The sequence below is a fragment of the Halosimplex rarum genome, from assembly GCF_047715405.1.
In the GTDB taxonomy this organism is placed as follows: domain Archaea; phylum Halobacteriota; class Halobacteria; order Halobacteriales; family Haloarculaceae; genus Halosimplex; species Halosimplex rarum.
Window position 1 is genome coordinate 1,890,843 of the sequence record NZ_CP180412.1, and the last position, 54,873, is coordinate 1,945,715.

The window sequence follows — 54,873 nt, forward strand, 5'->3', positions numbered from 1 at the left end:
CTCGACCGCCTCGACGCCGTTTTCCACCTCCCCGACGATGTTGTGGTCCTCTTCCAGTATCTCCCGCAGCAGGTTCCGCATGAACTCCGAGTCGTCGGCTATCAATACGTCTGACATGGGCCTATCACCTCTGTGGTACTGTGAAAACCAAGATAAAGCCTTCCCGTAAATTATCGTGATTGATAGCAACTCGCGTCGACGAACGGGGGCGGATCCGGCATCGCCTCCCGGGCCCGAGTCGATCCTGGTGGATCCCGACGACGGCGTCAGATCCGGAAACCGTCCTCGTCGCCGACCGCCGCGATGAGGTCGGCGATGGAGTCGTCGGGAGACAGCTCCGTCGATTCGAGAAGTCGGCGGAGACTCGCGGGCGGGTAGCGAACCGGGACGTTCGCCTCCATCAGGAGGATCCCCAGCACTTCCTCCACGGGCGTCTTGCCGTCGATCTGCTGGGCGTACCAGAGCACGAGACTCTCGAAGATGGTCACCACGTCGTTCGAGACCATCTGTCGCTGCTGGATCGACCCGTCGAACGTCGCCGTGATGTCGAAGCCGTACCGAGACCCAGAGTCCTCGAACTGCGTCTCGAGAAACGCGTGGACGTCGCTCTCGGTGAGTTCGGGCGTATCGGTGGCGCCGTCGGTCGGCTGTTCGACCGGCGCGCTGGACGGTTCGTCTGTCCCGTCGTCGACCGTCGGGACGTCGTCGATGGGATCCCCCGGCGAGACGACGTAGCGGCCGTCGTCTATCTCAGCGACGTGCTCGTCCTGCGTGATGTCGAGCTCGTCGGGCGAGAGGATGGGGCCGTCTTCTGCGTCCGGTGGATCGTCGTCGCCCTTGGCCATACGGTGTTGTCTGCGATAAAAAGGTATAGTTCCGTCGAATGAAAGGACTTCGACAGGTTTAGAGCTGAACTGCGTTGGCACCCGAGAGCGTCTCGGGGACGGTCAGCTGTTCGCTCGTGGTCGCACCGGACTTGGTCGTGATCTTCACGTTGACGGACGCGCCTTCGGGGACCTGGTCACCGAAGAACGTGTATCCGTCACCGGTATCGGTCGTGGAGTAGGTCGGGTCGTCAGTATTCACGTCGTCATGTCCGAGGTCGAAGACCATCACCATGCGGTCGTCCGGGTCGTTGAGCACGGGATGTGAATCATCGGCGTCCTTGAACGGCACGATACCGAAGTGGCCGTCAGCACCGGAGGCGGCCACGCTGGCGTTGACCAGGTTGTACGTACCCGACGGACCGACCCACTGGACTGTCGCGTTCTCGAGGTCGATGTTACTCGCCCCCGGCGACTTCTTCAGCGTCATGTTGACGACGCCGACTTCGGACTCGCTCAGGTTCGTCCCGGTCGCCGCTGCGACCTGCAGCCGGTTCGTGACCTGCTGTCCCGACTGCTGCCCGGTCTCTTCTGACTTCGTCTGCAGGAAGCCAGCCGTGTTGATCAGTACGCCCGCCGCGATCGCCGCCACCAGGACCATCGCGATGAACACGATGAGCGTCCCGATACCGACCTGCCCGCGATCGATTTGTTTGCGTTCGTTGTTTAGCATGGGTTCTCCGCCCGGGGCGTTACGGTGCGCCCGGACTCTACTCCGAAAATCCTACTCTCCCGTATTAAGGGTGTCTCCCCAATTATCGAGAATAAAATCGGGCCCTACCGAGAACAGTGACGTTCTCAAACGATAAAACAGCGAGTAGACTGTTTAAAACAAGTATATTCAGAATTGCGTCGTTCGGGAGCAGTCGCTCAGTTATCCGAGAATTAATCTAGAATATGATAATGCTACCGCAGTCGGTTCAGTCGTACGTGACGAGACTGTACATCACGAAGAGGTAGCCGAACGTCGTGAGGCCGCTGTTGACCAGTAGCAGCGACCGCGGTCCCGCGAAGTCGGTGACGAACGCGCTGATCATCGTCGCCGCGGCACCTGCCACTGCCAGCGAGAATCCCAGCGAGAGGTGGAGCATCGCCCGTCGAGAGGTCTGTACGTACGCGCGCATAGCCATACCGACCATCGTCAGCCCGGCGACGACGAAGACGACTGTCGATACCGCGTAGAGGAGTTCGATCACTGTGACCACGTTAATTCGGGGGTTCTCGACACCCCGTATTAAATCCACCCTCGAAAATATCTATCGTGATAACCGACAGCGACCAGAAACGAACGCCACCGAACAACCGAAGCGACTCTGGAGGGCTGTGAGCCGAGCGACGACGGCCCGTCGCGTCGCCGCGCTGGGGGACTTCTTCTTCGCGCGTGCGGGCTTAGCTCTCGGAGAGAGTGCGCCAGGCCTCGTCGAGCTTGTTCGTGACCTCCGAGCGCTCCTCGATATCGACGGTCAGCGACTCCTCGAAGTCGATGTGTACCGTGTCGACGTTCCGACGGTACACCTTGATCCGACGCCTGTCGTCCGAGAGGATGTTGTCGTGGAGCTCGAGCAGGTCGTGTTCGGTGAGCTCGTCGATCCGTCGATAACAGGTGGCGATCGGGATCCCGAGTTCGTCACTCAGTTCCTGGGCCGATTGGGGCTCGTCCGTCGCATCCAGGATCTCTGCACTGTATTTGTTCCCCAGCGTCTGAAGGATCTCGGCTGAAGCCATCCGTTATCAAAACGTATATTCACCACAGTATAAATCTATCGCTGCCGGTACGCACAGATTACGGGACGTTCCCGATCTGCAGACGATGTCTGGAAATCGGGACCGAAGGGGCCAGAAACGGCCATTTCACCGAGTAATAACGGGTTACAAACGTGAAAATCGGGCAGGGCCCTCCCCGATCACAGCGGCGTGTCGTCCTCGCTCATCATCGAGAACGCGCTCGCGTTCTGGTGGACGCGGATCCCGCCCTGGGAGATCTCCATCGGGAAGATATCGGTCTCGATGTCCTGCTTGCGCATCTTGGCGACCCAGACGTATCGGTTGACGCCCGACTCGGTCGGCGTCTGGATCAGGTAGATGTTCCCGTCGGTCAGGTAGTTCTCCAGACCGATCTCCGTCTCCGGGAACACCGCCCCCTGCTCGTTGGTCATCAGGGTCGTCAGCTCGTTCTGGCTCAGGATGTCGGTGAACTTAAGGAGGTAGGTCCGCTTTTCCTTCTCCGTCTCGAAGAACAGCTCGAACATCGCCAGCGAGTCGAGGACGACCCGGTCGTAGTCGTTGTCCTCGAAGTCGTCGAGCAGGAGTTCCAGCGACGACGAGAAGTCGTTCTCCCGGAGGAGCACCTTCTTGTCGTACACCTTGATGTCCCCGTTCTCGACGTGCTCCGCCCAGTTGTCGAACCCCAGCGACTCGGCGGCCTCCTGGAGGTCCTTCGCGTCTTCCTCGAACGTGAGGTAGATGCCCTTCTCGTCGAACTGCTCGACGCCGTTGTAGATGAACTGCAGACAGAGGATGCTCTTGCCCGCCCCTGGATTCCCGCTCACCAGTGTAGTCGAGTTCTTGACAATACCACCGTTCAGGATTTCGTCCAACCCGTCGATGCCGGTTTTCGTTAGTTCGATCATGTCTTCCGTGGATCCCCGCGGCGTTCGGCTTGTGGAGCATCGGTCGTCTTCGGTAAAAAGTCTTGTTCATGCGAGTAGTTGCAAACCGGACAACGACGCGCGAGACGTGCTCCGAGAGCGGGGATCAGGCCGAAGTGTCAGAGAACGTCTCTGGGCCGGCCGATTCAGGCGAGCGAGCGACGCGGTGGCTGCTGGTCGGCGGGTCGGTTCAGCGCGGAGACGAGAGACAGGTTTCCGTCGGGAAGACGCTCAAGCGGAGTGGACGGCTTTCGGGTCGACCCAGATGACGAAGTCCTCGTCGCGTTTGACGACGCCGCGGACGGCGACCTTGTCCTGCGAGGGGGAGTCGTCCACGTCGTCGCGGTCGACCTGTACCACCTGGAACACCTCGTCGACGATCCAGCCGGCGGCTCCCTGGTCGTCGACGATGGCCGGGTCGAAGACGATGATGCGCCGCTCGGCGCCGTCGCCGTCGATGCCGAAGACGACCTTCGGGTCGACGATCGACGTCGTGCGCCCGCGGAGGTCCATCACGCCCCGGATGTGCGGCGGGGAATTGGGCACCGTCGTCACGTCGCCGACGTCGACGATCTCGGTGACGTAGTCGATGCTGACGCAGTAGGTCTCCTCGCCGAGGGCGAACTCGAGGACCTGTCCGTCCGTCGCGCTCGTCGACGAGTGCTGGGTGTTGGATGCCATAACTGGCCGTTGGGGAAAGTGCCCACGACGGCGACTTAAGCGTGTCTCCCGGGTTATCAGCATTGATTTCGCGGGCGGAGTCTTTATGCCCGACCTACCGCAGTGTCCTAACACGTATGGTGCCGGCTCCGGCGGGGTTCCGGGGACGGGTTTCGGGCCTCGCCCGAGCCGTCACCGGGGGCTTCACATGGCAGTAGACTCGTCGCCACGAGCGGTCGTCGCCGACGACTCGCACTTCATGCGAAGCGTCATCTCCGACATCCTCGACGAGGGTGGGATCGACGTGGTCAGCATGGCGAGGAACGGCCGCGAGGCCGTCGAAGCCGTCGAGGCGACCGAACCGGACGTGGTGACCATGGACGTCGAGATGCCGGAGATGAACGGCATCGAGGCGACCGACCGGATCATGTCGACCTGCCCGACCCCCATTCTGATGTTGAGCGCGCACACCGACGAGAACGCCGACGTGACGTTCCAGGCCCTCGAGAAGGGCGCCGTCGATTTCTTCCGCAAACCGGGCGGAGAGGTCTCGATGGAGATGTCCCGGCTCCAGGACCAGCTCGTCGAGATCGTGACGTCGGTCGCCGCCGTCGACCCGACCGACTCCTCGGACGTGGCCTCGGCCCGGACCGCCGGGTCGGACGTCGCGGTCGACGCGAGCGCGGGGCCGAGTTCGAACGAATCGACCGGAGCCGACTCGGGGACCGAGCCGGCGGTCACCTACGTGGACAACCCGACGGTCGTCGTCGGCTCGTCCACCGGGGGGCCGACCGTCGTCGAGCAGGTCCTCTCGGACCTGCCGCTGACCGCGGACCTGCGCGTGCTCGTGGTCCAGCACATGCCGAGCGGCTTCACCGGCCGCTTCGCCGAACGGCTCGACGCGCGGAGCGAGTACGATGTCCGCGAGGCGTCGGACGGCGCGAGAATCGGCGGCGGCGAGGCGCTCATCGCCGCCGGCGACTACCACATGGAAGTGACGAGCTACCGGCGCGGTCGGCTCCGCGTCGGGCTCACGCAGGACCCGCCCGTCAACAACGTTCGACCGGCCGTCGACGTGACGATGGAGACAGCGGCCGAGACGATCACGGACCCGCTCGCTGGCGTGATCCTGACCGGGATGGGCGAGGACGGCGCTGCGGGCGTCCGCGCTATCCACGCCGCCGGCGGGTACACGGTCGCACAGGACGAGGCCACGTCGGCTGTCTTCGGGATGCCCAAGCGGGCGATCGAGACCGGCTGCGTGGACGGCGTGGCGCCGGTCAACGACGTGGCCGCAGCGATACTCGATGCATTCGAGGTGACATAAATGGACGAACAGTATCTCGACGCGTTTATACGCGAAAGTGAGGAGGCGATAACGAACCTGAACAACTCGCTGCTCGATCTGGAGAGCGATCCGGACGACCAGGCGGCGATGGACTCGATCTTCCGGACGGCCCACACGCTGAAAGGCAACTTCGGCGCGATGGGGTTCGAGGACGCGAGCAACCTGGCACACGCCGTCGAGGACCTCCTCGACGCGATGCGCCAGGACGAGATGGAGGTCACCGCCGAGCGGATGGACCTCATCTTCGCCGGCGTGGACATGATCGAAGTCATCGTCCGCGAGATCGAGTCCGAGGGCGAGTCCACGACCGACACCGAGGAGATGGTCGCGCAGCTGCGCGCCGTCCTCGAAGAGAGCGACTTCAACGCCGAGACCGGGGCCGTCGAGCCCTCGATGGCACCCGCAGGCGGCCCCGCGGGAGACGCGGAGAGCGCCGGCGCGCCGGTCGACAGCGACGACGGCGGGCCCGACGGTCTGGACCTCGACGCAATGGGCGTCGCGCCCGGCGACGCCGACGAGCAGATCGTCCGCGCGCGGGTCTCCGTCGGCGAGGGAGACATGCTCGGCGTCGACGCCATGCTCGCGCTCGACCGGATCACCGACGCCTTCGACCTGCTCGGCGCAGCGCCCGACCGGGACGCGATCGAGAGCGGCGACTTCGAGGAGGACTTCGTCCTCGCGCTCGACGCGCCCGACGCCGACGCGGTCGCGGCCGAACTGGACGCGATCAGCGCCATCGAGTCGGCCGAGACGACCGAGATGGCGACCCCCTCGGACGCGGCCGGTCCCGGCGGTGGAGCCGCTCCGAGCGACGGGGCGGCCGACGCGGACGGTAAAGAGGGCGCCTCGGTCGACGAGATCAAGTCGGTCCGCGTGGACGTCGACCAGTTAGACGACCTCCACGGGCTGGTCGAACAGCTGGTCACCAGCCGGATCAAGCTCCGTCGGGCCGTCGAGACCGAGAACCTCTCCAGCGCGTCGGAGAACCTGAACGAACTGGACAAGATCACGGCCAGCCTCCAGAACACCGTGATGGACATGCGGCTCATCCCGCTGAAGAAGGTCGTCGGCAAGTTCCCGCGGATGGTCCGGGACCTCTCCCGAGAGCTCGACAAGGAAGTGGAGTTCACCATCGAGGGCGAGGATATCGAACTCGACCGCACCATTCTGACCGAGATATCGGACCCGCTGATGCACATCATCCGCAACTCCCTCGATCACGGGATCGAGGCGCCCGCCGAGCGCGAAGAGGCGGGCAAGCCCAGGACCGGACAGGTCGAACTCCGCGCCTCGCGCGAGCGCGACCACGTGATCATCGAGGTCGAGGACGACGGCGCGGGGCTCGACGTCGAGGGGATCAAGCGAAAGGCCGTCGAGAAGGGCGTCCGCTCGTCGGACGAGATCGAGGCGATGGACGACTCGGCCATCTACGACCTGGTCTTCCACCCCGGTTTCTCGACCGCCGACGAGGTCACCGACACGAGCGGTCGCGGCGTTGGGATGGACGTCGTCCACGACACCGTCACGCAGCTGGACGGCTCCGTCAGCGTCGACTCCACGCAGGGCGAGGGGACGACCGTCTCCCTGCGCTTGCCGGTGACGATGGCCATCGTCAAGGTCCTCTTCGTCGAGGTCGGCGACGAGGAGTACGGCGTCCCGCTCAAGAACGTCGACGAGATCACGCGCACGAGCGAGGTCAAGCAGATCAACGGCAGCGACGTCATCAAGCACAACGGGGACATCTACCCCGTGATCGACCTCGCCGAGCGCTTCGACGTGCCGGGCACCGGCGGGGGCTCACCCGCCGAGGCCGGTGCCGCCGAAACCGGCACTGCCGCCGACGCGACTGGCGGAGCTGCCGAGTCCGGCGACGGCGGTGCTGCAGCCGTCGCGGCCGCCGGTGCCGGCGTCGACGCCGCAGCAGTGGACGCCGCGTCCAGTACCGCGGGGCGCGACGAGGGGATGCTCGTCCGCATCCGCGAGTCCGAGCGCCAGGTGGCGCTGCGCTGTGACGCCGTCAACAGCCAGGAGGAGGTCGTCGTCAAGCCGCTCGAGGGGATCCTCAGCGGCACGCCCGGCCTCAGCGGGACGGCCGTCCTCGGCGACGGGAACATCGTCCACATTCTCGACGTGGTGACGCTTTAATGTCCGCGGCCACGGAGCGATCGACGTGACCGACCGACGCGACGCGGAGGAGACCGCATGAGCCAGGAATCAGACCGCGCGTTCGACGACCTGCTCGGGTACATCGAGCGCGAGCTGGACTTCGAGTCCGGCTTCTACAACGAGGCGTACCTCGACCGGCGGATCACCGCCCGGATGCGCCGCACCGACACCGACGACTACCGGACCTACAAGGGACTGCTCGAAGCCGACGACGGGGAGCGCGAACAGCTACTCGACTCGCTGTCGATCAACGTCACCGGCTTCTTCCGAAACCCCGACGCCTGGGAGTCGCTCCGGGGCGTCCTGCGCGACCTGACCGCTAAGCAGCGGTCGGTCTCGATCTGGAGCGCGCCTTGCGCCGACGGCCGCGAGCCGTACTCGATCGCGATGCTCGCGCTCGACGACGACGAGATCGACGCCCGACGCGTCGAGGTCCTCGGCACCGACATCAACCGCGACATCCTCCGCACGGCCCGCGAGGGCCGCTACGAGACCTCCCAGACGACCGATATCGAGTCCGAGCTCGAACCGCTGTCGACCCCCGACCGGTGGGTCGACCGCGACGGCGACGTGTTCACCGTCACCGACCGCGTGAGCGATCTGGTGACCTTCGAGCGCCACGACCTCATCCGCGGTCGCGAGAAGCGCGGGTTCGACCTCGTGCTCTGTCGGAACCTCCTCATCTACATCGACGCCGACTACAAGGTCCCCATCTTCGAGACCATCACCGGGTCGCTGGCCGAGGACGGCTACCTGATGATCGGCATGACGGAGACACTCCCGTCGGAGTTCCGCGGCCGGTACGAGGCGGTCGAGAAGCAACACCGGATCTACAGACGCGCCTGATGTCACTCTACCAGCTCGAACGCGACGGCGACGTGCAGGAACTCATCGGCGTCCTCCGGCGAAGCGACAACCCGGAGCTGCGCGCTCGGGCCGCCGAACTGCTCGGGAACTTTCCGGAGCACGACGACCGCGACGACGTCGTCAACGCCCTCAGCGGCGCGGCCGCCGAGGACGACAGCTCGGCGGTAACCGCCGCGGCCGTCGACTCGCTGGACGAGATGGGCGGCGACGCCATCGAGAGACTCATCGCCGACGTCGCGGGCGTCGACTTCGGCGAGGGCGCCGACTGGATGAAGGCGAAGGCGTTCGTCCGCGCCCTGGGCGCCGACGTCCCCGAGTTGCGAATGGCCGCCGCGAACGGCCTCGGGAACCTCGAACAGACTGACGCCGTTCCGAAGCTCGTCGAGTGTTTCGACGATCCGGACCCCCGCGTCCGGGCCCGCGCGGCCCGCGCCTGCGGGCAGATCGCCGACTCGCGGGCGACCGGCGCCCTCGAAGACCTGCTCCGCGACGACAGCGCGACCGTCCGTCGGGAGGCCGCCGACGCCCTCGGAAGCATCGGCAACCGACAGGCCCTCTCCGCGCTCCTCCCGCTCTACCAGGACGACGACGAGCGAGTCCGGCGGATCGCCGTCGGCGCGTTCGGGAACTTCGGGAACGCCCAGCCGGTCGAGTACCTCGTCGCGTCGCTCACCGACGAGTCGGCCGCCGTCCGCCGAACCGCGGTCTATTCGCTCGTCCAGTTGCTCTCGAACGTCCCCACGCAGCAGAGCCACGAGATCCGCGAGACGATCGTCGAACAGCTCAGCGAGACCGACGACCGCAACGTCGTCGTCCCGCTCGTCGAGATCCTCGAAGAGAGCACCCAGGCCGCCCAGCAACGGAACACCGCCTGGCTGCTCGGTCGCGTCACCGAAGCCGAGGAGCGCGAGCGCGTCGTCGACGCCCTCGTCGGCGCGCTCCGCGCGGACGACCAGATGACGACCCAGTTCGCGGCGACGAGCCTGGCCGAACTCGGGGGCGAAGCGGTCGAGGAGCGACTGCTCGCGCTCGTCGACGACGCCGACGCACCCGCGGAGGCGCGCGCCCAGGCCGTGTTTACCCTCGGCAAGGTCGGCAGCGAGCGCTCGCGCCAGCGCATCGACAAGCTGCTCGACGAGACCGAGAACGAGCAGATCCGCAAGCGCGCCTTCTCGGCGATCTCGAAACTGGGTGGGCGCGCGTGAGCGGCCGCGCCCAACCGCGGGTCGTGAGCGAACCCGGGGGTGAACGCCGATGAGCGGCGGCGAGCGCCCCCTGGCGGACACGCAGGGCCGATTCGTCCAGGTCGTCACGAACGGTCGGAAGGTCAACGACCTCGAGTGGGTGTCCGGCCGGATCCTCCTCTCGAACAAGCGGCTCGTCCTCGCGAGCAACGAGGGCAAGCGGCAGTTCCCCCTCTCGAAGATCACTACAGTCAAGAACCGCAAGAACGCGAACCAGGCGATGGCCGCCGTCTCGGGCTACTTCTCCGTCCAGCTCGGCTCCGACGTGTTCCTCGTCGCCCCGACGGACGTCGACGAGTTCGAGGAGCAGTTCTACACCGCCCTGCTCGACGGGGAGGTCGTCCTCGTGAAACACCCGGCCGTCGAGGGCGGCGTCGTGCAAGACGTCCAGTGGACGAAAGGCCGGATCAACATCGACGGCGATATCGTCGGGCTGGCGGTCTCCAGCGGGCAGTTCGTCGAAGTCGAACTCGAAGACGTGGGCGCGGTCGAGACCAGGGAGACGACGGTCCGCGGCGACGAGCGCCGCGTCATCGAGATCGAACACACCGACGACGACGGGACGAGCGTCCAGACCTACGTCTCCGGCACCACCCGTCACGTCTCCATCCTCGAATCGCTCGTCCGCCAGGGCGAACTCCAGAACGCCACCGACGCCGACCTCGACCAGACGGACATGGAGGTGCTGATGGCCCTCTACTCCGGCGTCTCCCCGTTCGAGATCCCCGACTTCGTCGGGATGGACGTCGAGGAAGTCGAGGCCGTCTTCGACCGCCTCGTCGAGGAAGGCATCCTCCGGGAGAAGCGCGTCCGCCGCGACGTGCGCCTCAAGGCCCGCGGCCGGAACATCGCCAGCGACGTCATCGGCGACCAGTAGTCACTCTCGCGGTAGAACGTCCCAGCCACAAGCGACAGCCAGCTACAGCGGCGTCCCGCCGCGCTCGCCGTCGCTCCCGGTCGCCGCCGCGCCGAGCAGGTCCGCGACGACCCCGTCGTACTCGTAGCCCGGCACCACGCTCTCGACGTAGGTCCCCTCGACGTACTCGATGAACGTCTTCCCGACGGCGGCCGCCCGGTCGGCGTCGCCGAAGGAGAACTCGTAGGTCACGACGACGGTCCCGCCCTCCGCGGTCACGCCGAACTCGTCGAGGTCGACCGACGCACGCGTCGCCATCGGCGCGTCCTCAAGGCGCCGTTCCATCGCGTCCAGCCAGCCGCGCTGGACGGCGTCGCCGACCTCCCCGTCCGTGACGGCGCTGTCGAGCGTCGGCACCTCGACCGTCACCTCGAAGTCCGTCGCGTAGTCCGCGCGCTCGCTGGCCGTCACGGTCGCGTCGAAGTCCGTCGTCGTCAACTTGTAGCCGTCCTCGCCCGCGGTGAACGCGTCGTGGGCTTCGAACGCCTCGCGCGCCTCGGCCGGTAGCTCGTCGGTCATTACGCCGCGATACGGCACAGACCGGCAAAAGGGCGTTGCGTCGAGGCTGGGCGGGAATGTTGCGACGGATGCGAGGGAGGGGATTCGAACCAGAGCAAGACGGTCCTGCTCGGGCAGTGGCCCTGCACGGGCTGCGACTTGCAGGGCTCGAATCCAGACACGCACCGCTCCTCACGTCAATCACCGCGACGACAAGTCGTCGCGAGCCCTCGTTCGCTCCGCTCACGAGGACGTCGCAGATGCGAGGGAGGGGATTCGAACCCCTGGACCCCTTCGGGAGCGGGTCTTAAGCCCGCCGCCTTTGGCCTAGCTCAGCCACCCTCGCGCGTTCACCAGTCCACCTTCCGCGGGAAAAGCGGTTACGGTCCGGGTACGGAATCGACCGGGAAAATCGAGCAGTCAGCGGAGACGATTCGGAGGCGCGGGGACCGGGGGGTTCAGACCTCCACGTGGAGGTCGGTGAAGGGGATCCGGACCACGAGGATCCGGCGAACCGGGCGGCGCTGCAAGCGGACGCGCAGGACGAGGGCGGTGACCGCCCACGAGATCGCGCTGAGAGCGACCAGCGAAGCCGAGAGCGCGGGGTACATGAACGCCAGCGCACCGACGACGACCGCCAGGGAGACCGCGAGCGACGCGAGCAGCGTCCGCGCCAGACTGTACTCGGTGGGGAGCTCGGCACGTGCGGCCGAGGGGTGGTTCCGTCGCATTACAGATGGTACTACCGCCCCCGACACCATAATGGTAATCTGAAATACATTTCTGTAGGCGCGTTTACTGAACTCTGTTTCAGGAAACTCGTTCACACACCGGGGGTAGCGCTCGGCCGGATCGCGACCATCCGCCGCACGCAACGAGCCGCGGGGCAGCGAGCCTCAACTCGTCACGTCGTAGGCGTAGAACGTGTCGGGGTCGGGGAAGAAGTCCGATGGGTCGTCGTGGTGGACGGTGCCGAGGCGGGTCTGGTCGAGCGTCTTGACGTGCGTGTACATCTCGTCGCGCTCCATCGCGGTGCGGACGAGCCCGCCGGCGTACCGCATGTCGTACGACCCAGCGACGAAGACGACGACCTCGTCGGAGGGGTTGATCAGTTCGGTGACGATGAAGACGAATCCGCCGCTCTCGAGCTGGTAGACGGCCGTCTCCTCGAAGGCCGACTCCTCGTACATCTCCTCGAAATCCTCGGCGTAGTTGTCCGGAATGACGTGCGAGAGCCCCCAGGAGTCGTTCTCGCCCATGTCCGGCGTGAGCGTCGTCGTGTCGCCGGCGGGGACGGTCAGCGTCTCGTACCCCTTCGACTCGCGGTCCTCGGCCATCGCCTGCATGTCCTGGATCGTCCGTTGCCAGTTACTCTTTATCTCGTCGCTGTGCTGGGCGACGACTTCGCGCTGGTCCGGCCCGTCCGGTCCGTCACTCTGGTGGGGCATACCCGTGGTAACGCGGTTCGGACAGTTAAGGGCGGTGGCGTCGGCCGGGCCGGCGCGGCGGGCGGTCGCCGGACGAGGTCCCGACACCCGGTCTTCACACCCGGATGCCCAGCCAGAACTCCATGGCCAGCGAGACACCGAGGACGAGCAGGCTCGCGGCGAACACCTTCTTGTTCCGGCCGACGCGCTGGTCGAAGGGGATGCCGTGGCCGCGCAGCGGCGGTATCTCCTGGATCCGCGCCTCGAAGCCGTGTTCGTGTGTGGACTCCATCGAGAGGCGCTTCTCGTCCCTGTAGGAGGGGGTGGGCTGGATGCCCAGGCTCCCGAGGCCGAACAGGAGGATGCCCACGAAGAAGACGGCGTACTTCGAGGCGACGAGCGTTCCGCCGACGACGAACCCGACGGCGATCGCGGCCGCCGAGACGCCCGCGCTCACGGCGACGACCCAGAGGACGAACTCGACGAGCCGGAGCCGGTTACTGGCCATCCGTCCGGCGACCGAGGGCCGCGTCGACGCTCTCGTACTCGTCGCCGTGGCGGTGACAGTAGCTCAGCCGGTTCGTGTCGCTGACTGGGTACAGCTCGGGCCTGGTCGTGTCACAGACGCTGTCGAACTGCTCGCTCATGTACTCGCGGGCGCGGTCGGGATACCCGGATTTCACGTACTCCGCCGCCTGCTCGACGTGGCCCATCACCTCGTCGGAGACGTCGTCGTCGAACATGTCTCGGACCGTCTCGTCGATGTCGTCGAACCTGGAGAACGACCCCATCCGGCGGCGGACCCGGTTGCCGACGCTGAGGTCGATCCGGCTGCGCTCGCGGATCACCTCGCGGAACCGCTCGATCGAGTTCCACGTGTCGGCGTCCAGGTCCTCGTGAGTCTCGGGCCGGATCTTCGCCGGACAGCGGGTCGTGAACTGACAGCCTTCCGGCGGATCCCGCGGACTCGGAGGCGTCCCCGGGAGGGTGATCCGCTCCCGGTCTACCGTCGGATCCGGCACCGGGATCGCCGACAGCAACGAGTGCGTGTACGGGTTCGCCGGGTCCGTATAGAGCTCCTCGGTCAGCCCCAGCTCCATGATCTTCCCGAGATACATCACGGCGACCCGGTCGCAGATGTGCCGGACAGCCGAGAGGTCGTGGGCGATGAAGAGGTACGTCAGTTCGTACTCGTCCTGCAGGTCCTCCAGCAGGTTGAGGATCTTCGCCTGCACCGAGGTGTCCAGCGCGGAGACCGGCTCGTCCAGGACGACGAACTCCGGTTCGAGCGCGAGCGCGCGAGCGATGCCGATGCGCTGGCGCTGTCCCCCGGAGAACTGGTGGGGGTACCGGTAGTAGTGCTCCGGCTGGAGCCCGACCTGCGCCAGCAGGTCCTTGACCTTCTCCCGGCGCTCGCGCGGACTGTCCACCTCGTGGACGTCCAGCGGCTCGCGGACGATCTCGCCGATGGTCATCCGGTCGTTGAGGCTGGATTCCGGGTCCTGAAAGACGATCTGTGCGTTGCGTCGCCACTCCTTGAGCTGTCTGCCCGACAGCTCGGTGATGTCCGTGCCGTCGAACTCGACGCTCCCCTCGGTGGCGGTCTCGAGCTGCACCAGCGTCCGGCCGAGCGTCGTCTTTCCGCAGCCAGACTCGCCGACGAGCCCGAGCGTCTCGCCGCGCTGGATGGTGAAGCTCACGCCGTCGACGGCCTTGACCGGCGGGTCGGCCAGCAGGCCCTGCCCGCCGTAGTACTTCTTCAGGCCCTTCACCTCGACGAGCGTCTCGCCCGTCACGGCCGGGTCGGAACGTCCGCGTTGCTGAGACATCTCGCTCACTGTCGGTCACCTCCGTCGATCGCGCCGCCGTCGGCCGCGACGTCGTCGCCGCGGTCCTCCTCGCCCTCCGTGCCGAACGAGTCCGTCGACCGCTCGGCCAGTCGTTCGTGATGGGCCACCGCCTCACCGGTCGATCGGTCCTCGGGGTAGAGGAGACAGGCCGCGGTGTGGTCGACGTCGCGCTCGTTGACCTCGACGAGCTGCGGGTGGACCGCGGTACAGTCGTCGAACTCCTTCGGACACCGCGGGGCGAACCGGCAGTACGTCGCCGGTTCGTTCGGCGTCGGCACGTCGCCCTCGATCGTCCGCAGGCGCTCCTCGTCGGCGTGCTGGCCGGGGATCGCGTCGAGGAGTCCGTTGGTGTAGGGGTGTTTCGGGTCCGCGAAGAGGTTCTCCGTCGGCGCCTTCTCGACGATTTCGCCGGCGTACATCACGTTCACGCGGTCGGTGATGTCGGCGATGACGCCCATGTCGTGGGTGATAAAGAGGATCGAGAGGCCGCGGTCCTCCTGCAGGTCTTCGAGGAGTTCCAGGATCTGCGCCTGAATGGTCACGTCGAGCGCGGTCGTCGGTTCGTCGCAGATCAGGACCTCGGGGTCGCAGGCGAGCATCATCGCGATGACTGCCCGCTGGCGCATCCCGCCGGAGAACTCGTGGGGATACTCCTTCAGGCGGCGCGAGGCGTCCGGGATCTGGACGGCCTCCAGCAGGTCTATCGCCTCCTCTCTGGCCGCTTCGCCCGTGATACCGCGGTTGACCCGCAGCGCTTCCCTGATCTGGTTGCCGACGGTGAACACCGGGTTGAGCGACGACAGCGGGTCCTGGAAGACCATGCCGATGCCGCTGCCCCGAAGGTTCTGGTACTCCTTCACCGAGTAGCCGGTGATCTCCTCGCCCATGAACCTGATCGACGAGCCGGGCAGGATCTCGCCGGGCTCTTCGACGAGGCCCATGATCGAACGGGCCGTGACGGACTTGCCGGACCCGGACTCGCCGACGAGGCCGACCGTCTCGCCCTCGTAGAGGTCGAGGTCGATGCCGTCGACCGCGCGGATCGTCTCGCGGTCCGTGTGGAAGACCGTCCGGAGGTTCCGCACCGAGAGGACCGGTTCCTCGTCCCCGCGGCGGTCGGGAACGCGCCGGTCGTCGGCGGGTGGAGTGCTCATCCTGCGCTCCCCCCTGCGGCGGCTTCCTCTTCGGCGCCGCCCTCGCTCTCGGGGTCGATCGCGTCGCGGATGCCGTCACCGAAGGCGTTGAGCCCCGTGACGAGGATCACGATGAGCATCCCCGGGATGAGGGCGATGTGCCACGACTGCGTGGACACGTAGTTGCGCCCCATCGAGATGGCCCGACCCCACGCCGGAGTCGGGGGATTGATTCCGAGTCCGCTCCCGATGAACGAGAGCGCCGAGAGGCCGATCACGATACCACCGACGGCCATCGAACCGTAGATCAGCAGGTACGGGAGTACGTAGGGTAACATGTGTTTTCGCATCGTCACGCTCGGCCGCTGGCCGAAGCTCTGGGCCGCGTCGATCCACTCCTCCTCGGAGACCTGTAGCGCCGGACCGCGGACGGCCCGCCACAGTCCGGGCCAGCCCGTGAGGCCGAACACCATCGCGAGCAGGAATCCGCCGTTGAACACGTCCGAGAGCCAGTGGCCCTGGAACGCCATCGCGACCATCAACAGCAGCAGTAACTGCGGGATCGACGTGATCCCGTCCGCGGTGAGGATGGTCGCCAGGTCGACGACCCCCTTGTAGTAGGCGGACACGAGCGACATGCTTATCGCGATGAGCCCCGCCAGCCCCATCGCGAGCGCCGACACCGTCAGAGATATCCGCGCGCCCATGACGGCGAAGGTGAACAGGTCCCGCCCGTTGGTCAGCGTGCCGAACGGGTGGAACCGACCGTAGTCGTCGTAGGTCATCGGAGCGACGTTCTGGTCGCCGTTGCCCTTCGACTTCGAGTTGAAGTTCGCGTCGCCGGCGAGGACCGTCTCCACCTCGCCGCTCTCGGAATCGAAGTACTGGACCTCGTGGCTGTACGGCGACTCGATGTTCTGCTCGACGGTCGTCGGTCCCAGCGCCGGCGCGAACAGCGCCATCGTCCCGAATATCAGGACGACCGCGATGCCGAACTGCGCCCAGCGGTGTCCTCGAAGCCGGTCGGCGACGTCGTCGCGGGGCGTCCAGTCGGCGTTGCGGTAGTGGTCGCGGAAGACCTGCCAGCCCCGGAACGCCCAGAGCGCGGCGACGAACGCATAGACGTAGATCAGCGTCGCGCGGATCGCCCACGCGACCGCCGGCTGGAGCCCGAGGAAGGTGTTCTCCCACGGACCGTTCGGTCCCGTCTTGTATCCCTGGTTCGGGATCGTCTCCCGCGAGAGCAGCGTGGGGATACTGTGAGCGGTGCTCCGCAGGCCGTCGAGGAACGCGCTGGCCGACTGCTGGAAGCCGACGATAGTCTCCGAGGCGGCCGGCGAGAAGACGCCGACGAACACCTCGATGAGCGCCGTCGTCCCGATGAGCGCCGAGTCGAGCAGGAGGAGGAGTCCGGCGAGGAGGGCGCCGAACTCGACTGTTATCAGCCCGAGGGCGACAGCCGCCCACGTCGCTGCAGGCTTGGGATTGGCCGCGATCCGCTCGCGCAGCGTGGTGTCGTCCTGCCAGTCGCGTCCGCGCGTCGCGTCGGTGACGGTCGCGCACATGGTTACTCACCCGCCCCTTCGAGCGTGATTCGCGGATCGATGAACGTGTACGCGATGTCCTGTGCGATGTTGAAGAAGACGAGTATCAGGATGAACACGTAGGTCAACGCGCCGATAATCGGGATGTCGGCGGCGAAGATCGCGGAGAGGTAGAGGTTCCCGAGCCCGCGGATACCGAAGATCAACTCGACGAGGACGGACCCGCCGATGAGCAGGTAGAACTCGCCCATGACGACCGGTAACAGTGGGATCATCGCGTTCCGGGCCACGTGTTTCCCGATGATCGTCCGCGTCGAGAGCCCCTTGGCCTTCGCAGTGTCGATGTACGGGGCGTTGATGCTCTCCAGGACCGCCGTCCGCCCGATGCGGACCTCGTTCCCCATCGACGACGAGCCGAGGACGAGGGCGGCGGGTAGGATCCACTTGAATGCGACGGCCCAGTTGTAGAAGTTGGGCACCGGTATCGATATCCCCTGGACGAGCTGGTAGCTCCCGAGCATGTTGCCCAGCGCGTTCGGGGTCCCGATCACGTTGGTCGGTATCAGAAAGCCCCGGTAGAACGAGAGCAGGCCGCCGGCCGAGAGCAGCCCGGCGAGCATGACGGCCAGCCAGAAGTTCGGCATCGCTCGCCAGACGATCCCCCCGAACGACGCGGCGTAGTCGCCCCACGTGTTCGAGCGGAGTCCGGCGTACAGCCCGATCGGGATGCCCAGGAACAGCGCGATCAAGACCGACCAGAAGCCGAGCCACACCGTCGCGGGCATGCGCTCCCAGACGAGTTGACCGACCGGCTGGCCGCGCGTGACGACCCACGACTGGCCGAAGTTGAACGTGATCGTGTCGACGAGGAAGTTCTTGTACTGGATCCACAGGGGTACGGGCGTGCCGTCCGGATACCTGAGCCCGAGCGCGACGGCGAGCTGTCGCGCCGTCTGGGGGTCAGAGTCCCGACCCAGGATCGCCGTCATGGGGTCGAACGGGGACAGGTAGAGGATGATGAACGTCATCGAAAGGCCGAACAGCACCACCGGCACCCCGAGGACGAGTCGTTTCGCGAGATACAGGAGTTTGTTCATGGCGTAGTCTCCGTTATACGGGTGATCGTCGTACTATCCGTGCCGGCGAGCAATACGTGCGTCGACTTCGTAAATCGGTCATCGGAGTACGCCGCGTGCTACGGTCGCGGCGTTACTCGGACTGGTAGTGCTCGTCGTACGCCTCGATGCCGCCGGGGAAGATCTGGGGCGGCGTGAGGTGGTAGGCCGGCTCGAAGCGGTCTTTGAACACGTTCTGCATGAACTGCGGCTGGTTGATGACGTACGCCATCGCCTGCCGGACCGCCTTCGGGACCGCTTCCATGTTGAACCCGATGTAGTACGTTCCGATCTCGGGGACCTTCGCGAGGTTGACGGTCTCGCCGTTCTCGAGGTCGTAGGTGCCGAGTTCGCGACCGAGGTCGTCCGTCTCGTCGATGGTCACGGCGTCGGCCTGATACTGCGAGGTCGGGACGCCGCCGATGTCGGCGTTCTGGTTGAGGAACCGGTTGTAGGTCGCCTGCGTCTCCGAGAGGATCGCGGCGTCGATGCCGTCGAAGTTGGCGCCCTCGCCGTGGTAGTCGTCGTACGCGTCCACGACGAACTCGCCGCCGTTGCCGGACTCCCAGTTGACGAACTCGAAGGGACCGCAACCGATCGGGTTGCTGGAGAACTCCTCCCACGGCATCTCGCCCTCGTAGCCCTCGATGTCGCCGACGATGCCCTCCGGCACCGCGGAGAAGGCGGAGTACGCCAGCACGGACAGCGAGAACCCGAACGGCTCTTCGGTGGTTATCTGCAGTTCGTAGTCGCCGGTCGCCTCGACGCCGATGGAATCGGGGATGATCCGCTCGCGCGTCTTCGGTTCGCCCGTGTCGGTCGCGGTCTCCGTGTTCCCCTCGCTGTCGGTCACCTCGACCTCCTCGGTCTCGTGCTCGATGCCCATGACGCTGATGGGGAACCGGGCGTTCGTCGACCGGGTCGACGCCATCAGCCGCTTGATGGAGTAGACGAAGTCGTCGGCGGTCAGCTCGTCGCCGTTGTGGAAGGTGACGCCCTCCTTGAGCGTGAACGTGTAGGTCGTGAAGTCGTCGCTGAGTTCGTACTCCGTGGCCAGCAGGTTCTCGACCTCGGTCGTCCCGTTCCGGTAGTTGGTCAGGGCGTCGAACATGTCCATGATCTTCCCGCCGCTGGCCGTGTTGCCAGACACGATCGGGTCGAGGCTGCTGAACGTCCCAGACGTCGTCGAGAGGCGGTCTTTGCCCTCGATCCCGGCGACCGAGTTGCTCGCCTTCGCTCGCGAGGGGCCCATCGGGCCCGGCGGGTTGTAGTCGACGTAATCGTACCACATCCCCTCGGTGACCGACTGGAAGATCGGGATCAGGGCCGCTTCCTGCCACATACCTTCTTCCATGTTTACCGCCGCTTCACCGCGGATCTGGGCCGCCTCTTCGGTGTCCTGCGGATTCTCCTCGATCCGGTCGAACTGCTCGATCATGTACTGACGGACTTCGGGGTCCGCCTCGGCGTCTTCCGACCAGAAGAGGCGCGCGCCGTTCGCCGCCGCGTTGTCGGCGTACATCGTGTTCGGCGGGTCGATCAGCTGAACGAAGTTCTGCGCGCCGGGGTAGTCGGCGATCCACCCGAGGGTGTACGCCTCGTGGTTGCCGTTCCGGGTGGTCTCCAGTAGCGGCGAGAACGCCGCTTCGCTCTGGTTCATGTCGATGTAGGCGGACTCGAGCCGGGAGGCGATCGTGCTCGCCATCTCCGACCACGTCGGGCTGCTGTACTGGAGCCAGTCCAGCTCGAAACGGTTGTCCGGTCCGTATCCCGCGTCTTCCATGACTTGCTGGGCCTCCGGGACCTTCGTCTCGCCGACCCCGTACGGATACCCGTCTACGGTGATCGGGCTGTCGTCCGTGCCGGTTCCCGTGTCCGTCCCATCGCCACCGTCGCCACCGTCTCCACCGTCGCCACCGTCACCACCGTCACCACCGTCACCGCCGTCTCCACCGGGCGTGTCCGTGTCGCCCCCGTTGGATCCGCATCCGGCAATGGCGGAGGTGAGGGTCGCGGCACCGGTCGCTTTCAAGAATCGTCGTCGGCTAGTTTCCGAACCGTCGGTATCGCGAGGCATACTGTGCCATAGCCGATCATACTACTTAAATTGCGGTGGAACTTGCCGCAGGTTTCTTTGCTAATCGCCATACTACGGCGGTCGAAAATTATCTTAAATTATATTCTAACCCGTGGTATTATATTAGGGAATTAGCGGACCGAAAGGGGCTGACCAGCCCCTACTATTGACTCAGGATAGTAAAAGTGTACGGGGGAACGGCGAATGAACGTCCGGTATTACCGATGAATATCGACAGATTCGAGCACGACGGTGTCGATCGGTCGATCACTGGGGTCGGTCTCGACCGAGCCGATCGCCTCGACGACGTCCATGCCGTCGACGACCTCGCCGAAGACGGCGTGTTTGTCGTCGAGGTGGGGCTGGGCGCCGAGCGTGATGAAGAACTGCGAGCCGTTCGTGTCGGGGCCGCGGTTGGCCATCGAGAGCTTGCCCGGCTCGTCGTGGCGCAGGTCGTCGTGGAACTCGTCGTCGAAGGTGTAGCCGGGGCCGCCCCGGCCCGTTCCGGTCGGGTCGCCGACCTGGAGCATGAAGTCCTCGATGACGCGGTGGAACTCGACGTCCTCGTACAGCGGATCGACACGCTTCTCGCCGCTCTCGGGGTCCTCCCAGGCGCCTTCGCCCGGGCCGACCGCGGCCTCCTCGTAGTCGGACTCGGTCGCGTGGTCCACGAACGCCTCGACGGTGTTCGGCACCTTGTCTTCGAACAGTCGGACTTCGATGTCGCCCTCCGAGGTGTGGAGCGTCGCAGTCAGATCGTCACTCATGATTCGACAGAGCGCCGGAGCGAAGAAAACCCTGATGGTACCGCCGTCACGGGCGGCCCCCCGCCACGGCGTGACCGCGACCGCCGTCACAGCGCTGACGTGACGGTCCTCGCCGAGGACACGGTCGGCCCCTCGACGGCTTGCGGGCCACCGTTCACATCGACGGCCCGACGCGCGTGATCGCCGAGGATTCGAGTCCGTGTTCCTCCGCGCGCACGCGCCGCCCGCCGGCGACCGCTCGCAATCGGTCCAGCAGATCGGCGACCGACGCCGCGGTCGCGTCCACGTCGACGTCGTCGCCCACGGCGGAGAGCGTCGCCTCGTCGCCCGAGACTTTCAGCACCGGAGCGACGGGGTGGCCCGTCGGGACCCCCTCACCGGTGACGTGGATCACGACCTGCGCCCCGGTTGCGACGAGCCCCGTCGCCGCCTCCGCGAAGCGCGACGGAGCGTCGACCACGGCCAGCCCCTCGTCGTGGTCGGCCCGTTCACCGTAGGCGAGGACCCTCCGGATCGGCTGGTCCCCCCACGCCCGCGTCACCGCGTCGAACTCGTGGTCCGTCGCGTCCCGACCGACTCGCGACGCGCGCGCCGGCTGTCCGCGGTGGCGCTCGACGAGTTCCCGAACGGCCGCCGCGCTCTCGTCGCTCGCCGCGCGTGCCGCCGCGTGGTCGGGATGGGCGACCACGCGCTCGCTCCCGGCCGCGACCACTCGCGCGCCCGCGTCGACCAGTTGGTCCAGGACGTCACCCACCAGCGGGTCGGCCGTCTCGCGAGTCGACGCCGAGAGGTCGCCCGAGACGACGCCGACCGTCAGGTCGGAGAGGTCGGCGGTCCGCTCCCCGTTCGAACCCTCGGTCTCGCGGAGCCGCTTCGCCGCGTCGGCCCCCGCTTCGACCGTCGCGTCGGTCCCGCCGGCGTCCTGGATGGCGGTCTCGCGGACCGGAACCCCCAGGTCCGACAGGTCGGCTGCCACGTCGTCGCTCTGTATCGACTCGCAGCCCAGGCCGACGACGACCGTGCCGGCGACGTTCGGATTCGAACCCACGCCCAGGAATGCGCGGAGCGTCTGCGACTTGTCGTCGCCGATCTGGCCGCAGCCGTGGTCGTGCGGCGCGCTCACGGCGCCCGGCACCGCCTCGGCGATCCGGTCGGCGACGATCCGCGAGCAGATGACCGACGGCAGCACGAGCACTCTGTCGCGCACGCCCACGCCGCGATCGCCGCGATCGACCGCCTCGAACCCCTGTGTCAGGCTCACGCCGACTCACTCCCTGATTCGTCCGTCTCCGCGCTCGCTGCCGCCGCCGCGCGGTCGCCTCGCCCGCGCGTGCTCTCGCAGTTGTGGGTGTGGACCCACTCGCCGCGAGCGACGTCTTCCGACGCTTCGCCGATGACCTCGCCGTACTTGCGCACCGTCTCGCCGGCGTCGACGTCCGCGAGCGCGACCTTGTGGCCGAACGGGATCTCGTCGGCGACGGAAAGCGGCGGGTCGGCGTCGCCGAGCCGATCCCCGGGTTCGAGGTCTTCGAGCGCCGTCGCGACGTTGTCCTCGGTCGCCATCAACAGCGCTCGCCCGTCGAGCACCTCGCCTTTCATCGGTCGCCCTCCCGCGGCGCGCGGTCGAGCCCGCTGCTCATCGCCCGCCCTCCGCCGCGAGTTCGCGCGGTTGGCGCTCGTTGATCGCGAACTCCTCCAACCGGCGGGTCTCCGCGGCCGTCTCCGCGCCGTCCGCCACCGACAGCAGCGTCCGGTAGATCCGCTCGCCGGCGTCGCCAAGCGGTTCGCCGTCGATGACGGTACTGGCGTCCACGTCCATGTTCGACGCGAGCCGCTCCGCGGTTCGCGGGTTGCCGGTCACCTTGATCACCGGCGCGATGGGGTTGCCGGTCGTCGACCCGCGCCCGGTGGTGAAGGCGATCACCTGCGCGCCACCCGCGACCTTGCCGACGACGCTCTCCACGTCGTAGCCCGGCGTGTCCATCACCGTCACTCCGCCGCCGACCGGGATCGTCTCGCCGTAGTCGACGACGTGGCGGATGTCGCGGGTGCCGCACTTGGCGAGCGCGCCGAGACTCTTCTCCTCGATGGTGGTCAGCCCGCCCTCCTGGTTGCCCGGCGAGGGCTGGGCGCCGCGCATGTCGACGCCCATCAGGTCCGCCAGGCGTTCGCGACGGTCGACGCGGTCGAGCAACTTCTCGCGAGTTTCCCCGTCGGCGCAGCGCTCGGCCGCGACGTGTTCGGCGCCGATGAACTCCGGCGTCTCCGAGATGCAGACCGCGCCGCCCGCGTCCACGAGTCGATCGGAGGCGTCGCCGAGGGCGGGATTCGCCGCGATGCCGCTCGTCGCGTCGCTGCCGCCGCACTCGACGCCGAAGACGAGTTCGCTCGCGTCGGCTTCCTCCCGACGCTGGTCGCCGACTTCCGCCCAGAGGTCGGCGACGATGTCGGCTCCCGCGTCGAGGGCGGCCTTCGTCCCGCCGGCCTCGCGGACGGCGAGCGTCTCGACGGGTTTCCCCGACTGTGCGATATCGTCGGCGACGTCCTCGGCGTCGATGTCCTCGGTCCCGAGTTCGACCACGAGCGCCGCGCCGACGTTCGGGTTACGGCCGATCCCGGCGAGTATCGTTCGCGTGCGCTCGCGGCCTTCCGCGGGCTGGCTGGTGCCCATCTGGTGGGGCGTCGCGCGCGCCCACCGGCCGGCGTCGCCGGCGATCCGATCCGCGATCGGACTCGCCGCGACCGACGTGGGCAGGACCGCGACGTGATTGCGGACGCCGATCCGGCCGTCCGATCGGCGGTATCCCTGAAAGGTGTCCATGGGAGAGGATCACGTTCGAACGCCAAGAACGCTTCGCGGACGAGGCGACGAGCCGCCCCGAAACCGCCCTCGATCATCTGTCGTCGGCACGAAACTTATTACGCGGTGCTGGACAAGTCCGTCTATGAACAGGCGGACGCTCCTCCGAACCGTCGGCCTCGCCGGTACGGTCGGTGTCTCCGGGATCGGGGGCTGTCTCGGGACGCTCGCCGGCGGCCCCGGAGCGTTCGGTGGCGACGCGGAGTGGCGGTACGGCGTCGGCGGGTACGTCGACGCAGTCGCGCAGGGCCGCGTTTTGGGTAGCGAGGATTCGTCGGCAGAGGGCGCACGAGGCGGGGTATTCGCGCTGGACGCGACGAGCGGCCGCCGGGAGTGGCGCTACGGCCGCTCGAACGGGTTGACGGGCTACACCGACCTGGTCGTCCGGGACGCGGTCTACTTCGGGGTCGGCGACGACGCGGTCGGGAACGGTTCGGGAGAGCTGTACGCCGTCGAGTTCGACGGCAGCGAGCGGTGGGTCCGCGAGTTCGGGAGCGTGTACCGCGCTCCCCGGATCGCGGACGGGGTCGTGTACGTGGGCACCGACGACGGTGTCGTCCGCGCAGTGGACGCGACCACGGGCACGGTCCGATGGGCGACCGAGTTCGGCGAGTCCAGTCCGAACGTGTTCGCCGTCGACGACGCCGTCTACGCCGGCGACGAATCGCTCGCCGCGTTCGACCGCGAGGACGGAAGCGTTCGCTGGGACCACGCCGTCGACGACGGACACGTGTCCGAAGTCGTGGTCGACGGGGACGTCGCGTACGTCGAAGGGTACGACACCGTCGCCGCGTTCGACCGGGGGACGGAGCTGTGGTACCTCGATCGCGCGGGAAAACTGAAACAGTTCGCGTTCGGTCACCTGCTCGTCGACCACGGCGACCGCCTGTCCGCGTTCACCGCCGCGGACGGCCAGCGTGCGTGGTCGGTCGCGGCCGACAGGGCACGCGTCGCCGTCGGCGACGACCGCGTTTACGTCGGCGACGAGGAGGGCAGTGGAGTGGTCGCGGTCGATCCGGACGACGGGACGAAACTGTGGGACGACGACCTCGGCGGGGAGCCAGCGGAAACTGTCACTGTTGCGGGGATCGGCGGCGAAAGTCGAAAGGGCGACACTCAGTCGCTCTTGTTCGTGGAAGCCGGCGACGAGCGGGTTCTGGGGTTCGACGCGGACGGCGAACGGCAGTTTGACGCGAGCGTCGAGGGCGACATACAGAGCCTCTTCGTCGACGAGCGGGTGTTCGTCGGCACGGAGGAGGCGGTCTACGCGCTCGATCCAGCCGAGCGGACGCCATCGTGAGGCGTGGACGGCGCCGCCATCCGTCCGGGTCTCGCCGGGCCCACCCGCTCAGAAGTCCCGCAGATCGTCAAGCACGTCCGCGGCGTCGCCGCTGTCGAGCGCGTCGCGCGCCATCTCCAGTCCATCATCCAGCGAGTCGGCGTCCTCGCGGGCGTAGATCCGTAGTGCGGCGTTGAGCGCGACGGCGTCGGCGAACTGGTCGTCGCGATCGCCCGCGAGGACGTCCTCGGTGATTTCGGCCGATTCGGCGGCCACGTCGTCGACCTGGAGGTCCTCGCTCTCGAAGTCCATACCGTAGTTCGCGGTCTGGATCTCGAAGTCGTCCAGTTCCTCGTCGCCCGCGTTCCACTCGGCGACCACGGTCGTCCCGGGGCGCACGTCGTCGTAGCCCTCCATCCCCTGGAAGAACAGGGTGCGGGAGACGTCCTGGCTCTCGGCGGCCTGGAGCGTGTCGGTCATCTTCGTCGCGAACGCGAGGTGGTAGAACGAGCCGAGATGCACGTCGGCGTTGGCGGGGTTAGCGAGCGTCTCGACGGTGTTGACGAACGAGCGGACGCCCATGTTGTCGCGGCGGTCGAACAGCGCGTCGATACCGGGGTTGAACGCGGGCTGGTAGTAGAAACCGAAGCCCACCTCGTCGACCATGTCCGCGCTCTCGCCGGGTTCGATCTCGGTCCGGACGCCGAGTTCGTCGAGCACGTGCTTGTAGGCGTCCTGTTTCTGCGTCGGGACGCGGTCGCCGCTGTGGACGACGACCGGCGTGCCCGCGGCGGCGGCGACGACGCCGGCCGCGACGCCCAGAATCGCGGAGCGGCCCTTGCCGTCGTAGTTGGCGCCGCAGTCGACGGGGTCGGCGTCGGGTTCGGCCGTCTCCACGCTCTCCTCGCGCATCACGTCGACGTAGGCGGCCAGTTCCTCGGCGTTGTTGCGCTTCCAGCGGTTGGCGAGCCAGAACGCGCCGAGCGTCGTGTGGTCCGGTTCGCCGGCGAGGATGCGCTGGAACGCCTCGCGCGCCTGCCCGCGAGTCATGTCGTCGGCGGACTTGTGCCCGGACCCGACGACCTCGGTCATCAGCCGTTTCAGCGGCCAGTCGCCGAACTCCTGTGTCGCTTGAGCCATGCGAAACGGTTCGGACCGGTGACTCTAAAGGGACCCGCTTCGGGCAACGCGCTGGGAATCCCCGTCGGGCTCTTCGATCCGTGTTCGGTCCGCGGTGTGACCGCCGGCGCGGTCCGCGACCGGGGCCACTGTCACGCCTCCGCCTTCAGTGCGCAGGCGGCTGCCGTTCGCGTGCCCGGCTCTCCACGCGACGTGCGCCGTCGGCCGAGCCAGGCTTATCACTCGGGGTCGCGACACAGCCAGACATGGAGTACACGACCCTCGGCGACACGGGAATGACGGTGAGCCGGATCTGCCTCGGCTGTATGAGTTTCGGGTCCAACGACTATCGCGACTGGGTGCTCGACGAGGAGGACAGCCGGCCGATCATCGAACGGGCGATCGACCTCGGGATCAACTTCTTCGACACCGCGAACGTCTACTCGAACGGCGAGTCCGAGCGCGTCCTGGGAAACGTCCTGGACGACTACGAGCGCGACGAACAGGTCATCGCGACGAAGGGCTACGGGGAGATGGACGAGGGGAATCCGAACGCGAGCGGACTCTCGCGGAAGGCCATCGAGCAGGAGCTCTCGAACAGCCTCGACCGGCTCGGCGTGGACACCGTCGACCTCTACCAGACGCACAGGTGGGACTACGACACGCCGATCGAGGGGACGCTCCGCGCGCTCGACGACGCCGTTCGCCGGAACCAGGTCCGGTACGTCGGCACCTCCTCGCAGTGGGCCCACCAGTTCGCCGACGCGCTCCACACGAGCGAGCGCCTCGGCCTCGAACGGTTCCAGACGATGCAGAACCACTACAACCTCGCCTACCGCGAGGAGGAACGCGAGATGCTGCCCCTCTGCGAGCGCGAGGGGATCGGCGTCGTCCCGTGGAGCCCGCTCGCTCGCGGCTATCTCACGCGTCCGCACGAGGAACTCGCCGAGACCGTCCGCGGGGAGTACATGGAGAACAGCCAGTTCGCCGAGCGGATAGCCACCTACCGCGCGAACGGGGGCGAGGAGATCAACGAACGCGTCGAGGAACTCGCCGCGGAGAAGGACGTGACTATGGCACAGATCTCGCTCGCGTGGCTCCTCCACCAGGACGCCGTCGACGCGCCGATCGTCGGCACCACGAGCGTCGAACACCTCGAAGACGCCGTCGAGGCGCTCGAGATCGACCTCTCCGACAGCGACCTCGAGTACCTGGAAGAACCCTACGGGCCGGTCGAGATCAACGGCCACGACTGAAGTGCCGATCCCGGCGGTGATCACCCGACGACCGCCCGACGAGCGAGAGCGGGAGGAAATTCCCCACCGGTCTGCCAGTTGGATCCCGGTCTCGGGGCCGTGTCCGGCTGGCGCCGCCGAAGCGGTGACGCTGCCGCGGAAGCGACGGTCCGAAAGAGGTAGGGCGCTGTGTTCCTAACTCCCGTCGAATGAGTCAGGGGACGGCCGACTGGCGGTCGCAGGTGGACGCGGTCGACGCGGCGCTCGTCGACGGCTGGCAGAGCGGGTTCCCGGTAGCCGAACGACCCTTCGAAGCCGTCGCCGCGGACGTGGGCGTAGACGAAACAGCGGCGCTGGAGCGGGTCCAGCGGCTCTACGACCAGGGGATCTTCCGCCGGTTCGGTCCCGTGCTGAACCCGCCGGTCATCGGCAGTTCGACGCTCGCGGCAGTGAAAGCGCCCGTCGACCGGTTCGACGAGGTGGCAGCGGTGATCAACGAGTACGATCAGGTCAACCACAACTACGCCCGCGACCACGAGTGGAACATGTGGTTCGTGGTGACGGCGGCGTCGAAGGAGCGCCGCGACGCCATCCTCGCCGAGATCGAGGAGCGGACCGGCTGCGCGGTACTCGTCCTCCCGATGCTGACCGACTTCTACATCGATCTGGAGTTCCCGGTCGTCAACACCGACCGCTTCGCCCGCGAGAGCCTCGCCGAGACCGACGTGGCGGCGACGACGATCAGCGAGCGGGCCGCCGCGGATCTGACTGACCTGGACCGCCGGATCCTGCTGGAGGTCCAGGAGGGGTTCCCGCTGACGGCGACGCCGTATCGTGACGTGGCCGAGGCGGTCGACGCGCCGGTGGCGGACGTGCTCGACAGCGTCGAACGGCTGCTCGCCGACGGCTGCATCAAGCGGATCGGTTGCGTCGTCAACCACCTCGCGACGGGGTTCGACGCCAACTGTATGGTCGTCTGGGACCTTCCCGACGAGGACCTGGACGAGCGGGGCGTCGAAGTAGGCCGACTTCCCTACGTGACGCTCTGTTACCACAGACCGCGCCGTCCCGACCAGGCATGGCCCTACAACCTCTTCACGATGATCCACGGGCGCGAGCAGGAGGCTGTCGACACGAAGATCGACGAACTCGCCGGCGAGTACCTCCCCTACGACCACGAGCGGCTCTACTCGACCGAGACGCTCAAACAGACCGGCGCGCGGTACGAAGACCTCGTCGACGACGGCGACGACGGGTAGCGGCGACCGACGCGTCCGTTCGTGTCCGTCACTGCACAGGAACCGACGGAACCTTTTTGCGCACCGTTGTTCCATATGTCCACGTTCGAATGACGAGCCAGGAGCGGGCGGTCGTGCTGATCGTCGACGACGAGCCCGCAGTCACCGACTCGTACGCCGCGCACGTCAGGGAGCACCACACCGTTCGGACCGCCTACAGCGGGGAAGCCGCTCTCAGCGAACTCGACGAGGCGGTCGACGTCGTCCTGCTCGACCGGCGGATGCCAGACATCGTCGGCGACGACGTGCTGGAGACGATCCGCGAGCGGGGCCTCGACGCGCGGGTCGCGATGGTGACGGCGGTCGACGCGGACTTCGACATCGTCGACATGGAGTTCGACGACTACGTCGTCAAGCCCGTCAGCGGCGAGGAACTGCTGGAGACGATCGACCGTCTGCTGCGCTGTACCGAGTACGAACGCGCGCTCAGGGAGTACTACCGCGTGACCAGGACGTACGTCGCGCTCAAGTCCACGAAAGACCGGGCGGAGCTCGACGGTAGCGACGAGTTCCAGCGGCTCGAATCCCGACGCGCGGAACTGCGCGACTCGCTCACGTCTGCCGCCGATCGCCTGGCCGACGACGACTTCGAGGCGCTCTTTCGCGATCTCGAACGGTGAGCACAGGTGTCGCTAGGCGGTCCCGGGACGATGCCGTCCAGCGATCTCGGAATGTCACTGGGCGGTCTCGCGGCGCCGTCACCGAGCGTGGCGAATACTCGGCTTTTCGAAAGCACTATTCGGGGAAGGTCCTAAGCGGGGCACAATGACACCGCAACTGCCGGACGTCCAGGCGTCGAGCCCGGACGTGACCGTCGGCCTCAACCGCGTCGGCGTCACCGGCGTCGAGAAGCTCGTCGAGATAAGCCGCGAGGACAAGCGCCCATACGTCCTGATGGCGGAGTTCGAGGTGTTCGTCGACCTGCCCAGCTGGCGCAAGGGCGCCGACATGAGTCGCAACATGGAGGTCATCGACGAGACGCTCGAGGCGGCCGTCAGTCGCACCGACTACCGCCTCGAAGACATCTGCGGCAACGCCGCCGAGCGCCTCCTGGAGAAGCACGACTACACCGAGCAGGCGGAGGTCCGCATGGAAGCCGAGTTCGTCACCCGCGAGCAGACCCCCGAGAGCGACCTCCCAACGCAGTCGACCGCGGACGTCATCGCCTCGGCCACCGCCACCGACGAGGGCACCGACGAGGAGATCGGCGCCTGCGTCACGGGCATGACGGTCTGTCCCTGCTCGCAGGGGATGTCCGCCGCCCGCGCCCGCGAGACGCTCCGCGAACAGGGCGTCGACGACCAGACCATCGAGGAGTTCCTCCGCGACGTGCCCCAGCCGGGCCACTCCCAGCGCGGCCACGCCACGATAACGATCGAGAGCGAGGGCGGCCCTGACGTGGACCTCGTGGATCTCATCGAGGTCGCCCGCGATTCGATGAGCGCGCGGATCTACAACCTCGCCAAGCGCCCCGACGAGGACCACATGACCTACCAGGCGCACCTCGACGCCAAGTTCGTCGAGGACTGCGTGCGCGCCATGGCCGAGGGCGTCGTCGAGGAGTTCCCCGACCTGGACGACGACGCGGTCGTCTACATGGAGCAGTCCAACGACGAGTCCATCCACCAGCACAACGCCCACGCCGAGCGGATGTCCGACGTAGCCACGCTCCGCGCGGAAGTCAACGGCGACGACTGAGCGCTGGCCCGCACCACCGAGCGCCGGACGACACCCCCTCAGGACGCCGATTCTTCGCGGTCGTTCGACTCGTCTCCCCGGTAGACCAGCAGGTAAAACAGCGGGAACGTGACCAGCAGGGCGCCGAAAGTGTTGCGCGGCTGGGCGAACACGTCCGGCGGCGCGAAGACCGATCCGGCCAACATCGCGCTCAGGAGCGCGAGCAACGCGGTGAGCGTCAGTCGCTCGCGGTCCGACTGCGGCTGGCTGCGGTCGCTTCGGTAGTAGACGTACGCGACCAGTAGCGGCGGGAAGACGGCGACGGCCACGGCCGACCCGGCGGGGTGGTCGCTCCCCCGCGCTCTCGCGTCCTGGTACACCCAGACGACGAGCGTCGCCCACGTGAGCGCCGGGATCGCCGCTGCGGCGGCGAGTGACCCCGTCGATTGCAGGGGCAGCGGGACGCTCGCGACGGCGGCCGCGGTGACGGAGACGGAGACCGTCGCCAGACCGGATAGCATGGAACCGGGTTGTCGGGGCGCCGTCCTAAGCCTTGTCTGTCGCCGGTCGGTCGCCGAACGGGTCGAACCGGCGTCGACGCGCCGAAGATTGAAGCATCGAGGCACTCGTATGGTAGCTATGGGCAAGCGAGTTCTCGTCCCGGTCGACGGGTCGGAACAGGCACACAGGGCGTTCGAGTTCGTCGCCGAGGAGTTCGGCGACGCGGAGGTGGTCCTCTTGCACGTCATCAACCCCGCCGAGGCGGGCTACAGCGCGCAGGCCTCGCTCCCGAGTTTCTCCGAGGAGTGGTACGAGAGCGAGAAGGCCGCCGCCGAGGAACTGTTCGACGAGATCGCCGACCTCGCGGCGGACACCGACCTCACGGTCGACCGCGCCATCGAGGTCGGCAAGCCGATCCGGGTCATCGTCGAGTACGCAGAGGACAACGACGTCGACCAGATCGTCATGGGCAGCCACGGCCGCTCGGGCGTCACGCGCATCCTCCTCGGGAGCGTCGCCGAGGCCGTCGTCCGGCGCTCGCCCGTCCCCGTCACCGTCGTCCGCTGAGCTGTCACCCGATTCCGGTCAGTCGCCGCCGGCGTGCCTGACGATGTGGACGTCGTACCGGGGGTCTTCCGACACCGGTGCGCCGACGCTCGTGACCGGCGTCGACACGCGACCAGCGTTCTCGCTCCCGATGAAGACGATCTCCGCGTCCACGTCCTGGGCCACGGTTCGAATGGTTCGGACTACGTCGGTCGTAATCGACGCGACCGAACTCACGTCCTCCGGCCGCTCACAGCGGAACGTGGCGTCGGGGGCGACCTCCGCCACCTGCACCCGCAGCGCCGATTCGATCTCGTCGGGGTCGTACCGCTCGCTCTCGTCGATCCAGCCGCGCTCGACGGCGAAATCGCGCTCGTCGAGCGGGATAACGACCAGCGCGACGACCTCCTCGTCGGTCAGCGCCGCGAACTCGGTCGCTCGCTCCAGTGCGGCTTCCGCGAGGGCGGATCCGTCGAAGGGCACCAGGTAAGTCATGCGTCGAGGTGCGACCGCCCGAGCCTTATAATCGGTGGCCGGTCCGCCTCGTCTACGCGGTCGGTCCCGTCGTGCGGCCCGCCCGTCGCTCGCCGGAGTTTCGCCCGAAGCGACAGACGAAAGGTCCGCGACCGCTCAGGTGTGAGTATGGCCGACGACGGACCCGTCGATCCGAGCACGATCGGCGAGAGCGACGCGCCCCCCGTAGCGGACAAGCCCTACAAGATCATCTTCGAGGCGAACAAGTGCTTCGGCGCCGGGAAGTGCGCCGAAGTCTCCGACAACTGGAAGCTCGACATCTCCACCGGCATCGCCCAGCCGCAGGCGTACTTCATCGACGAGGACGACCTCGACGAGAACGTCCGCGCGGCGGAGATCTGTCCCGCGAAGAAAGACCGCGGCGTCATCCACGTCGTCGACCGCCGCACCGACGAGGAGATCGCTCCGGATCCGAACGGCGACGGCTCGCTGTCCGTCGACTGGTGAGACCCTCATCCGAGTGGTAGATCTAGCTGCATAGCTATCGCTCGCAGTGCGTCCGTCGGTATTATTTTCTCTTGAGTCTTAACTGAATAGTAATGCCCTCCGACCGCGTATCAGCCACTCTCCAAGACAATCGACCATCTCGACGGCGGTTTCTTGCTTCGCTCGGAGTTGTAGCGTCCGTATCTATTTCCGGCTGTAACGCCGTTCTCCCGGGAACCAACTCCAGTAGCACCGACGAACCTAGCGAGGTGACTGTTGAGAACAGGTCTGATTCGAAGGCGGAGATAGCAGTCCGTGTGATAGACAGTGAGGATGAGACACTTTTCAGCCGCGTGTTCACGCTCGGGCCAGAAACGATGATATCGCGTGGTGCTATCGAAACGACCCCTTCGAGAGTCCACGCGTTTACCGCAGATGGCGTCTCTCACTCGTGGCGGTATGACCCCGATTTGCCGGCTGATTTCGAGTGTGGACTGAAAGATATCGGACTCACGCTACACGACGATTCCACGATTGAACCGTGGTACGACTGCTAACTACAGCGTGCGAGTGTATCGGTTGTTTCTGATTAATCTGGAGTGAAGAGAAGTCGATCGGGGGCAACCGCTGGAGACAGCAAGCGTTGAAAGCCCTCGGCGGGCTCGCTCACGGGTCGCTTCGCTCCCCGTTCGCATGTCGAGGCGCTCCATGCGGTCACGCCTCGCACTCGCGGTCGCTGCGCGGGATATCCTCACTGCGTTCGGATAGTGCCCGCGCAGGCGACTACATGAACGCGAGCCCGCCTCGCCCTTTCAGTCCTCCAGGACCGCACGGCACAGCACCGCGCCTCACACCTCCCCAACCGATTCGCTCAGTCACTGCGTTCCTTCGCTCATCCCTCGCGCGGTGCTGTCGCGGGATGGACCCCGCGACAGCGCGCGCCACCACAGTCGTTCACTTTGCTGGCTGTACTAAGCATACGCCGAGCGAAGCGAGACGTTTCACCGTCAGAGCGAAGCTCTGACGAGCCCGCGGTCGTTCGCGATGCTCACTCCCGCGGACACCGGACGCGATCGGAGTGAGCGTCCGGCCTTTTTCACCCATGTTTTTGGTCGGGGGGTCGCCTGCGGCGACCCCCCGACGAAAAAGATGGTTAGAAAATGTTGGCCTGCTCGTAGACGGAGATGCCGTTCATCGTGATCTCGTAGGGTTTGGTCTCGCGGGAGTGGTTGGCGTTGCGTATCTTCTGGATCTCGACGGCGAGGCGGGTCTCCTGGGTCTCCGAGCGGACGTAGCGGAGGAGGAAGACGGCGTCGGTGAGGTACTCGATGATGCCGTGGCGGGAGGCGTAGGGGTTGTTCTCGTTGGCTTCGCTGGTGAGGACGGTGGTGACGCCGGCCTGTTTCAGGCTCTGGGTGAAGTCGAAGACCTCGGTGCGGCGCTTGGACACGTCGTCGTACATCATCTCCAGCAGTGAGACCGAGTCGAGGACGAAGCGGTCGGCGCCGAAGTCCTCGATGAGTTCGGGGAGTTCGCCGCGGATGTTGTCGAGGCTGTTGGCCATCTCGACGGGGTCGAGGTCGATGACGGCGAGGTTGCCCTCCTCCTCGTGGCGTTCGAACTCCCAGCCGCGCTCGGCGGCCGTCGACATGATGTCGTCGTAGGTCTGTTCGAGGGTGATGAAGACGCCGCGGTCAGTGTCCTCCTTCTCCAGGCCGTGCTGGAGGAACTGGAGACCGAAGGTCGTCTTCCCGGTACCGGCGCCGCCGACGATGACGATGAGGTGCCGGAGCGGGACGCCGCCCTGGATCATGTTGTCCAGGCCTTTGATGCCGACGTCGAGGCGGGGGATGCTCGACTCGAAGTCCTCGTCCTCGAACTCGGCGTCGCCGCCGCCCATCCCGCCCATCGCCTCGGCGAAGTCGTCGTCGAACAGTCCGCCACCGTCGTCGCCACCGCCGCCGAAGTCGTCTCCGTCGGCACCGAACTGGTCGCCGCCGCTTCCGGAGTCACCGAACGGGCTCTCGTCGCCGGTCCCGACGTCGCCGAACGGGCTCCCGTCGGTGGATCCGTCGTCTGCGGCCGGTCCGTCGAATGCGCTGGACGACTCGTCGCCCGCGGGACGGTCTGTAGCCGCCTCGCTGTCGGCGGAATCGGCCGTCTCGAACGGCGAGTCGGACGGGTCGGACGAGTCGGACTCGGCGGTCGCGTCCGCGTCGTCGGGCTCCTCGTCGCGGAACGCGCTCTCGAACCAGTCGTCGTCTGCGTCGTCGCTCATCGTCTCACGGCCCCGATGTCCGGGGTAACCATGACCGAAGGTGAGTCTCCCCACGCATTAATGTTGCCCGCCAGCTATCGCGGCTGATTCGAGCGGGCGAGCGGGCACGGATAGGTCGCGGCCGGTCGGGCCGTCGAACGGCGAAGGGGTCGTTTATTGCGGTGGAGGGTCAAGTTCGGGCAGATGCGAGTCGGAATCGTCGGGCAGCGGGGCAACCGCCGCGCCGCGGCCATCGTCGCTGACCTGTACGAGCGCCTCGACGGCATGGGCGTGGACGTGGCCGTCGACGAGGAATCGGCGGCCGAGACCGCGGTGTGGCCGAGCGAGGACCCCGACCCGGCCGATCTGGGCGTGCCCGTCGACCGGATGAGCGACTGCGACCTCGTCGTGAGCATCGGCGGCGACGGCACGTTCCTGTTCGCCGCTCGCGCGGCGGGATCGACGCCGATCATGGGCGTCAACCTCGGCGAAGTCGGCTTTCTCAACGCCGTCTCCCCCGAGAACGCCGTCGACGCCGTCACGGCCGAAGTCGATGAGTACCAGGAGCGGGGCGCCGTCGAAACGCGGGACATGCCGCGCGTCGAGGCCAGCGGCGAGGGGTGGTCGCTGCCGCCGGCGCTGAACGAGGTGGTCGTGCAGGGCCCGCGGCGCGGTCACGGCGGCGGCGCGGCGCTGGAAGTGCGCGTCGACGGGTCGCTGTACACCAGCGGGCACGCCGACGGCGTCCTGATCGCGACGCCGACGGGGAGTACGGCGTACAACCTGAGCGAAGGGGGGCCGCTGGTGCATCCGAGCGTGTCCAGCCTCGTCCTCACGGAGATGTGCGGCGAGGAGTCGATGCCACCGCTGACCGTCGACGTCGACAGCACCGTGACCGTCCGCGTGACCGACGCGAGCGGGGGGTTCGTCGTCAGCGACGGGCGCGCGCGCCAGGCGCTGTCGGTCCCGGCGCAGGTGACGCTCGAGCGCGCCGAGGAGCCGGTCCGGATCGCCGGCCCGCCGCTGGATTTCTTCGCGGCGCTTGGCAAGATCGAGTGAGCGAAGCGGTCGGGAAATTGCGGCCATGGGACTGTGCCGACGCGTGATATCCGGAGAAGCGGGGACGAGCGGTGCGAGGACGTGGCGGATTACTTCTGGGCGGTCGTGTACAGGACGGGCGAGATCACCAGCAAGACGAGGCCGATCATCTTGTACTGGAGGATGCTGGTCAGGAGGCTCAGTTCCGCGGGCTCGTAGAGGCTACCGGGAGCGAGGAGGAAGAGCGCACCGAACGTGATGAGGTGTAGCGTCAGCAGTTTCCGGGACCGCTGGGTGGCGACAGCGAACAGTCCCAGGACGAACCCGACGATGAGCGCGTCGCCCAGATTCACCTTGAGCAGGAACCCGTCGATCACCTGCAGTGGGATCGGGAGCATTCTTGTCTCGAAACTGGCCGTGATACAATCATTAAACTTCCGTTCCCGCCCCGTTCGCGGCCCAGGCATCGACCCCCGATACCCGAACGTGTGCGAAGCGGACGACCCGCCGCTCACCGACCGGTGTCGTACTTGTAGGTCGCCTCGTCGGGATCGATCCCGAAGTCCTCGGGGCCTTCCTCGGGTTCAGTGTCTCCCTCCGCGGCGGCAGCGCCCTTGAACGCCTCGCGGAGTTGCGCCGGCATCTGGAACCGCTCGGGGTCGATCCGGACGGGGACCGCTTCGGGCGCGACGCCGTCGCGCTTCTCGCCGAGGCGCTCGCGCAACCGCCCGGGAAGCGTGGCCTCCTCGATGCGCTCGAAGCCGAACTGCGCGAGGTAGTCGGGCTGGTCGGTCAGCGAGTAGACGGCGTCGAAACCCTCGTCGCCGGCCGTCCTGACGAGTCGCTCGACGACGTGGGCGCCGACGCCCTGGTCGCGCCAGCCGTCGAGGACGCCGATGCTCGTCAGTTCGCAGACCTCGCCGTCGTCGGTCTTGTGCACGCGGTAGCGCCCGAACCCGGCTTTCACGTTGTCTCGCTCGTTTATCGCGATGACGTAGTCGCGCGAACGGAACGCTGTCTCGTCGAGTCCCATCGCCTCGATGTGGTCGAGCAGCCAGGCCTCGTCGCGGTTTTTCGCGTCCCGAACGTACATGTGCTACCCTCAGACGGCCACGTGAAAAGTACTTGCGGGCGTTCGAACACTCGTGTCGGGCCCGCTCGTCGACCGCCACCGCGGGCAGCAGTCCCGCGTCGCCGCCCAGCGACGGTCTGACACGATCGTCCGGGCAAGTAATTTGTGATAGCTGAGCGAACTTCGAGTATGGCGTCCGACTCACTGGCAGACATCGACGAGGTGGTCCACCGGCCGGATCGCGAGTTCGTCAAGTCGACGAACGTCTGGGAGTTCATGCAGGCATACGGCATCGACGACTACGCGGAACTCGTCGACCGGACGACGCGGGCGGACCCGGGGGAACCGGCCTCGGGCGTCGACTGGTTCTGGGACGTCGCGACCGACTACCTCGACGTGGACTTCTTCGAGCCGTACGACCGCGTTCGGGGCGACAGCGAGGGGCCCCAGTTCTCCGAGTGGTATCCCGGGGGAACGACCAACATCGCGCACAACGTTCTGGACCGCCACGCCGGCACTGACGTCGAGCGGCGGAACAAGGTCGCCTGCATCTGGGAAGGCGAACCCGTCGGAGCGAACGGCGAAGCGACAGAGATCCGCGAGGTCACCTTCCACGAGCTCCACCGCCAGTCGAACACGGTCGCGAACTACCTCACCTCGCGGGGGGTCGGCGTCGGCGACACGGTCGGGCTGTACATGCCGATGGTCCCCGAGGTCGTCTCGATCCTCTACGGCTGTTTCAAAGTCGGCGCGATCGCGGTCCCCATCTTCTCTGGGTTCGGCGTCGACGCGACCGCGACGCGCATCGACGACGCGGAGTGCGCCGTACTCTTCACTGGTGACGGCTTCTACCGTCGCGGGAGCGAGGTCCGCCTGAAGGGGACCGCCGACGAGGCCATCGACGAGGCCGGTTACGTCGAGGAAGTGGTCGTCTACGACCGACTCGGCACGAGATCGGAGGCGGACAGCGATCACGACATCCCGTGGACCGACGGCCGGGACCGCTGGTGGGAGGAGGCCGTCGCGACGCGGGACGACGCGTTCGAGACGCGCGAACTCGACGCGGACCAGGAGTCGATGCTCCTCTACTCGTCGGGCACCACCGGTGAACCGAAGGGCATCGTCCACACGCACGCCGGCGTGAACGTCCAGTGCGCCAAGGAACTGTACTTCGGCTTCGACCTGAAGCCTGCGGACCGGTTCTTCTGGGTGTCGGACATCGGCTGGATGATGGGCCCGTGGACGCTGATCGGCAACCACCACTTCGGCAACACCGTCTTCATGTACGAGGGTGCGCCGGACCACCCCGATCCCGACCGCTACTGGGAGATGATCGACCGCCACGGCATCACGCAGTTCGGCATCTCGCCGACCGCGATCCGGGCGCTGCGCAAACACGGGGACGAGTGGGTCGAGGACCACGACCTCTCGTCGCTCCGGCTCCTCGGCTCGACAGGCGAGCCCTGGGACCCCGAGTCGTGGGTGTGGTTCTACGAGCAGGTCGGCGGCGGCGAGGCGCCGATCATCAACATCTCGGGCGGAACGGAGATCTGCGGCTGTTTCCTGATGCCGATGCCGATCCAGAACCTCAAACCCTGCACGCTCGGCGGCCCGGGACTCGGGATGGACGTCGACATCGTCGACAGCGAGGGCGAGAGCGTCGCCGACGCGCACGAGCGCGGCTATCTCGTGGCTCGCGACTCCTGTCCATCGATGACGAAGTCGCTCTGGCAGGGCGACGAGCGCTACCTCCGCGAGTACTGGTCGACGTGGGAGGGGCTCTGGGACCACGGCGACTGGGCCCAGAAGGACGAAGACGGCTTCTGGTTCCTCCACGGCCGCTCCGACGACGCGCTGAACGTCGCCGGGCGGAAAGTCGGCCCCGCCGAGGTCGAGGGCGCTGCCATCGAACACGACGGCGTCAACCAGGCCGCCGCCGTGGGCGTCCCCGACGACACGACCGGGACCGCCGTCGTCCTCTACGTCGTCGCCGAGGACGGCTTCGAGGAAGGCGACGAACTGCGGGAGGAGATCAGGGAGCTGGTCGGCGAGGAACTCGGAAAGCCGTTCCGCCCGCGGGAGGTGCTGTTCGTCGACGCGTTCCCCAAGACCCAGAGCGGGAAGATCATCCGCCGCGCCATCCGCGGGACCTACACCGGCGAGGACCTGGGCGACATGTCCAGTATCGAGAACCCCGACGCGCTCGACGAGGTCGAAGCCGCTCGGTAGCGAGTGACCCTCTCCGCTCGGGGACTCCACGCTACAGATCGAACAGGTACGCCCGCCCAGCCCGGTCGTCGGCGCCGGTCGGCGCCCCGACGAGTGCCGTCCCGTCCGCGAGTTCGACCCCGAACCCGAACCCGTCGGCCGGGTGGCGCGACTCACCGACGAGCCGCATCGTCCGTTCCAGCCCGCCCTCCGTGTACTCCAACCCGACGACCTCGCCCGCCGCGTCGTCGTGTGGGAGTCCGACGAGGACGGTCGTCCCCTCGACCGCGAGCCCGGAGATGTGGTCCGGCTCCTCGGGCTTGTCGGGCGGGGCGAACGTCGCTCGCTCGGTCCACCCCTTCGCGGTCCGCTCGAAGACGTAGATGGGGTCGGTTTCGTCGTGATCTGTCGCGGCGACAACGGCGATGTCGCCGTCGAGGGCGACCAATCCCCCGAAACCGGTGTTGTCGGCGTCGATCGAGAGCGTCGTCTCCCGGTCCCAGGTGCCGTCCGAGCGCTCGTAGACGAACACCCTCCCGTCCCAGTCGTGCTCGTCGCCCCCTGCCGGCGCGCCGACCATGAACGTCTCGTCGGAGACGGCGAGCCGCCGACCGAACAGGTTGTTCGTCTCGCTGCCGAAGGCCGCGACCTGTGACCAGTCGTCGCCCGACCGCTCGAAGACGAAGACGTCGCCCCGCCAGTGGCGCATCGGCTCCGGGTCTTGGACGGCCCCGACGACCAGCGTCCCGTCGTCGTGGGCGACCGACTTGCCGAAATCGAAGTAGCCGTCTTCGGGCGGGTCGGTCGGAGTTATCCGTTCCCGACGGGACCACTCCTCGCCGTCGCGCTCCACGACGTCGACGGCGCCGTCTTCCCCGAACGGCCCGTAGCCGAGAAACGCCGTCTCGCCGTCGAGTGCGATCGACGACGAGTATTCCGAGTACCCTCGCCCGTCCTTCTGTGACGACAGCGTCGCCGTCCGCTCCCACCCGTCGTCGCGCGACTCGAAGACCGAGAGCGAGTCCCAGTGGACGCCGACCAGCGCGACGTCGGACGACAGCGCCACCGGCGCCCCGAACCACTGCGGATGCGGTTCGGAAGACGGCGTCAGCGCCGCGGTCTCGACCCGTTCAAACGGTGGAGTTCCGGTCGGCGTCGGAGTGGCCGTCGCAGTGTCCGTCGGCGGCGGGGTGTCGGTTGGAGTATCCGTCGGCGTCGCCCGCCGTGTCGGAGTCTTCCCCGGTGCGGTCGGACCGGCCGGGGTCGACGAGACATCGCCCTCCGCCGTGAGCGTCGCCGCAGGGGTGCGCGTCGGCGTGTCCTCCGATTCACCCGAGAAGACGCCGTTACAGCCCGCGAGACCGGCCGCCGGCGACACGGCGATCCAGCGGAGGAGGGCACGTCTGGAGACCATCTATCGAGTCAACAGAACGGAACGTGATAAGACCGGGTGGTGTCGATGCTCCCGTCTCAGTCGCGGTCGAGCACGGCGTTGCAGTTCGGACAGTTCGTGTGGCCCGCGTCGGCCGCGTAGGTCTCCCCGCAGATGGGGCAGAACTCGTTTTTCGTCGCGTCCTCCCCCACGGTCCGAGTCGCATCCGGCCCGCCGGACCGACTCGCGTCCCCGGCCGCGACCGGGTCCTCGGCGTCGGCCGGCGGCGTGAACACCCGCGTCTGGCTGACGTTCTCGGCCTGTTCGGCGTCGTCGACGCTGGCACTGTTACCGTTCGCCGAGGCGGTCTCCGCGGTCGAACCGCCGCCGCCCGGCGAGGAGTCTGCGGCGGCGTCCGTCGGGGACGAGCCCTGTTCGCTCGGTTCGACCTCGGTGTCACCGCCGCCGCCGTCCGAGGCGGTCCCCATCGCGAGGCGGTCGGAGGTGCCTGGCTGGACGACCTGCGGATAGCGCTGGCCGGCCCGGATCGCCGACCGCGGCACGTCGGGGCGGCGGATGCGGACGACCAGGCTCGCGAACAACTGGACCCAGACGTACGCCAGGGCGAGCACCGCCGGCGTCGCCACGGCCGCCAGGGGCAGCGCCGGCGCGGAGACGCCGGCGCGGCTCACCGTCCCGAACGCGATGTCGGCGACGCCGTACCGGGCCGCGACGGCCTCGACCAGCGCCGTCTGGCCGGCGAGCGACGACGCGAGCGTCACCGTCGCCGTCGCGGCGACGGCCGCGGAGACGAACAGCAGCCCCTGGAGCAGCCGCGGGACCGAAAACGAGTAGACGCGGTAGCCGTAGGCGACGGTCCGCACGAGCAGGAGCGTGTTCGCGACGGCGAGCGCGGCGAGGACGTACCACGTCGCGACGCCGCGGACCGCGCCGACGGCGACGGCGGCGATCAGGAGCACGAGCGGCGGGACGAGCGCGACCAGCGGCCGGTCGAACCGGTAGCACTGCTCGACGTTCCCGCGCAGGTTCGTGATGTTCCCGACGACGTAGCGGACGGCCGCGGCCGACGGGAGGAGGACCCAGAGGACGGCGTAGGTCACCGCGAGCGCGGCGGCCTCCGTCGACCAGGGATCGATCGAGTACGAGCCGACGGCGAGGTCGGCGACCTGGTCGACGGCGGCGCCGGTGCCGGCCAGCCAGATGAGGTAGCCGACGCCGCCGACGAGGATTCCGAGGAAGAGCCACCGCTCCTCGTCTCCGAGGAGGCGGATCGACCTGCCGAGTTCGCGTCTGGTGTCTCTGGTGTCCATGCTGGGTCGTCCGTCCGCTGTCGACCGCCTCAGGGCGCCTGGACGCGCATCGTCGCGACGCCGGAGAGTTCGATTCGATCGCCGGGCGAGACGGGGACCCGGTCGCCCTCGTCCAGCGACCCGCCGTTCACCACGGTCGGGTTCTGTCCGAGCGCGACCAGGTGGAACTGCCCGTCCTCGCGGACGAACTGGACGTGTTCGCGGTGGATGCTGAGCGCGTCGTCCTCGTCGCCACCGGTGTTCATGACGATGCTGCGGATCGTTCGACCGACCGTATCCCCGTCCCACACTTGAACTTCGCGGTTACGCACGACGAGGAGCAGCGATTCCGGCCCCTCGTCGCCCGAATCGTCGGATACCTCCGACGACGCGGCGTCGACCGCTCGACCCGCCGCGCCCGCACCGGCGTCCGCGTCGGCCGCTGCGCCCGCATCCGCGTCGGCCCCGGTGTCGGCCCCGGCCGCGTCCGCCGGCGCGTCCCGGTCTTCGGCCGGCGCGGCTGCGGACGCTCCGGTTTCGGCCGCCGGTTCGTCGTCGGTTGCGGGTTCCTCGTCGGCCGCCGCGCCCGCCTCGACATCGCCGGAGCGGTGGGCGTCCAGATCCTCGCCGCAGGTCGCACAGAAGTTGTCCTCCGGGTCAACGTCCCCGTCGCACTCGGGGCACGCGGTCAACGGCCCCGGTTCGAGCGCGGAGACGTCCTCGCCGCAGGTCGCACAGAAGTTGTCGTCGGCGCCGACGGACTCGCCACAGCTCGGGCACGATAGTTCCTCGGTAGCCGAGTCGGTGGCCCCGCCGACTTCGGACCGCTCGTCTTCCGGGGACTCGGCCGCTTCGGCGGTCTCGGGGTCTCCCCCGGACTCGACCGCTTCGGCGGTCTCGTCGGCCTCGGACGAGCCGTCCGAGTCGGGCGAATCCGACTCGTCGTCTGCGCCGGACGCCTCGACCGACGGGACCGCCTGTCCGCTGTCGGATGCTGACTCGCCGTCGGCCCGGCCGTCGTCACCCGGCTCCGGGGGTTCTCCGGCGGGCTTCGACGCCGTCGACTGGTCGGGGGCCGACTCCGCGTCAGGGATCTCCTCCTCCACGTCAGAGGGCGCCCCAGCGACCTGCTCGGCGTCGTCGGTCTCGGTCTCGGTCGCGGCGTCGTCCGGGCCCGTCTCCCCGGGCGCGCCCTCGTCTTCGGTCTCTTCGTCCCCGGCCGCGGCCGCGGCTTCGTGTTGCCATTCCCCGCAGTCCGAGTTCGTACACCAGCCCCCCGCGGCGGTCGGGTCGAACGCCTCCCCGCAGAGGGGGCACTCGACCGACTCGCTCGTGCTGTGCGACATAGCTGTCGGCATATGCAGGCCGGTCATGAAAACAGTTACCCTCACTCGCCCACCGTCACCGGATTCCTGACAACAGTCGGACCGGAACGACCGCGACCGGGCCGACGGTCAGTCGCTCTCGCCGAGGACCGTCTCGCGGTCTTCGAGCGCTGGTTCGGCCCCCGCGGCGCGCGGCGGCGGGTCGTCGGGCGTCGCCGGAAGCGTCCCGTCGCGCAGCAGGACCGTGGAGAGGTTGTCCTTGCCCCCGCGGTCGTTCGCCAGGTCGACCAGCCCGGTCGCGGCGGCCTCGAGCGACGACGCCGAGAGGACGGCGTCGCGGATCTCCTCGTCCGTCACGGCGCGGTCGCGGACCACCGCGGCCATCTCCTCGTCGCGGCCGGCCTCGACGTACCACTCGTAGAGCTTCGCCGCCTCGGTCTGGGCGTCGACGAGGCCGTCGCTCGTGACGAGCACCACGTCCTCGCGGTACAGCGGGACAGTCGACGTCTCGACGTTCACCGTCGCCGTCTCGGGGTCCTCGCGGCCGCTCCCGCCGACCGCGCGCGTGATCTCGTTGCCGCGAGGGTGGACCAGCGCCTCCACGTCGTCGATCTGGCCGGCGTCTCGCAGGCGCTGGACGACGGCGTGGTCGGTCGTGAGCGGGAGGATCTCGTCGCGCGCGGCGTTGACGAGGTACGCCCGGCTGTCGCCGACCCAGCCGTAGTGCAATGAACCCCCGACTATCACGCCGGCGACGACCGTCGCGTGGGCCTGCTGGCCGCTCTCGGCCGCGTACTCGAGCACTTCACGGTGGGCGGCGACGATCGCCTCTGCGACCGCCGATTCGAGGTCGGCCGCTCGCGGCGTCGTCGGCACCGACTCCTCGACCGCGACGCCGAACCCCCCCGGGTCGCTTCGAGCGGCGCTGACGGCGGTGCTCGCGAGGTGCTCGCAGACGGCCGTCGTCGCGATGTACGACGCCGCGTCGCCGGCGTCGTGGCCGCCCGCGCCGTCCGCGAGCGCGAACACCGCTGTGCCGCGGTTCACCGCGTCGTCGACCGTCGCCGTCCGGTCGGTCGCGTCCCCCGATTCGTCCCCTTCGTCTCGGTCGTCGGCGCTCGCGCGGTCGCGTTCGTAGCCCAGGAACCCCTCGCGGTGGCCCTGTTCGAACACGGAGACGGCGACGCTGTCCTCGTTGATGCCGCCGTCGCGCTTGCGGTCGCCGACGTCGTAGTGTGTCGCGTAGTTCATGCCTGATCACTCTCGAACTCGAACGTGACGCCGTAGCTCGGGTGGACGAGGGCGATCAGGTCCCCGTCGCGAAGTCCGTAGAGCTCCGGCGGCACCTTCCCCTCCCGGTCCGTCGCGTCTTCGCCGGACGCTTCGAGGCGCTCCCGGCCCTCCTCGCTGAGGACGCGCTGCCAGCCGTTGCCGGTCTGGACGTAGGTCCCGTTGAGGCTGCGGTCGCGGATGAACCACTCGCCGTCCGCGTCCGTGTCGAACTGGACCTGCACCGTCGAGATGTACTCGCCGTCGTCCTCCACGACGATGGACGAGCGCGGGCCATCCGCGTAGCGTCGGCCGATCGTGTCCCCCGGATAGACGGTGTAGGACTCGTCTTCCTGGGTGTATCGCACCGTCGCAGCCGGCGGCGGCGTCGGATCCCTGGCTTCGAGCACCCGCTTCATCGCGGTCGCGTTGCGGTAGCGGTTCTCGTAGTCGGTCTGGGTCGCCATCTCGACGATCTCGGCCAGGTAGGGCTCGCACTCCGCGCCGAAGTCGCGCGGGTCGACGCCGTCCTTGCGCGGGACCGTTCCCTTGAGCAGGTAGAGGAGGATCTTGCCGACCGAGTACACGTCCGACCACGGACCCTGTCGCATCTCGGTCTGGTCGGCCTCGGCGACCTCCCTTGGCTTGTACGGACCGACGATGGTCGTCTGGTCGACGGACTCGTCGCCGGCATCGGCGCCCGCGGTGAAGCCCGTCGCGGTGTTGAAGTCGATGAGCACCGGCGTCACCGTCCCCCCGCGGTGGGTGATCATCACGTTGTCGGGCTTCAGGTCCCGGTAGACGATCTCGTTCTCGTGGAGGAAGCTCATCGCGTCGCAGAGGTCGATGCCGATCTGGCGGACCTCCTCGATGTCGTCGAGCGGGCCGGTCCGCCGGATCGCGTCGTCGAGTTCGTAGCCGTCGACGAGTTCGACCACGAGGACCGAGGTCCCGTCGTCGTCGGCCACGCCGAGCAGCGACATGACGTTCGGGTGGCCCCCGACCGCTCGGATGGCTTCGAGCGTCTCTGCCTCCTTCTCGAAGTACGCCGTGACGATGTCGCGGTCGTTCTGGCTCCCCGCGTAGTTGGGGTACTTGACCGCCACGGACTCGCCGGTCCTGGTGTCGGTGGCGCCGAAGACCTTCGCGAACCCGCCCTCGCCGATCACCTCGCCGAGCTCGTAGCGGCCGACGACCAGATCCCCCTGCGACGGCGCGGCCGTCATTCTATCCGGGAGTCGTCGACGATCCTGGTCGCGTCGTTGCGCTCCTCGCGGCCGCCCTCGCTGACGAGACGGGTCTGGCGCTTGGCCTCCTCGACGACAGCGGTGTCCTCGCCGTGGATCCGGGTCATCTTCTCGACCTGCGTCTCGGCCTCCGCGACGTTGCCCTTCCCGAGTTCCGTCCGGACGACCGTCTGGCGGTGGTCCAGAGACACCGACTCGTTGTGTTCGGCGAGTTTGGCGTTGTCGTCGGTGTACGCGGCGGCGATGCGGTCGGAGGCTTCCCGGCCGGACGCCGTGAGCGTCACGTCGACCAGGGGGGCCTCGCCGAGTTTGTCGCGGGGCGGGGCGTGGACCTTGAGGACGACCCGCTGGTTCTCGCGCTCGGCGAGGTCGGGCAGCGGGACGCGCGCGGCGTTGCCGCGCCAGTCCACGTCGACCTCCTGGGCCTGCGGGAGCGCCCGGTACACTTCGCTCACCTCGACGCCGGGTGCGGCGTCGAGTTCGAGGCTAGCGTCGGTCGCGACGACCGACTGTGCCTGCTCGACGGCGGCGCCGAAGAACGACTCGATGTCACCGGGCGATTCGAGGTGAGTCCACTCGCCGCGGGCGGTCGTTCCGAGCGTTCGAATGGTCTCCTCGTCGTAGTCGGTGCCGATACCGGCCGAGAGGATGCGGATGCCCGACCCGTCGATGTCCCTCGCGAGGTCGCGGAAGTCCGCGGGCTCGTGGGAGTTGTCCTTGCCGTCCGAGAGCAGGAGGACCCGGCGGACGGCGTCGTCGGTCTCGGGGCGATAGCCCAGCGAGTCGAGCGCGGTCCTCGCGGTGTCGAGGCCGTCGTACATGTCGGTGCCGCCGCCGGCGCCGAGGTCGTCGACGTGGCTCATCGCCGCCTCGCGGGAGGTCTCGCGCCACTGGGTCGGTCGCATGACGACCGACGCGTCGGAGTCGAACGCGACGATACCCACGTAGTCGTCGGGTTCGAGCAACCCGAACACCCACGAGGCGCCCTCGCGGGCCTGGTCGAGTTTCGCGCCGTCCATCGACCCGCTGGTGTCCAGACAGAGGACGATGTGGCGCTCGCTCACCCCCGATCCCGTCTGTGCACCCGGTTCGACGTCGACCGTCGCCGTCAGCGTCGTCCCGTCGGCGGGCACGTACGGCCGGTTGACGTCGGTCTCGATTGCTACCATCGTTCCCCCAGTTGCTCCGGTCCCGTATGTACTTTTATCCGACGCGTCGGGCGGATCCGCTCGCGCGGGTGACCCGCCCCGGCTTCCCCGAACCGGCCCCTACGCGAACAGACTCTGGATCACGTCACCGAATCGCAGTAGCATGATACCGCCGACCAGCATCGCGAGCAGCCACAGGAACGTGATTATCACGCTCCTCCGCACGAACGGGTCCTCGATCCAGGTTGCCATACCACACACTACGCGCGCCGGGGCTCAAAAAGACTCGCGTCGGTTCGACGGCCGAAGGGGAGCACCGACGAATGGCGGCGGACAGCATCGATATCGACCGGCGATAGCGTCGCTGCCCGCGTAGTCGCGCAATCATCCGTGTCGTCCGACCCCCACGTCGACGGCCGGGCGCTCCGTCGCAAGCCGGGCTTTGCATCGCAAACGCTACTTTGTGTCGCAAATTTACTTTCCAACGCAAACTTTATTGGGTCGGAAACTAGTTTCCGAACTGTGGCAATGTCCCGTCCAGTTCAGTCCCCGCGCTCGCTGCACAGTCGAACGACCGACCGAGTCACCCGGCGAGGGCGCGCCAGTCGACAGCCCGATCAGTCGGAGGTGTCCATCCGGTGAGCGCCGTCGAAATCGAGGGCGTGAGCAAGCGGTTCGGAGACGTAACGGCGGTCGAAGACCTCTCGCTGACGGTCGGGCAGGGCGAGGTGTTCGGCTTCCTCGGGCCGAACGGCGCCGGGAAGTCGACGACGATCAACGTGCTGCTGGGATTCCTGAAACCGACCGCGGGATCCGCCCGCGTGCTCGGGACGGACGTGACCGAAGATGCCCGTGCGGTCCGCGAACGCGTCGGGCTCCTCCCGGAAGCGTTCGACGGCGTCCCGAATCTCAGCGCCCGCGAACACGTCGAGATCGCGATCCGGACCAAGGGGACCGACGACGACCCCGACGCGATCCTCGACCGCGTCGGACTGGACCCCGACGACGCCCGGCGCCCCGCCGACGACTACTCGACAGGGATGCACCGGCGGATGGGGCTCGCGATCGCCCTCGTGGGCGAACCGGACCTGATCGTCCTCGACGAGCCCTCCGCGGGGCTGGACCCTAACGGCGTCCAGCTGGTCCGCGAGATCGTCCGCGAGGAGGCCGAGCGCGGCGCGACCGTCTTCTTCTCCAGCCACATCCTGGACGAGGTCGAGCGCGTCTCCGACCGGGTCGGAATCATGCAGGACGGGCGGCTCACCGCCGTCAACTCCGTCGAGAACCTCCGCGCCGAACTCGGAATGGGCGCCGTCGTCGAGGCGATCGTCGACGATCCCGTGGACCCCGCCCCCGTCGCGGCGCTCGACGGCGTCACGGACGTGTCGGTCGCCGACTCGACCGTCCGCGTGGCCTGCGCGACACCGCGGGCGAAGATGCCCGCGCTCCGCGAGATCGACCGGGAGACGACCGTCGCAGACGTGACTATCGAGGAGGCCTCGCTGGAGGACCTGTTCGAAGCGTACACGGCGGGCAGTGGGAGCGGCAACGGTGACGCCGACGGGGCCAGTACCGGCGCCGACGGGCGCACTGGGGACGGATCCAGCGAGCGCGCCGCGGCCAACGGGGGTGAACCGGCGTGAGCGCGGTGACCGTCGCGCGAGCGGACTTCCTGAGTATCCGCCGGTCGTCCGTCGTCGTCGGCGTGGTCGGGACGTTCGCGATGATCGTCGGGCTGGCGTTTCTCGGGTCGAGCGAGGTGCATCCCCACCCGGTCAGGACGACCTGGGGCTTCGCGGCGCTCGTCGCGTGGGCGTTCCCGCTCCTGCTCGCGCCGCTGTCGTACCTCGCCGTCGCCGGCGACCGGACTCGCGGGACGATCACTTACCACCTCGGGCTCCCGAACTCGCGCGCCGAGTACTTCGCGGGCAAGTACGCCACCCGCGCGGCCGTCGCCGCCGCGACGATGGCGGTCGGCGTCGCGGTCGCGTTCGCCGTCGCGCTCGCGACCTACGAGCACGGGCCCGACCCCATTCGCTTCCTGTCGCTCGGTGCCGTCTCGGTCCTGTTCGCCCTCTCGATGGCGGGGATCTTCGTCGCCGTGTCGGCCGCGGTCGCTTCGCGCTCCCGGGCGATGATCGGCGTCCTCTTCGCGTACTTCGTCCTCTCGGCGTTCTGGATAGGTCCGTTGCCCGCCCTGAATCTCGGGACCGCGCTGGACGCCGTCGCGTCGCTCCCGGGCGTGACGATCGCGGAGTCGACGCGGGCGCTGGTCGGCTCGCTCTCCCCCGCCGGCGCGTACTTCAACACCCTGCCGGAGCTGGTGTGGGCCGACGCGCCCGGCCAGTACGAGGTGTTCGCGCAGTTCGAGGACACGCCCGACTACCTGGCCTACGAGCCCTGGTTCAACGTCGCGGTGATGGTCGTCTGGACCGTCGGCGCGCCGCTCGCCGGGTACCTGCGCTTCCGCGGGGCCGAACTCGGGTGACCGGGCGGCCCCGTTCCAGCGGCGGTCCCCGCTGGCGCTTCCGGAATCGACTTACCGGCCCTCCGACAACGTCGGGCCAACGGCCGCCGAACGCAGCCATGACAGACCAGCGAACCCACGTCCGTCAGTCAGCGCCGTTCGTCGCACAGCCACCCGCTCCCGCGAGCGACCCGGCCGTCGACGGCGCGACAGCCGCCGTCGGAGTCCGGGGTGGTCGCGGTGAGTGACGCGACCGAGGACGTCGACCCCGAAGAGCTCCAGCGACAGCTCTCGGAGATCAAGGGCGCGATGGGCCTGACCGAGCAGTATCCCGGACGGGCGCGGCTGTGGCTGCTCGTCGGATTCATCATCGGCGGCGCCGCGGTGCTGACGCAGGCGACGTTCTTCTACTACCGGACGCTCGGAGCCACCGCGTACACCGCGATCTGGGTCGGCTTCGTCGCCGTGGCCGTCGCCGCTTCGTGGTGGATGGCGTCGCGGCTCCCGAGTGCGCCCGCGCCCGAGACCGCCCCCAGCTGGCGGGCGGTGTTCGGATCCCTCGCGCTGTTCCTCGCCGCCGGCGCCGGCGTCGCGGGTGACGCCGCGCGGCAGGTCCCCGGGCTGGACCGGGCGCTCCTGTACTTCGGGCTCGTCATCGCGACCATCGGCCTCGGGCTGCTGGTGACCGGCGCCGTGCTCGCGAGCTATCGGGTCCGCCGTCGTGACAGGCTGGTCTTCTACGTCGGGGGCGCGTGGGTTCTCGTCTACGCCTCGTGGCTCCCCTACGTCCAGATCCTCCGCTGGGTCGGCGTCGGGCTCTTCGGCATCCTCTTCGCCCTGTACGCGATAGCTGCCTACGTGTATCTGACGCGGGCCTGACTCATGGACTTCGACAAACTCGTCCACCAGCCGACCCGGTTGCAGATCTTCGCCCACCTCTACCAGCACGGCGAGACGAGTTTCCCCGACCTCAAGGAGGCGCTGGACGTCACCGAAGGGAACCTCGCCAGCCACATCGGGAAGATGGAGGACGCCGACTGCGTCGCCGTCGAGAAGCAGTTCGTCGACCGCAAGCCCCAGACCACCTACGAGCTCACCGACCTGGGCCGCGAGAAGTTCGAGGAGCACATCGGAACCCTGGAAGCGCTGATAGACGATCTCGACGGGTGAGGCCCGCGAGCGAACGCGAGCGGCTTTTTGTCCCAGCTTTTTGGCCGAGCGGGTCGCGAACTGCGAGGCGCGACCGAATGGGAGCGCCTCGGTGGCGAGCGGCGAAGCCGCGAGCCGTGAGCGACCCCGAGGCGAAAAAGATGGTCGCCAGGAACACATCGGAACCCTGGAAGCGCTGACAGACGATCTCGACGGGTAACCGCCGCTTACACCGGTCGTCAGGTATATCCGTCCATAAATCAAAGAAAAAATGATGGAATACAAGGAGCCGCTCGAGGATACGCAGCAGACGCTCACTGAGCACCTCGACGCGGCGCTCGACAGTGCTACCGACGAGACGGCCGTCTTCCACCTCCGGCAGGCCAGGCAGATGGCTGCCGACCTCCCGACGCTGGTCGCCGAGAAGAGCGACGAAGAGACAGACTAACGCCGGGATAGACCGACCCGAGTCGCGACGACTCTCCGAACGCTACTCCCCGTCGAGCGACGCGTCGGGCAGGAGCCCGCGAACCGAGGCGCCGAGCGGGCCGGTGACGAGCGGGACGACGACGCCGACCAAGAGGATCGACCCCATCGCGAGCGATTCGGCTGCCTCGGGCCACTCTGGCGACGACCGGTCCGGGGGCTCGGCCGGTCGCCACCAGACCCGCGCGTTCGCCCCGACCTTCTTCGTCCGGAGTCGGCCGCGGTCGACGAGGCGGTCCAGCCGACCGTACGTCGCTCGTCGACCGAGGTCCAGTCGCTCCGCGATCTCCGTCGTCGTCTGCGGTTCCCCCGACTCGTCGAACAGCGCCAGCGTCGTCCGCATCACGTCCGTCAGCGGTCCCCCTGCCATTACCCACGGCAGGCGTCCCCGAAGCATGAACCCTCCGTCGCCGGAACACACGACCGTTCGAGTCGAGTCGCCGAACGAGACAGATCCCGTCGATCGCGAGGGCAGTCACGTTCGGCCGACGGGAACGTGTCTGGGCGCCTTGCCGACTTCGACCACCTAATTGATTATGGCGTGAGCTTACGGTGGCACGGAATCTCTGGAGAGATACACCACTACGATACACTGGTGACCCCCATATGTCTCAGACCACCACCGAATTCAGACCCGGTTTCGCGGCGACCGCCGACCTGAACGATACCGAGCTGTTCGGCGTCCTCTCGGATCGACGACGACACCTGTCGCTCGACTTGCTCGACGAACGAACCACGCCGATCGGCCTGCGCGAACTCGCGATGGGAATTCTCGCCCGTGAGGGCGGCGACCCGGACGACATCGAAGCGGTTCGGTCCGTGGAGATCGCGCTCCACCACAAGCATCTGCCGAAACTGGACGCGCTCGGTGTCCTCGATTACGACCGAGACGAGAAGCGGATACCGCCGTAAGCTCCGTCGACGCCCGACGCGTCGCGCTCTGCCAGGTTCCCGCCCGGCCCGATTTGTCTGCTCCGTCCGGTTCGCTCGGCTCGCTTGGCTCGCCCGATTCCTCCGCTTTTCCTCGTTCGGCTTCGAGGGCGTCGAGCCGACCGTCACCCACGCCGGTTCGCTCTGCCGCCGCGAACCCCGCCGCCAGAGCGGCCGCTGTGAACCGAACTGGATCGAAGAGAAGTCGCGGTGAACGCTGGTTCCCGGGCGGCGTTACATGTAGCCGAGGTCGCGCAGGCGCTCCATCAGGTCCTCTTTGTCCTGAGCGCGGCCCGCGCGCTCGGTCGTCGAGTCGAGGTCTTGCTGCCAGGCCGGTTCCTCGGCGGCCTTGTCAGTGCTGACTTCGGAGCCGAGCGAGCGGAACCCGGCGAAGTACTTCGGCGAGACGGGGATGTCCTCCTGCTCGATGCCCTCGGGGAGGTCGTCGTCGGTCTCGGGGACGTATCCCTCCTCCGGGAAGTCCTCGACCGTGTCGGGGACGACGAAGTTCCAGAAGGCCTCCCAGACGGCGGCCTCGTCGAACTGGAGGATGGTCTGGACGCGGTCGTGGGGCGGGTAGATGTCCGGGTCGTGGCGCGGCGAGAAGAACGTCTCGTCGGCGCGGGACTCCTGCTCGTCCCAGCGGATGCCGGAGATGATGCCGTCGACGTCGTGCTCCTCGATGGCGTCGTTGAGCGCGACGGTCTTGAGCAGGTGGTTGCCCACGTAGGTGTCCAGCAGGAACGGGAACGTGTCCTCCTCGTACTCGAGGATGTCGCGGACGTGGTGCTGGTTGTGTTCGGAGAGCTCGTCGATCGGGATGTCGTCGCCCGGTTCGAGGCCGTGCTCGTCGACGTAGTCGCCCACGTCGGTGTTCCGGGCCCAGATGACTTCCAGGTCCCACTCGTCGGCCCAGTGTTCGACGAAGTCGATCAGCTCGTCGAAGTGCTGGTAGTGGTCGATGAAGACGACCGGCGGGACCTCCAGGTCGAACTGCTCGGCGACCTCCTTGACGAAGTACAGCGTGAGCGTCGAGTCCTTGCCGCCCGTCCACATGACGACCGGGTTCTCGTACTCTTCGAGGCCCTGTCGAGTGACCTCGATGGCCTTCTCGATCTTGTCGTTGACGTGCGGGTAGTCGGCAGGGTCCTCGCCTTCGCCGTCGGTGTAGTCGACGTTCAGGTAGTCGGGGAAGTCTGCTGACATCGGTAATTACATCTCATTACCCGGCGGGATAAGTTCTTTTTGGAGAACGGGGGGATTGTCATGTGAGACCGTCCATCACAGTGACGCGAGTGTCCCAACCAGGTGCCGGCGGGGTGCCGAGTGGGTGCCGACGGGAGCGATCCCCCGGCGCGTCGTGTCAGCCGATGCAACGAAATGGGTCGGCGTCGAACGGCCTGTATGAGCCCTCCCACGGGAGAGACGGAGACGAACGCGGTCCGAGCCGAGTCGACGTCGTCGCCTCGCGAGGAGTTTCGCCCGACGCGGTGGTTCCGGTGGCACCTGGTAGCCGCGCTGGCGCTGTTCTTCGCGAGCGCGTTCGCGGCCTACGCGCTCGTCGGGACGATCCCGATCGAGCAGCTAGAGGCGCTGCTCGGGGACGTGCAGGCGGAGTTACCGAACGACGGCCCGCTCCCGGAACTGGCGTTCGTGCCGCTGTTGGTGAACAACCTCCGCGCCCTGCTGCTGATCGGGCTTGGCGCCGTCACGGGCGGAGCGCTCTCGGTGTTCGGTCTGGTCGTCAACGGCGCCCTCGTGGGGGCCGTCGTCTCGTTCGCGGTCCGCCAGACCTCGTGGGCGATCGTGCTGGCTGCGCTGCTCCCCCACGGGGTCCTCGAACTCCCGGCGTTCTTCATGGCGGCGTCGATCGGACTGCGCGTCCCACACCGGGTCCTCCGGTGGCTCCTCGGGTGGGACGAGACGCCGCTGAGCCGCGTCGAGTTCGTCGAACTGGCGGTCATCTCGGTCCTGCTCGCGGCGATGATCGCCGTCGCGGCCTGGATCGAGGTCAACGTCACGCTCGACGTGGTCGAGTGGGTCGCTGGCGACGGCGCTCTCGACCCAGTGAACGCCTGAAGCGCCCGATTTCCCTTCGGAGGAGTTTTACGTTTCACCGGTGAATCGGGGACTGATGACTTCGGCAGACTCCGGCCAGAACGACGGCGCCGGGTCGCTCAGCGAGACGGTTGTACGGTCCGTCGCAACCCACAAGGACACCGAAGAGATGGCGCTGCCGTCGCTGTACGGCGTCCTCGATCCCGACGCGCTCGACAGTCTCTTCGATACCCCCGGTTCGATCCCGAACGGGCAGGTGACGTTCGACTACGCCGGCTGTACCGTCGTCTGCGAGAGCGACGGAACCGTCGACGTCCGCGACGCGGGAGAGTAGGCGACGTCCTCACGGATTCGAACACACTGGTAGAGACGTCGCTGTCGAACGCAGGGCGTGAGCGGTCGGGACAAAATCAACAGAACGGGAGCGACGCGTGGGAGGAAACGCGTCGACTCAGCCCGAGATGAACTCGTTGTCGCGCCAGTTGACGCCCTCGGAGTCCTCGTCTTCGCGGGGGTCCTCGACGACGTTGATGGACGCGGGCACGTCCTCGCCGTCGACGATGCGAATCGCTTCGAGGTCGTCGTCGGGCGAGATGATGGCGGTGAGGGTTCCCTTCTCGGCGATCCGGGCGATGTCACAGAGGACCTGAAACATCTCGTACTGCAGGGTGCTGTTCTGAAGAACCGTCTCTCGGTCGCCCTTGAAACAGGCGTACTCGACGAGCTCCGAGGGCGGCTCTTCCTCCTCTTCCTCCAGGGCGCCCCACTGCGGGCCGCCGGCGGTGTCCGTGGTGTGGACCGGCGTGCTGTCCTCGTCTTCGTCCTCTTCGATCTCCTCGTAGACGCGGTTCTCCGTCACGCTGGCCTTCAACTGGGCCGTCGGCGTGTACTTGCTGATGCTCTCGTCGACGGAGACCG

Annotated in this window: 59 protein-coding genes and 1 tRNA gene (2 of these 60 running past the window's edge); 23 read left to right on the plus strand and 37 right to left on the minus strand. The window is 67.6% G+C overall.

Annotation, left to right across the window (positions count from 1 at the left end; genetic code table 11):
* The 7 genes from cheY to ACMGFH_RS09295 form a co-directional block, all read right to left on the minus strand.
* Positions 1–117: the beginning of a chemotaxis protein CheY gene (gene cheY, locus ACMGFH_RS09265; RefSeq protein ID WP_274323355.1), read on the minus strand. The gene continues 243 nt to the left of window position 1, outside the view; only the first 117 of its 360 coding nucleotides appear in the window; its start codon is at positions 115–117; its stop codon lies beyond the left edge, outside the window.
* 149 nt (positions 118–266) lie between these two features.
* Entirely contained in the window at positions 267–845 is a 579-nt protein-coding gene (locus tag ACMGFH_RS09270; RefSeq protein WP_415382772.1) for a hypothetical protein, read from the minus strand.
* 58 nt (positions 846–903) lie between these two features.
* Positions 904–1,557, minus strand: coding sequence for an archaellin/type IV pilin N-terminal domain-containing protein (locus tag ACMGFH_RS09275; RefSeq protein ID WP_415382773.1), 654 nt, complete (start codon positions 1,555–1,557; stop codon positions 904–906).
* 247 nt (positions 1,558–1,804) lie between these two features.
* Positions 1,805–2,080 carry a hypothetical protein gene (locus tag ACMGFH_RS09280; RefSeq protein WP_415383228.1) on the minus strand — a complete coding sequence of 92 codons (276 nt, stop codon included), beginning with the start codon at positions 2,078–2,080 and terminating at the stop codon, positions 1,805–1,807.
* 193 nt (positions 2,081–2,273) lie between these two features.
* Positions 2,274–2,609, minus strand: coding sequence for an ArsR/SmtB family transcription factor (locus ACMGFH_RS09285; protein WP_415382774.1), 336 nt, complete (start codon positions 2,607–2,609; stop codon positions 2,274–2,276).
* A gap of 179 nt (positions 2,610–2,788) precedes the next feature.
* Positions 2,789–3,514 carry an RAD55 family ATPase gene (locus ACMGFH_RS09290; protein WP_415382775.1) on the minus strand — a complete coding sequence of 242 codons (726 nt, stop codon included), beginning with the start codon at positions 3,512–3,514 and terminating at the stop codon, positions 2,789–2,791.
* 249 nt (positions 3,515–3,763) lie between these two features.
* Positions 3,764–4,213, minus strand: coding sequence for a chemotaxis protein CheW (locus tag ACMGFH_RS09295; protein WP_415382776.1), 450 nt, complete (start codon positions 4,211–4,213; stop codon positions 3,764–3,766).
* A 187-nt stretch (positions 4,214–4,400) separates the two neighbouring features.
* Between ACMGFH_RS09295 and cheB the strand changes: the two genes are divergently transcribed.
* The 5 genes from cheB to ACMGFH_RS09320 are packed head-to-tail and all read left to right on the plus strand — an operon-like array spanning position 4,401 to position 10,694.
* Positions 4,401–5,519 carry a chemotaxis-specific protein-glutamate methyltransferase CheB gene (gene cheB / locus ACMGFH_RS09300; RefSeq protein ID WP_415382777.1) on the plus strand — a complete coding sequence of 373 codons (1,119 nt, stop codon included), beginning with the start codon at positions 4,401–4,403 and terminating at the stop codon, positions 5,517–5,519.
* Complete coding sequence (locus tag ACMGFH_RS09305) at positions 5,520–7,685, plus strand: chemotaxis protein CheW (protein WP_415382778.1); 2,166 nt, start codon at positions 5,520–5,522, stop codon at positions 7,683–7,685. It abuts the gene before it with no gap.
* A 57-nt stretch (positions 7,686–7,742) separates the two neighbouring features.
* Positions 7,743–8,552, plus strand: coding sequence for a CheR family methyltransferase (locus tag ACMGFH_RS09310; protein WP_415382779.1), 810 nt, complete (start codon positions 7,743–7,745; stop codon positions 8,550–8,552).
* Positions 8,552–9,778 (plus strand): HEAT repeat domain-containing protein, encoded by a 1,227-nt coding sequence (locus ACMGFH_RS09315; protein ID WP_415382780.1) that lies wholly within the window; start codon positions 8,552–8,554, stop codon positions 9,776–9,778. The genes ACMGFH_RS09310 and ACMGFH_RS09315 overlap by 1 nt, the downstream gene beginning before the upstream one ends.
* A 49-nt stretch (positions 9,779–9,827) precedes the next feature.
* Entirely contained in the window at positions 9,828–10,694 is an 867-nt protein-coding gene (locus ACMGFH_RS09320; protein WP_415382781.1) for a CheF family chemotaxis protein, read from the plus strand.
* 42 nt (positions 10,695–10,736) lie between these two features.
* Here the strand turns inward: ACMGFH_RS09320 and ACMGFH_RS09325 are convergent, their stop codons facing one another.
* The 14 genes from ACMGFH_RS09325 to ACMGFH_RS09390 form a co-directional block, all read right to left on the minus strand.
* Positions 10,737–11,252: a DUF5813 family protein gene (locus ACMGFH_RS09325; RefSeq protein ID WP_415382782.1), complete on the minus strand. Its 516-nt coding sequence runs from the start codon at positions 11,250–11,252 to the stop codon at positions 10,737–10,739.
* Between the two features lie 240 nt (positions 11,253–11,492).
* Positions 11,493–11,577, minus strand: a tRNA-Leu gene (locus ACMGFH_RS09330).
* A 112-nt stretch (positions 11,578–11,689) separates the two neighbouring features.
* Entirely contained in the window at positions 11,690–11,962 is a 273-nt protein-coding gene (locus ACMGFH_RS09335; RefSeq protein WP_415382783.1) for a hypothetical protein, read from the minus strand.
* 165 nt (positions 11,963–12,127) lie between these two features.
* Positions 12,128–12,679 (minus strand): hypothetical protein, encoded by a 552-nt coding sequence (locus tag ACMGFH_RS09340; protein WP_415382784.1) that lies wholly within the window; start codon positions 12,677–12,679, stop codon positions 12,128–12,130.
* 94 nt (positions 12,680–12,773) lie between these two features.
* Positions 12,774–13,166, minus strand: a complete 393-nt coding sequence (locus tag ACMGFH_RS09345; protein ID WP_415382785.1) for a hypothetical protein — start codon at positions 13,164–13,166, stop codon at positions 12,774–12,776.
* Positions 13,156–14,487, minus strand: a complete 1,332-nt coding sequence (locus ACMGFH_RS09350; RefSeq protein ID WP_415383230.1) for an ABC transporter ATP-binding protein — start codon at positions 14,485–14,487, stop codon at positions 13,156–13,158. Before ACMGFH_RS09350 ends, ACMGFH_RS09345 begins: the two co-directional genes overlap by 11 nt.
* Positions 14,488–14,492: 5 nt before the next feature.
* A complete protein-coding gene (locus ACMGFH_RS09355) occupies positions 14,493–15,662 on the minus strand; it encodes an ABC transporter ATP-binding protein (protein WP_415382786.1) in 1,170 nt (389 codons plus the stop codon).
* Complete coding sequence (locus ACMGFH_RS09360; protein WP_415382788.1) at positions 15,659–17,206, minus strand: ABC transporter permease; 1,548 nt, start codon at positions 17,204–17,206, stop codon at positions 15,659–15,661. Before ACMGFH_RS09360 ends, ACMGFH_RS09355 begins: the two co-directional genes overlap by 4 nt.
* Positions 17,207–17,208: 2 nt before the next feature.
* Positions 17,209–18,282, minus strand: a complete 1,074-nt coding sequence (locus ACMGFH_RS09365) for an ABC transporter permease (RefSeq protein ID WP_415382789.1) — start codon at positions 18,280–18,282, stop codon at positions 17,209–17,211.
* Positions 18,283–18,394: 112 nt separating this feature from the next.
* A complete protein-coding gene (locus tag ACMGFH_RS09370) occupies positions 18,395–20,332 on the minus strand; it encodes an ABC transporter substrate-binding protein (RefSeq protein WP_415382790.1) in 1,938 nt (645 codons plus the stop codon).
* Between the two features lie 263 nt (positions 20,333–20,595).
* A complete protein-coding gene (locus ACMGFH_RS09375) occupies positions 20,596–21,144 on the minus strand; it encodes a peptidylprolyl isomerase (RefSeq protein WP_415382791.1) in 549 nt (182 codons plus the stop codon).
* A 154-nt stretch (positions 21,145–21,298) separates the two neighbouring features.
* Positions 21,299–22,405: a UxaA family hydrolase gene (locus tag ACMGFH_RS09380; protein ID WP_415382793.1), complete on the minus strand. Its 1,107-nt coding sequence runs from the start codon at positions 22,403–22,405 to the stop codon at positions 21,299–21,301.
* Positions 22,402–22,743: a UxaA family hydrolase gene (locus ACMGFH_RS09385; RefSeq protein ID WP_415382795.1), complete on the minus strand. Its 342-nt coding sequence runs from the start codon at positions 22,741–22,743 to the stop codon at positions 22,402–22,404. Before ACMGFH_RS09385 ends, ACMGFH_RS09380 begins: the two co-directional genes overlap by 4 nt.
* Before the next feature lie 37 nt (positions 22,744–22,780).
* Positions 22,781–23,965 carry a UxaA family hydrolase gene (locus ACMGFH_RS09390; RefSeq protein ID WP_415382796.1) on the minus strand — a complete coding sequence of 395 codons (1,185 nt, stop codon included), beginning with the start codon at positions 23,963–23,965 and terminating at the stop codon, positions 22,781–22,783.
* Positions 23,966–24,089: 124 nt separating this feature from the next.
* Here ACMGFH_RS09390 and ACMGFH_RS09395 point away from each other — a divergent pair, with 124 nt between their 5' ends.
* Positions 24,090–25,304 (plus strand): PQQ-binding-like beta-propeller repeat protein, encoded by a 1,215-nt coding sequence (locus ACMGFH_RS09395; RefSeq protein WP_415382798.1) that lies wholly within the window; start codon positions 24,090–24,092, stop codon positions 25,302–25,304.
* A 48-nt stretch (positions 25,305–25,352) separates the two neighbouring features.
* On the opposite strand, the gene ACMGFH_RS09400 is transcribed toward ACMGFH_RS09395, so the two are convergent.
* Complete coding sequence (locus ACMGFH_RS09400; protein ID WP_415382799.1) at positions 25,353–26,423, minus strand: anthranilate phosphoribosyltransferase; 1,071 nt, start codon at positions 26,421–26,423, stop codon at positions 25,353–25,355.
* 245 nt (positions 26,424–26,668) lie between these two features.
* On the opposite strand from ACMGFH_RS09400, the gene ACMGFH_RS09405 reads away from it, so the two are divergent.
* The 4 genes from ACMGFH_RS09405 to mptA all read left to right on the plus strand — a co-directional run bounded on the left by ACMGFH_RS09405 (position 26,669) and on the right by mptA (position 30,633).
* Entirely contained in the window at positions 26,669–27,658 is a 990-nt protein-coding gene (locus ACMGFH_RS09405; protein WP_415382800.1) for an aldo/keto reductase, read from the plus strand.
* A gap of 188 nt (positions 27,659–27,846) precedes the next feature.
* The gene (locus ACMGFH_RS09410; RefSeq protein ID WP_415382801.1) at positions 27,847–28,896 is read left to right on the plus strand and encodes an Lrp/AsnC family transcriptional regulator; all 1,050 of its coding nucleotides are present in this window, start codon (positions 27,847–27,849) and stop codon (positions 28,894–28,896) included.
* A gap of 89 nt (positions 28,897–28,985) precedes the next feature.
* Positions 28,986–29,555: a response regulator gene (locus tag ACMGFH_RS09415; RefSeq protein WP_415382802.1), complete on the plus strand. Its 570-nt coding sequence runs from the start codon at positions 28,986–28,988 to the stop codon at positions 29,553–29,555.
* Positions 29,556–29,700: 145 nt separating this feature from the next.
* Positions 29,701–30,633, plus strand: coding sequence for a GTP cyclohydrolase MptA (gene mptA / locus ACMGFH_RS09420; RefSeq protein ID WP_415382803.1), 933 nt, complete (start codon positions 29,701–29,703; stop codon positions 30,631–30,633).
* Between the two features lie 38 nt (positions 30,634–30,671).
* Here mptA and ACMGFH_RS09425 read toward each other — a convergent pair whose 3' ends face one another.
* Entirely contained in the window at positions 30,672–31,133 is a 462-nt protein-coding gene (locus ACMGFH_RS09425; RefSeq protein WP_415382804.1) for a hypothetical protein, read from the minus strand.
* A 118-nt stretch (positions 31,134–31,251) separates the two neighbouring features.
* Here ACMGFH_RS09425 and ACMGFH_RS09430 point away from each other — a divergent pair, with 118 nt between their 5' ends.
* Positions 31,252–31,680: a universal stress protein gene (locus tag ACMGFH_RS09430; protein ID WP_415382806.1), complete on the plus strand. Its 429-nt coding sequence runs from the start codon at positions 31,252–31,254 to the stop codon at positions 31,678–31,680.
* An 18-nt stretch (positions 31,681–31,698) separates the two neighbouring features.
* Here the strand turns inward: ACMGFH_RS09430 and ACMGFH_RS09435 are convergent, their stop codons facing one another.
* Entirely contained in the window at positions 31,699–32,154 is a 456-nt protein-coding gene (locus tag ACMGFH_RS09435) for a universal stress protein (protein WP_415382807.1), read from the minus strand.
* A gap of 147 nt (positions 32,155–32,301) precedes the next feature.
* On the opposite strand from ACMGFH_RS09435, the gene ACMGFH_RS09440 reads away from it, so the two are divergent.
* Entirely contained in the window at positions 32,302–32,640 is a 339-nt protein-coding gene (locus ACMGFH_RS09440; RefSeq protein ID WP_415382808.1) for a ferredoxin, read from the plus strand.
* 92 nt (positions 32,641–32,732) lie between these two features.
* Positions 32,733–33,176, plus strand: a complete 444-nt coding sequence (locus ACMGFH_RS09445; protein WP_415382809.1) for a hypothetical protein — start codon at positions 32,733–32,735, stop codon at positions 33,174–33,176.
* A 596-nt stretch (positions 33,177–33,772) separates the two neighbouring features.
* Here ACMGFH_RS09445 and ACMGFH_RS09450 read toward each other — a convergent pair.
* Entirely contained in the window at positions 33,773–34,897 is a 1,125-nt protein-coding gene (locus ACMGFH_RS09450) for a KaiC domain-containing protein (protein ID WP_415382810.1), read from the minus strand.
* A 183-nt stretch (positions 34,898–35,080) separates the two neighbouring features.
* Here ACMGFH_RS09450 and ACMGFH_RS09455 point away from each other — a divergent pair, with 183 nt between their 5' ends.
* Complete coding sequence (locus tag ACMGFH_RS09455; RefSeq protein ID WP_415382812.1) at positions 35,081–35,935, plus strand: NAD(+)/NADH kinase; 855 nt, start codon at positions 35,081–35,083, stop codon at positions 35,933–35,935.
* An 89-nt stretch (positions 35,936–36,024) separates the two neighbouring features.
* Here ACMGFH_RS09455 and ACMGFH_RS09460 read toward each other — a convergent pair whose 3' ends face one another.
* Both ACMGFH_RS09460 and ACMGFH_RS09465 read right to left on the minus strand, forming a co-directional pair.
* Complete coding sequence (locus ACMGFH_RS09460; protein WP_415382813.1) at positions 36,025–36,312, minus strand: hypothetical protein; 288 nt, start codon at positions 36,310–36,312, stop codon at positions 36,025–36,027.
* Between the two features lie 113 nt (positions 36,313–36,425).
* Positions 36,426–37,007, minus strand: coding sequence for a GNAT family N-acetyltransferase (locus ACMGFH_RS09465; RefSeq protein ID WP_415382814.1), 582 nt, complete (start codon positions 37,005–37,007; stop codon positions 36,426–36,428).
* 168 nt (positions 37,008–37,175) lie between these two features.
* On the opposite strand from ACMGFH_RS09465, the gene ACMGFH_RS09470 reads away from it, so the two are divergent.
* A complete protein-coding gene (locus ACMGFH_RS09470; RefSeq protein ID WP_415382815.1) occupies positions 37,176–39,215 on the plus strand; it encodes an AMP-binding protein in 2,040 nt (679 codons plus the stop codon).
* A 31-nt stretch (positions 39,216–39,246) separates the two neighbouring features.
* On the opposite strand, the gene ACMGFH_RS09475 is transcribed toward ACMGFH_RS09470, so the two are convergent.
* From ACMGFH_RS09475 to ACMGFH_RS09505, 7 genes are all read right to left on the minus strand, one after another.
* Entirely contained in the window at positions 39,247–40,608 is a 1,362-nt protein-coding gene (locus ACMGFH_RS09475) for a hypothetical protein (protein WP_415382817.1), read from the minus strand.
* Positions 40,609–40,664: 56 nt separating this feature from the next.
* Positions 40,665–41,897 (minus strand): hypothetical protein, encoded by a 1,233-nt coding sequence (locus tag ACMGFH_RS09480; protein ID WP_415382818.1) that lies wholly within the window; start codon positions 41,895–41,897, stop codon positions 40,665–40,667.
* A gap of 29 nt (positions 41,898–41,926) precedes the next feature.
* Positions 41,927–43,222, minus strand: coding sequence for a double zinc ribbon domain-containing protein (locus ACMGFH_RS09485; RefSeq protein ID WP_415382819.1), 1,296 nt, complete (start codon positions 43,220–43,222; stop codon positions 41,927–41,929).
* Between the two features lie 108 nt (positions 43,223–43,330).
* Entirely contained in the window at positions 43,331–44,452 is a 1,122-nt protein-coding gene (locus ACMGFH_RS09490) for a PP2C family protein-serine/threonine phosphatase (RefSeq protein ID WP_415382820.1), read from the minus strand.
* The gene (locus tag ACMGFH_RS09495) at positions 44,449–45,696 is read right to left on the minus strand and encodes a protein kinase domain-containing protein (protein ID WP_415382822.1); all 1,248 of its coding nucleotides are present in this window, start codon (positions 45,694–45,696) and stop codon (positions 44,449–44,451) included. Before ACMGFH_RS09495 ends, ACMGFH_RS09490 begins: the two co-directional genes overlap by 4 nt.
* Positions 45,693–46,886, minus strand: coding sequence for a vWA domain-containing protein (locus tag ACMGFH_RS09500; RefSeq protein WP_415382823.1), 1,194 nt, complete (start codon positions 46,884–46,886; stop codon positions 45,693–45,695). Before ACMGFH_RS09500 ends, ACMGFH_RS09495 begins: the two co-directional genes overlap by 4 nt.
* Positions 46,887–46,985: 99 nt before the next feature.
* Positions 46,986–47,117, minus strand: a complete 132-nt coding sequence (locus ACMGFH_RS09505) for a hypothetical protein (protein WP_415382824.1) — start codon at positions 47,115–47,117, stop codon at positions 46,986–46,988.
* Positions 47,118–47,503: 386 nt separating this feature from the next.
* Here ACMGFH_RS09505 and ACMGFH_RS09510 point away from each other — a divergent pair, with 386 nt between their 5' ends.
* From ACMGFH_RS09510 to ACMGFH_RS09530, 5 genes are all read left to right on the plus strand, one after another.
* Positions 47,504–48,508: an ABC transporter ATP-binding protein gene (locus tag ACMGFH_RS09510; RefSeq protein WP_415382825.1), complete on the plus strand. Its 1,005-nt coding sequence runs from the start codon at positions 47,504–47,506 to the stop codon at positions 48,506–48,508.
* On the plus strand, positions 48,505–49,353 hold the full coding sequence (locus ACMGFH_RS09515) for an ABC transporter permease subunit (RefSeq protein ID WP_415382826.1): 849 nt from the start codon (positions 48,505–48,507) through the stop codon (positions 49,351–49,353). Before ACMGFH_RS09510 ends, ACMGFH_RS09515 begins: the two co-directional genes overlap by 4 nt.
* A gap of 219 nt (positions 49,354–49,572) precedes the next feature.
* Positions 49,573–50,211, plus strand: a complete 639-nt coding sequence (locus ACMGFH_RS09520) for a hypothetical protein (protein ID WP_415382827.1) — start codon at positions 49,573–49,575, stop codon at positions 50,209–50,211.
* 3 nt (positions 50,212–50,214) lie between these two features.
* Positions 50,215–50,502, plus strand: coding sequence for a transcriptional regulator (locus ACMGFH_RS09525; RefSeq protein ID WP_415382828.1), 288 nt, complete (start codon positions 50,215–50,217; stop codon positions 50,500–50,502).
* A 253-nt stretch (positions 50,503–50,755) separates the two neighbouring features.
* Entirely contained in the window at positions 50,756–50,929 is a 174-nt protein-coding gene (locus ACMGFH_RS09530; RefSeq protein WP_415382829.1) for a hypothetical protein, read from the plus strand.
* 42 nt (positions 50,930–50,971) lie between these two features.
* On the opposite strand, the gene ACMGFH_RS09535 is transcribed toward ACMGFH_RS09530, so the two are convergent.
* On the minus strand, positions 50,972–51,337 hold the full coding sequence (locus tag ACMGFH_RS09535) for a hypothetical protein (protein ID WP_415382830.1): 366 nt from the start codon (positions 51,335–51,337) through the stop codon (positions 50,972–50,974).
* 236 nt (positions 51,338–51,573) lie between these two features.
* Here ACMGFH_RS09535 and ACMGFH_RS09540 point away from each other — a divergent pair, with 236 nt between their 5' ends.
* Positions 51,574–51,879 (plus strand): hypothetical protein, encoded by a 306-nt coding sequence (locus ACMGFH_RS09540; protein WP_415382832.1) that lies wholly within the window; start codon positions 51,574–51,576, stop codon positions 51,877–51,879.
* 252 nt (positions 51,880–52,131) lie between these two features.
* Here ACMGFH_RS09540 and ACMGFH_RS09545 read toward each other — a convergent pair whose 3' ends face one another.
* Entirely contained in the window at positions 52,132–53,103 is a 972-nt protein-coding gene (locus tag ACMGFH_RS09545) for a phosphoadenosine phosphosulfate reductase family protein (protein WP_415382833.1), read from the minus strand.
* A gap of 198 nt (positions 53,104–53,301) precedes the next feature.
* Here ACMGFH_RS09545 and ACMGFH_RS09550 point away from each other — a divergent pair, with 198 nt between their 5' ends.
* The gene (locus tag ACMGFH_RS09550) at positions 53,302–53,976 is read left to right on the plus strand and encodes a stage II sporulation protein M (RefSeq protein WP_415382834.1); all 675 of its coding nucleotides are present in this window, start codon (positions 53,302–53,304) and stop codon (positions 53,974–53,976) included.
* A gap of 55 nt (positions 53,977–54,031) precedes the next feature.
* Positions 54,032–54,289 (plus strand): HalOD1 output domain-containing protein, encoded by a 258-nt coding sequence (locus ACMGFH_RS09555; protein ID WP_415382835.1) that lies wholly within the window; start codon positions 54,032–54,034, stop codon positions 54,287–54,289.
* A gap of 117 nt (positions 54,290–54,406) precedes the next feature.
* Here the strand turns inward: ACMGFH_RS09555 and ACMGFH_RS09560 are convergent, their stop codons facing one another.
* On the minus strand, positions 54,407–54,873 hold the 3' portion of the coding sequence (locus ACMGFH_RS09560) for a hypothetical protein (protein ID WP_415382837.1). It continues 139 nt past the right edge of the window; only the last 467 of its 606 coding nucleotides appear in the window; its start codon lies off the right edge, out of view; the stop codon is at positions 54,407–54,409.

Excerpts from the sequence above, each read along its gene's own strand:
- ACMGFH_RS09270 (WP_415382772.1), bottom strand. The coding sequence starts at position 845 with ATGGCCAAGGGCGACGACGATCCACCGGACGCAGAAGACGGCCCCATC.
- ACMGFH_RS09275 (WP_415382773.1), bottom strand. The coding sequence starts at position 1,557 with ATGCTAAACAACGAACGCAAACAAATCGATCGCGGGCAGGTCGGTATC.
- ACMGFH_RS09285 (WP_415382774.1), bottom strand. The coding sequence starts at position 2,609 with ATGGCTTCAGCCGAGATCCTTCAGACGCTGGGGAACAAATACAGTGCA.
- ACMGFH_RS09290 (WP_415382775.1), bottom strand. The coding sequence starts at position 3,514 with ATGATCGAACTAACGAAAACCGGCATCGACGGGTTGGACGAAATCCTG.
- ACMGFH_RS09295 (WP_415382776.1), bottom strand. The coding sequence starts at position 4,213 with ATGGCATCCAACACCCAGCACTCGTCGACGAGCGCGACGGACGGACAG.
- cheB (WP_415382777.1), top strand. The coding sequence starts at position 4,401 with ATGGCAGTAGACTCGTCGCCACGAGCGGTCGTCGCCGACGACTCGCAC.
- ACMGFH_RS09305 (WP_415382778.1), top strand. The coding sequence starts at position 5,520 with ATGGACGAACAGTATCTCGACGCGTTTATACGCGAAAGTGAGGAGGCG.
- ACMGFH_RS09310 (WP_415382779.1), top strand. The coding sequence starts at position 7,743 with ATGAGCCAGGAATCAGACCGCGCGTTCGACGACCTGCTCGGGTACATC.
- ACMGFH_RS09315 (WP_415382780.1), top strand. The coding sequence starts at position 8,552 with ATGTCACTCTACCAGCTCGAACGCGACGGCGACGTGCAGGAACTCATC.
- ACMGFH_RS09320 (WP_415382781.1), top strand. The coding sequence starts at position 9,828 with ATGAGCGGCGGCGAGCGCCCCCTGGCGGACACGCAGGGCCGATTCGTC.
- ACMGFH_RS09325 (WP_415382782.1), bottom strand. The coding sequence starts at position 11,252 with ATGACCGACGAGCTACCGGCCGAGGCGCGCGAGGCGTTCGAAGCCCAC.
- ACMGFH_RS09335 (WP_415382783.1), bottom strand. The coding sequence starts at position 11,962 with ATGCGACGGAACCACCCCTCGGCCGCACGTGCCGAGCTCCCCACCGAG.
- ACMGFH_RS09340 (WP_415382784.1), bottom strand. The coding sequence starts at position 12,679 with ATGCCCCACCAGAGTGACGGACCGGACGGGCCGGACCAGCGCGAAGTC.
- ACMGFH_RS09345 (WP_415382785.1), bottom strand. The coding sequence starts at position 13,166 with ATGGCCAGTAACCGGCTCCGGCTCGTCGAGTTCGTCCTCTGGGTCGTC.
- ACMGFH_RS09350 (WP_415383230.1), bottom strand. The coding sequence starts at position 14,487 with ATGTCTCAGCAACGCGGACGTTCCGACCCGGCCGTGACGGGCGAGACG.
- ACMGFH_RS09355 (WP_415382786.1), bottom strand. The coding sequence starts at position 15,662 with ATGAGCACTCCACCCGCCGACGACCGGCGCGTTCCCGACCGCCGCGGG.
- ACMGFH_RS09360 (WP_415382788.1), bottom strand. The coding sequence starts at position 17,206 with ATGTGCGCGACCGTCACCGACGCGACGCGCGGACGCGACTGGCAGGAC.
- ACMGFH_RS09365 (WP_415382789.1), bottom strand. The coding sequence starts at position 18,282 with ATGAACAAACTCCTGTATCTCGCGAAACGACTCGTCCTCGGGGTGCCG.
- ACMGFH_RS09375 (WP_415382791.1), bottom strand. The coding sequence starts at position 21,144 with ATGAGTGACGATCTGACTGCGACGCTCCACACCTCGGAGGGCGACATC.
- ACMGFH_RS09385 (WP_415382795.1), bottom strand. The coding sequence starts at position 22,743 with ATGAAAGGCGAGGTGCTCGACGGGCGAGCGCTGTTGATGGCGACCGAG.
- ACMGFH_RS09390 (WP_415382796.1), bottom strand. The coding sequence starts at position 23,965 with ATGGACACCTTTCAGGGATACCGCCGATCGGACGGCCGGATCGGCGTC.
- ACMGFH_RS09395 (WP_415382798.1), top strand. The coding sequence starts at position 24,090 with ATGAACAGGCGGACGCTCCTCCGAACCGTCGGCCTCGCCGGTACGGTC.
- ACMGFH_RS09400 (WP_415382799.1), bottom strand. The coding sequence starts at position 26,423 with ATGGCTCAAGCGACACAGGAGTTCGGCGACTGGCCGCTGAAACGGCTG.
- ACMGFH_RS09405 (WP_415382800.1), top strand. The coding sequence starts at position 26,669 with ATGGAGTACACGACCCTCGGCGACACGGGAATGACGGTGAGCCGGATC.
- ACMGFH_RS09410 (WP_415382801.1), top strand. The coding sequence starts at position 27,847 with ATGAGTCAGGGGACGGCCGACTGGCGGTCGCAGGTGGACGCGGTCGAC.
- ACMGFH_RS09415 (WP_415382802.1), top strand. The coding sequence starts at position 28,986 with ATGACGAGCCAGGAGCGGGCGGTCGTGCTGATCGTCGACGACGAGCCC.
- mptA (WP_415382803.1), top strand. The coding sequence starts at position 29,701 with ATGACACCGCAACTGCCGGACGTCCAGGCGTCGAGCCCGGACGTGACC.
- ACMGFH_RS09425 (WP_415382804.1), bottom strand. The coding sequence starts at position 31,133 with ATGCTATCCGGTCTGGCGACGGTCTCCGTCTCCGTCACCGCGGCCGCC.
- ACMGFH_RS09430 (WP_415382806.1), top strand. The coding sequence starts at position 31,252 with ATGGGCAAGCGAGTTCTCGTCCCGGTCGACGGGTCGGAACAGGCACAC.
- ACMGFH_RS09435 (WP_415382807.1), bottom strand. The coding sequence starts at position 32,154 with ATGACTTACCTGGTGCCCTTCGACGGATCCGCCCTCGCGGAAGCCGCA.
- ACMGFH_RS09440 (WP_415382808.1), top strand. The coding sequence starts at position 32,302 with ATGGCCGACGACGGACCCGTCGATCCGAGCACGATCGGCGAGAGCGAC.
- ACMGFH_RS09445 (WP_415382809.1), top strand. The coding sequence starts at position 32,733 with ATGCCCTCCGACCGCGTATCAGCCACTCTCCAAGACAATCGACCATCT.
- ACMGFH_RS09450 (WP_415382810.1), bottom strand. The coding sequence starts at position 34,897 with ATGAGCGACGACGCAGACGACGACTGGTTCGAGAGCGCGTTCCGCGAC.
- ACMGFH_RS09455 (WP_415382812.1), top strand. The coding sequence starts at position 35,081 with ATGCGAGTCGGAATCGTCGGGCAGCGGGGCAACCGCCGCGCCGCGGCC.
- ACMGFH_RS09460 (WP_415382813.1), bottom strand. The coding sequence starts at position 36,312 with ATGCTCCCGATCCCACTGCAGGTGATCGACGGGTTCCTGCTCAAGGTG.
- ACMGFH_RS09465 (WP_415382814.1), bottom strand. The coding sequence starts at position 37,007 with ATGTACGTTCGGGACGCGAAAAACCGCGACGAGGCCTGGCTGCTCGAC.
- ACMGFH_RS09470 (WP_415382815.1), top strand. The coding sequence starts at position 37,176 with ATGGCGTCCGACTCACTGGCAGACATCGACGAGGTGGTCCACCGGCCG.
- ACMGFH_RS09475 (WP_415382817.1), bottom strand. The coding sequence starts at position 40,608 with ATGGTCTCCAGACGTGCCCTCCTCCGCTGGATCGCCGTGTCGCCGGCG.
- ACMGFH_RS09480 (WP_415382818.1), bottom strand. The coding sequence starts at position 41,897 with ATGGACACCAGAGACACCAGACGCGAACTCGGCAGGTCGATCCGCCTC.
- ACMGFH_RS09485 (WP_415382819.1), bottom strand. The coding sequence starts at position 43,222 with ATGTCGCACAGCACGAGCGAGTCGGTCGAGTGCCCCCTCTGCGGGGAG.
- ACMGFH_RS09490 (WP_415382820.1), bottom strand. The coding sequence starts at position 44,452 with ATGAACTACGCGACACACTACGACGTCGGCGACCGCAAGCGCGACGGC.
- ACMGFH_RS09495 (WP_415382822.1), bottom strand. The coding sequence starts at position 45,696 with ATGACGGCCGCGCCGTCGCAGGGGGATCTGGTCGTCGGCCGCTACGAG.
- ACMGFH_RS09500 (WP_415382823.1), bottom strand. The coding sequence starts at position 46,886 with ATGGTAGCAATCGAGACCGACGTCAACCGGCCGTACGTGCCCGCCGAC.
- ACMGFH_RS09505 (WP_415382824.1), bottom strand. The coding sequence starts at position 47,117 with ATGGCAACCTGGATCGAGGACCCGTTCGTGCGGAGGAGCGTGATAATC.
- ACMGFH_RS09525 (WP_415382828.1), top strand. The coding sequence starts at position 50,215 with ATGGACTTCGACAAACTCGTCCACCAGCCGACCCGGTTGCAGATCTTC.
- ACMGFH_RS09530 (WP_415382829.1), top strand. The coding sequence starts at position 50,756 with ATGGAATACAAGGAGCCGCTCGAGGATACGCAGCAGACGCTCACTGAG.
- ACMGFH_RS09535 (WP_415382830.1), bottom strand. The coding sequence starts at position 51,337 with ATGGCAGGGGGACCGCTGACGGACGTGATGCGGACGACGCTGGCGCTG.
- ACMGFH_RS09540 (WP_415382832.1), top strand. The coding sequence starts at position 51,574 with ATGTCTCAGACCACCACCGAATTCAGACCCGGTTTCGCGGCGACCGCC.
- ACMGFH_RS09545 (WP_415382833.1), bottom strand. The coding sequence starts at position 53,103 with ATGTCAGCAGACTTCCCCGACTACCTGAACGTCGACTACACCGACGGC.
- ACMGFH_RS09550 (WP_415382834.1), top strand. The coding sequence starts at position 53,302 with ATGAGCCCTCCCACGGGAGAGACGGAGACGAACGCGGTCCGAGCCGAG.
- ACMGFH_RS09555 (WP_415382835.1), top strand. The coding sequence starts at position 54,032 with ATGACTTCGGCAGACTCCGGCCAGAACGACGGCGCCGGGTCGCTCAGC.